The following is a 57,671-nucleotide window of genomic DNA, read 5'->3' on the forward strand; positions in this document are numbered from 1 at the left end:
GCTAAAGCAAAATGGGCTTAACAAACAAAACACCAAGCTACAAGAACTGGGTTCGGCTAAAGCGTATGAGGCATTAAAAAACGGTACACTCGATGCCGCTTTCTTCATAGGACGACCAGATTCCGAAATGATGCAGAGGTTGCTCAAAAGCGATCTTAAGCTGATGAATTTTGTTCAAGCCGATGCATTGGTACGTCAATTTCCATCGCTATCCAAAGTCACCTTTCCACGTGCTTCAACCAGTCTTGCCGACGATCTGCCACACACCGACGTGACCTTATTGGCGGCCACGGCACTACTCGTATCGAAAGACACACTCCATCCGGCATTGGTTTATTTGTTACTCGATGGCGCCAATGAAATTCACGGAGCGCAAGATTACTTCACGCCACGCGGATATTTCCCCAATCAAAACGCCGAAGATTTTCCTATTTCTGACGAAACCAAACGCTATTTCAAATCTGGTCGTCCTTTCTTGCAGCGCTACTTACCGTTTTGGTTAGCTAACTTCATAGAGCGCCGATTTATTATTTTGCTGCCTTTTATGGCGCTGCTATTTGGCTTGCTACAAGTAATACCAAGAATCTATGCGGCCACGATGAGAAAGCGGTTGGTGGTGTGGTACCGAGAAATAAAATCGCTTGAAGATGAAATATGGGCGACCAAAAATCCGACTGTTGAAAGTGTCAATCAATGGCGCGATGAGATCGAAGAAATTGACGCCAATGCCAATCAAATCAGTATTCCACAACAATACTTTGGCGACGTTTACGCCCTGAAACAAGCCATCAGCGTGGTCCGCGCCCGTATCATGAGCGTGGCAACAACCGTTCGCCGCGATCCGCCAAACCCAGCTGATGCGGTCGCTACCGATCAAATCTAATGCGTGTACAAGTGCATGGTTTGTTGCCAGCTTCCAAGAAAGTAATCGTGACAAGCAAGCCGGAAGCGAAGTACTCAAATGAAGACGGAAAAAAATATTTTATCGCACAGGTAAAAATTGCAGGAATGTCCCGCCGAGCAAATTCTGTACATAGCTGATTCCGGCACGCCGGTATTTTTCGGTGATCACCACCGCCAACAAATCAATACGACCAATGATCTTGCCGAACTCCCGTTCAAAGCTTAGATTGTGCTCACCTTCAGAGATATCGTTAGACAGTAGCAATAGCTGGCCAGCAGGATTTCGTCGCGTGCCAAGTATCCATGAAGCAACTTCGAGGTTGCGGGCCGCGTTGTATAAAAACTGGGCGTTAAGGCCATCAATAAGATAAAAAGTGGTTTTACCACCATGCGCGGTAATGATTATGTCGGCCGTGGCATAAATAAACGCCGCTGCGCGATCGCCCTGAAAGCTTGGATCAAGGGCCAACGACAATGCCGCAATATCATGCTTCCCCTGCAACTCTGCCCAAGGCTGGCGCGCCTCTATCGCAACCCGTACACGTTTGATTGCATCGTCCCGACTAGTTGCCGTCTTTTTCCACTCGGCTGGGTTGCGTCGATACAACTTATCCAATAAGCGATATAAGCTGTCAAGATTGTCGCGCATCGCCAATGTTGCCACGCGGTTAACGTCCGACTGTGCTAACTCGCCCGCGCTGACCGATGCGCCTTGCACCTCTCCACGCGGCGCGGGGATCGGCGCAAAAAGTCCGCATCCGCTCAGTGATATGGCTAGTCCAACGCTGAGCGCCACACTACGGGCAGCCAGTTTTGATGATTGTTTTGACATGATTCTATTCAACTTAAATAACAGTAAAGATGCGGAGAAAGCATTCAGGAGCCGTTCTGATTGTAATTTGCTGATGCTCAGAGACTGGCGATTTAACAAAAGTTCACCTTGACCCAACGAATCGGGATGAAATCGCGCCTACAAATCGACTCCCCTTCATCGTTTTGCATTCGATAACCAATGGCTCGCGTATAATTTAGGGTTTATTGCAAGAGACATCATCATGGAAGCCGAACGCTTAAATTCCCTGCAAGCCCTCCTCTCAGACCTCACGTCACGTGAGATTGAATTACGGAGGTATCTTTGACTTCGATACCAAGGTAGAGAAACTCGATCAAGTCAATGGCGAACTCGAAGACCCGGACGTCTGGAGTGACCAGAAACGCGCCCAGGAACTCGGGAAAGAAAAGAAATCATTAGAATCAATCGTCGTCACCTTGACCAAGATTGAAGCCGACCTGCGCGATACCAGCGATCTGTTCCAGATGGCGCGCGACGAGCAGGACGAAGAAACGGTAGAAGCCGTGGAAGCCGATACCGAAGAGCTCAAAAAGCTAGTCGAAGGTATGGAATTCCGCCGTATGTTCAACAATCCGATGGACCCGAATAACTGCTTCATTGATATCCAGGCCGGCGCTGGTGGAACTGAAGCACAGGATTGGGCATCGATGTTGTTGCGTCAGTATTTGCGCTATTGCGAACGTAAAGGCTTCAAAGTTGAGATCATGGAGCAGTCTGACGGCGAGGTTGCCGGGATTAAAACTGCGACCTTGAAAGTAGAAGGCGACTATGCCTATGGCTTTTTGCGTACAGAAACTGGCGTCCATCGCCTGGTGCGAAAATCGCCGTTTGACTCAGCCAATGGCCGTCACACGTCCTTCTCAAGCCTGTTCGTTTATCCAGAAGTAGACGACTCTATTGATATTGACGTCAATCCGGCAGATGTGCGCGTCGATACTTATCGCGCCTCCGGTGCCGGTGGTCAGCATATTAACAAGACCGACTCAGCGGTGCGTTTGACGCATGGCCCGTCCGGTATCGTTGTTCAATGTCAAAACGACCGCAGCCAACACCGTAACCGCGCCGAAGCGTGGGACATGCTGAAAGCCAAGTTGTATGAGCTGGAGTTGCGCAATCGTATGACCGAGCAGCAAAAACTGGAAGATTCCAAAACCGACGTTGGTTGGGGTCACCAGATTCGCTCGTACGTACTGGACCAATCCCGTATCAAGGATCTGCGCACCAACTTCGAGAGCGGCAATACCAAGGCGATTCTCGACGGCGATCTGGATGACTTCATTGCGGCATCGCTGAAACAAGGCGTTTAACATGTTCAATGCGCTAATTATGCTGAGATGCTGAGATTGCGAACAGAGCAATTAAAGACTTAACAGCAACATGATAAGCGCCGACGTTGCGCCAGAAGCCAGTAACTATTTGGCGCAACGTGCTTATTGTGCGCAATGTCCACGTTCTCACGAGCGCATTCAACACCAACAATCAGTACCCGTTATTTCATCGTATTTATCAAAAAGAGCCTGACATGACGACAGATAATCAGCAGCAACCTGTCCCACAAGACGAAAACAAAATCATCGCCGAACGCCGCGCCAAATTAACTGCCCTACGCGCACAAGGCGTCGCATTTCCAAACGATTTCCGCCCCATCCATAAAGCCGCCGATCTGCACGCGCAATACGCCGAACTCGATAAAGAAGCGCTGGACGCCGCCGAGGTCAAGGTTGTCGTCGCCGGACGAATGATGCTGAAACGTGTCATGGGCAAAGCCTCCTTCGCGACCTTGCAAGATGCATCAGGTCCAAAAGCCGATGGCCGTATCCAATTATTCATCACCAAAGAGCTCGCTGGTGAAGCGGAATATGAAGCTTTTAAGCATTACGATCTGGGCGACATTCTTGGTGCAGAAGGCACATTGTTCAAGACCAAAACCGGTGAGTTATCGATCAAGATTAGCGTCCTGCGTTTGTTGACCAAATCCTTGCGCCCTTTGCCAGACAAGTTTCACGGACTGTCCAATCAGGAAACCAAGTATCGCCAGCGTTACGTTGACCTGATCATGAGCGAAGAAACCCGTCGCACATTCAAGGCACGCACTGCCACGATGTCATCGATCCGTCGCTTCATGGAAAAAAATGACTTCATGGAAGTCGAAACACCGATGTTGCACACGATTCCCGGCGGTGCTGCCGCGAAGCCGTTTATTACCCATCACAACGCGCTCGACATGCAAATGTTTCTGCGTATCGCACCAGAACTATATCTGAAGCGTTTGGTAGTCGGCGGTTTTGAACGCGTGTTCGAAGTCAATCGTAACTTCCGTAACGAAGGCGTGTCGCCGCGCCACAATCCGGAATTCACGATGATGGAATTCTATGCCGCATATGTCGACTACCAATGGTTGATGACCTTCACCGAACAAGTCATCCGACAAGCTGCAATCGATGCCCACGGTACCGCAACCCTGACCTATCAAGGCCGCGAACTGGATTTGAGCAAGCCGTTTGAACGGCTGACAATTGTTGGTGCGATCAACAAATATGCCCCACATTACGAAGATGCACAGCTGCACGATGCTGACTTCATCAAAACTGAATTGGCAAAATTCGGCGTCAAGCCATTCGCCACCGCTGGACTCGGTGCGTTGCAGCTGGCGCTATTCGAAGAAACCGCAGAAGCCCAATTGTGGGACCCAACTTACATTATCGACTATCCGGTCGAAGTGTCACCGTTGGCCCGCGCATCGGACACTGTACCGGGTATCACCGAGCGTTTCGAACTATTCATGACAGGCCGCGAAATCGCCAATGGCTTCTCGGAGTTGAACGACTCCGAAGATCAGGCAGCGCGTTTCCAGGCGCAAGTTGCCGCCAAAGATGCGGGCGATGAAGAAGCCATGTATTACGACGCCGACTATATTCGTGCGCTGGAATACGGCTTGCCACCGACTGGCGGTTGCGGAATTGGCATCGATCGCCTGATGATGCTCATCACCGATTCGCCGAACATTCGTGATGTTATTTTGTTCCCACATCTGCGTCGGGAAGATTAGTCCTTAGTAATAAGCAGACCGATTAAACCGGCGTATCAACCAATTGCCGCCAGCTTCACGCTGGTGGCAATTTGCGTTTACATCTGCACTGACGACACCTGTATTTTACTATTTAGCAAAGCACCTGCTGGGCTCAGGCTTGGAGTCGGTCATCAACTGTGCGCCTCACGCCATGGTGATTCGTTATTTTTCTGTTCGAAACCACATCGATCGTGAATTGGCGTCAGATAGCGCCATAAATATCTAAAATATTGCCCTACATAACTATAAAAATCACTTTTTGGTCAAAATCCAACATATTTGTACAATGTGTTACAAGCAATTACATCTGAAACATTCTGCTGCTAAAATTGCATGAAAGAATCATAGATAATGAAACCACTGAATAAAAACTGTTAGAGGAGATAAAAATGTCTGATCCAATCAAGCGCCGTATTCATCCCCTTGTCGCAACCGCCGCGGTTGCTGTCACGCTGGTTTGCCTGGTGGGCGTTGCGGCCATCACCGGCTTGATTCCCACCTCTAATAGCAGTGCGCCACCGGTAGCAGCGATGTCTGCACCAGCGCCTGGGGTCGACAATCAACCATCCATGAACAATTCGAATATTGCACCCACACCCGCACTAGCGGCGAATCAAAACAACAATCCGGCACCCTCATCACAATCTAATTATGTTGCTGAGCAACGCCATGCACCGCCTCCATCGCAACGTTATGCGAACGAGCAACAATCTCCTCCTCCCGCGCCCGTTTGTTATAGTTGTGGCCGCGTTGAATCGATACAAGCGATTCAACAGGCAGCTAAACCAAGTGGCTTAGGTATCGCCGCTGGTGCAATATTAGGCGGCGTCCTCGGGCATCAGGTTGGCCACGGAAACGGCAACACACTGGCGACTGTTGCCGGTGCAGTCGGCGGCGGTTTTGCTGGTAATGAGGTTGAAAGTCGGACCCGCACCACAACCAGCTACCGCGTAGAAGTGCGGATGGAAAACGGTAAATTGCGGAGTTTTCCACAGTCGGCACAAGAATGGCGCGTTGGCGATCCGGTACGTGTTGTGGATGGTCACCTGGAAGGACGCGGCTAAACGCTTAAAAGATTGCTACAAAAAAAACCGCTGTCACTACAAAATGTAGTGACAGCGGTTTTTTTAATGCCTTACCAACTTATCAGCCTGCGCTAACATGGGCCGATCAAACCATTTTTGAACTTGGTTCTATTACCTCAGGAATAAAGCGTACTTATTTGCCGTACTTACTTAGCCTCGTCTATCCACGCCAACTGAATAGCTTCCAGAATTTTCTCGCCTGACCGATTAGGATCATCGTCGAATCCATCCAGTTCGCAGACCCAACGGTGCAAATCGGTAAAGCGAATCGTCGTCGGATCAACATCTGGAAACTTGTCATACAAAGACTCTGCAATTAGCAGTGTATCAATCCATTTCATTACGCTCATCCTTTTAAAACTGCAAACCGGCGGCGTCGAAATATTATTTCAATCACACGTTGGGCATTTAATCCGTTGCCTGAACAGCCGATTGTCACTCTTCACTCATCGACTTTCAACCATAACCTTACCAATGTCCTTGGTCAACGCCGAACATCGATAAGCGCATCAATCACCGACATCAACCTATTAGTGATTTTCGCTCGCATGATTGATCGTATACTTTGGTATCTCGACCACCAGATCTTCTTCGCCGACAATCGCCTGACACGATAGACGCGATGTTGCTTCCAGTCCCCAAGCCATATCAAGCAAATCTTCTTCTTTATCATCAAGCGCATTGAGTGAAGCGAAGCCTTCACGCACGACGATGTGGCAGGTAGTGCAAGCACACGATTTTTCACAGGCGTGTTCGATGTCAATATCATTTGCGAGAAGGACGTCACACACCGTTTTGCCAGCAACAGTCTGCAACACAGCGCCGTCAGGACAGTAAGTAGGATGGGGCAGTACGACAATTTGAGTCACGGTAATTACCTCTACAATATTTGGGTGTTATGGACTAATTCAAAACTTAACGGCAAAAAATTATGAAATCTGATCGAGCGTCTTACCAGTAAGCGCATCGTGAACGCTACGATCCATGCGCCGCGCCGCGAACTCTTCGGTCCCACGCGCTAACGCATCGACCGCCGCCTTGATCGCAAGATGATCATCACCTTGCGCCTTGGCGCGCACCTCGACGATCAACGCTGCGATCGCCACATTTTCCTGCTCGGACAACAAGGCAGCATCGCTAGTCAGTGCCGACTCGGTTGCCAGCACGATTCGCTCAGCTTCTACCTGCTCCTCTCTCAGCGCCCGTAACTGCATGTCAACGTCGGCCGAGGTGAACGAATCCTGCAACATTTTTGCAACCTGATCATCTTCCAACCCATACGACGGTTTCACGTTGATCGACGCTTCAACACCGGATCGCAACTCACGCGCAGAAACAGATAGCAAGCCATCTGCATCGACTTGATACGTCACTCGAATCCGCGCTGCACCCGCGGCCATTGGCGGAATACCACGCAATTCGAAACGTGCGAGGGAACGACAATCGCTCACAAGCTCACGTTCGCCCTGCACAATATGTACCGCCAACGCGGTTTGACCATCTTTAAATGTGGTGAATTCTTGAGCACGCGCGCACGGAATCGTTGAATTACGCGGGATGACTTTTTCAGCTAATCCACCCATTGTTTCAATTCCAAGCGACAAGGGAATCACATCAAGCAACAACCAGTCATCGCCGGGAGCGCGATTGCCAGCCAACAAATTAGCTTGAATAGCAGCGCCCAACGCCACGACTTTGTCGGGATCGATATTCGCCAAAGGGATCGTCTTGAAAAAATCGCCCACCGCCTTGCGGATCGCTGGCATGCGCGTTGCGCCGCCGACGAGCACGACGCCATCGATATCATCCGCAGTGAGGTCCGCATCGCGCAACGCTTTTCTGGTGGGCGTCAATGTTTTGGCAACAAGGTGTGCAGTCAGCTCGCCGAAGATGCCCGCGGTCAACGTCAAATGTACTTGCTCACCAGAACTCAACGCAGCATCAATGGTGACTTCTGTTTTTGACGAGAGTAATTCTTTGGCTTCGCGGGCTTTGACCATCAAGACCCGCGTGTCGCTATCGGAGAGAGGTGCGAGTTGAGACTCCTGACTGATCCAGCAGAAAATACGATGGTCAAAATCATCACCGCCAAGTGCCGAATCGCCACCAGTTGCCAAGACCTCGAACACACCTTTGGTCAATTTCAGGATGGATATGTCGAAAGTACCGCCGCCCAAATCGTAGACAACATAAATACCTTCCGACGCGTTATCCAGACCGTAAGCAATCGCAGCTGCAGTCGGCTCGTTGAGCAATCGCAGAACATTAATACCCGCCAATTGCGCCGCATCTTTAGTCGCCTGACGTTGCGCATCATCGAAGTATGCGGGCACGGTAATCACCGCCCCAACTAAATCGTCGCCCAATGCATCTTCCGCTTGCTGACGTAACGTCGCCAGAATCTGCGCAGAAATTTCAACCGGACTTTTGATACCCGCAATCGTTTTGATTTGCACCATGCCCGGCATATCCTGAAAATCATAAGGCAGATTTTCAACATAGGCGATATCTTTGAGGCCGCGTCCCATAAAGCGTTTGACCGACAGAATCGTATTTTTTGGATCGCTGGTTTGCGCGGCCTGTGCCTTATAGCCGATGTGCGCGTGGCCGTTAGGCAAGTAACGTACGATTGACGGCATCAAAGGCCGCCCTTCTTCGTCGTTCAATACTTCGGGAATGCTGTTACGTACCGTCGCCACGAGCGAATTGGTGGTACCAAGATCAATCCCCACCGCCAGACGATGCTGATGCGGTGCGGTGGACATGCCAGGTTCAGAGATTTGAAGGAGAGCCATAGTTTTATTCCGGGAGAGCGATGCGGATACCGAGGGCGATAAACGCCGAGCCGGCCAATCGATTCAGGTAAGTGGCGGCCGATGCTTTGCGTTGAAAAAAAGCGCCGACCATTCCAGAGAAACAAGCAATCACGCTAAAAATAGCGAGTGCCTGCAATATAAACACAACCGCAAGCAACAGCATCTGCGCCGGAATATGGCCGGCACGTGCATTCACAAACTGCGGTAAAAAGGCGATAAAAAATAAGGTAACTTTAGGATTTAACATATTCGCGATCACGCTCTGCCAATAAATACGGGACAGCTTGATTGCGCTGGATACACCCTCGGTCTGGATCGCGGCGGTCGACAGTAGCGTGCAAATTCCCAAATAAATCAAATAGCCAGCACCTGCATATCGCAGCAATGCGTAAGCAGACGGCGACGCTTTAATCAATGCCGCAAATCCGAATACCGCCAACATCGTATGAAAAATCAAACCAGAGCTAAATCCCAATGCTGCGACCAAACCAGCTTTTCTACCCTGCGCAATACCACGCGTTAGAACGTAGATATTGTCCGGACCGGGAGCCAGCGTCAACGTCATTGCTGCAAGTAAAAACAACCAGACTTCAGGCATACTTGCTTTCTGTTTGCGTTATAGACATGGTGAATTTCAGGACTCGAGAAGCGAGAACGTATTACCAATTTCTTCCCCAAACTTCTCCAGAAACATTAATTGCCTCACGTATTGCGCGGCCTTTTCAAAATCTTGTGCATCCAGCGTTGCGGCAATCTGAATCAAATCTTTGGTTCGAGCTAAACGTAATGCCTTATCGAGCCGATCCAAGGCTTCAATGTCCTTGGCGTCCCGCGCATCTTCCAAGGCCTCGCGCCACTCCATCTGCTGCATCAAAAAACTACCCGGCATTGCCGTGTTCGATTCAGCCTGCAAGTCAACGCCGTTTAGCTCGCACATATAGGCGGCACGTTTAAACGGATTTTTGAGAGTCTGATAGGCTTCATTGGCACGCGTCGCCCACTGCATCGCGACGCGTTTTTCAGCGCCGGTGGCATTCGCAAACCGATCCGGATGGATCTGATTCTGAACCTCGTGATACGCCTGCTCTAGCGCCGTAAGATCAAGCGAAAATTGCTGCTGAAGATGGAACAGATCGAAGTGATTTTGCATATTTACTTAAAACAAAAGCCTGTTCTACTGCAACAGGCTTAGTTAGTCCATGAGGGATACAACACGACAGACTTATTAATTAACCATCTGCACTCGCTATGGCTTCAAAATAAGCCTAACGAGCAGCAACACAATCTGCTTGGCCTGATACCCGACCGGTCACATCAAATGGTAAAGCTTTCGCCGCAACCGCACTCATCCTTAACATTCGGATTATAAAACTTGAAACCTTCATTCAATCCTTCACGGGCGAAATCAAGTTCAGTACCGTCAATGTAAGGCAAACTTTTAGGATCAACAAAAACCTGAATCCCGTGCGATTCAAAAACCGCATCTTCAGTCGTCTTCTCGTCAACGTATTCCAGCTTATAAGCCAGTCCCGAACACCCGGTCGTGCGCACACCAAAACGCAAGCCGATACCCTTGCCACGTCTTTCGATGTAGCGATTGATATGCTTTGCAGCTTTTTCAGTGAGAGTAATTGCCATAACCTGTCATCTCTTTCTGTTACTTTTTAGCTAGTTGTTGTCATTGTTCCGGCAACTACAACTACACGGAGAAGCTGCTCTCAGCCAGATCAACAACGACTAACTCGGACTTACGCAAAGCCGTCCCAGCAAGGCGTGCCGACGCAGACAGCACGTGAGTGCGGCAAGGAAAGCACAACGCCGCTGGGGCGACTTTGCGTAAGTCCGAAAATTAGGCTGCTTGTTTGTGTTCTACGATTCCATGCTTCGCTTTGTAGTCTTCAACTGCCGCTTTAATCGCATCTTCTGCCAAAATTGAGCAGTGAATTTTGACTGGCGGCAGTGCCAACTCTTCGGCAATTTGCGTGTTTTTGATCGACATTGCCTGATCGAGCGTTTTGCCTTTGACCCATTCGGTGACCAGCGATGATGATGCAATCGCTGAACCGCAGCCGTAGGTTTTAAACTTTGCATCCAAAATCACGCCATCTGCGCCGACCTTGATTTGCAACTTCATTACGTCGCCGCATGCTGGCGCGCCGACCATACCGGTACCGACAGTGTCATCGCCCTTTTCGAAGGCACCAACATTGCGCGGGTTTTCGTAATGATCGAGAACTTTTTCTGAATAGGACATTTTGCTACTCCTTGTTATGGATCTTGCAGCATAGTAGTCAGTCAACTACGAGCCGAAAAAAATACTAGAATCAGCTAACTTTTAGTGAGCTGCCCACTGGATCGAACTAATATCGATCCCGTCTTTATACATATCCCACAGCGGCGACAAATCACGCAGCTTAGCGACTTTTCCTTTAATGAGATCAATCGTGAAATCAATCTCTTCTTCAGTCGTAAAACGACCGATAGTGAAACGGATCGAGCTATGCGCCAATTCGTCGTTACGGCCAAGTGCACGCAAAACATACGATGGTTCCAGACTAGCTGAAGTACAAGCTGAACCCGACGACACTGCAATATCTTTGATCGCCATGACCAGCGATTCGCCTTCGACGTAATTGAAGCTGATGTTCAGGTTGTGCGGAACACGATGATCCATGTCGCCATTCACATACACTTCTTCCATCGTTTGCAAACCAGTCGCCAGACGATCACGCAGAGCGCGGATACGCACCAGCTCAGTCGCCATTTCTTCCTGTGCAATCTGGAACGCTTCACCCATACCCACAATTTGGTGTGTAGGCAATGTACCCGAACGCAAACCACGCTCATGACCGCCACCGTGCATTTGCGCTTCCAGACGGACACGCGGCTTGCGGCGTACGTACAACGCGCCAATCCCTTTAGGACCGTAAGTTTTGTGTGCTGTGAAAGTCATCAGATCGACTTTCCAGTTTTCCAGATCAATTTCAAGCTTGCCGGTTGCCTGAGCCGCATCGCAATGGAAAATAATACCTTTCTTGCGACACAATTCGCCGATTTCCTGAATTGGCTGAATCACGCCAATTTCATTATTCACCAGCATGACCGATATCAAAATGGTATCTGGGCGAATCGCCGCTTCCAATTGCTCGATGGTGATCAAGCCATTATCTTGCGGTTGCAAATAAGTTGCTTCAAATCCCTGGCGCTCGAGTTCACGGACGGTATCCAGCACCGCTTTGTGCTCGGTCTTGACCGTGATGATGTGCTTGCCTTTAGTTTTGTAAAAATTCGCGGCACCTTTTAGCGCAAGGTTATTACCTTCGGTCGCACCGGATGTCCAGATGATTTCACGTGGGTCAGCCTTCACCAGCGCAGCAACTTGCGCACGCGCATCTTCAACTGCTTTCTCTGCAGTCCAGCCATACATATGGCTGCGTGAGGCTGGATTACCGAATTGCTCGCGCAGGTACGGAATCATTTTATCGGCAACACGCGGATCAATCGGCGTCGTTGCTGAGTAATCCATATATATAGGGAAGTGCGGTGCCTTCAATGTATCTATCAGGCTTTTTTCCAGGGGTGCGTTCATACTTTTTCCAAGCTCCAATCAAGCAACCAGGTGGGAACGATGCATTACCACCACATTTTGTTCAGGGTTTTTCGGTTTTTGGTGCGCTTTTTGGTGCGCTTCTTGCTGATCCACCAAGTCTTTCAACGAAACCGAATCCAGATATTCAACCATTTTTGCATTCAACGTCGACCACAGATCATGTGTCATACATCGACCACCGCCTTGATCAGAGCTGTGACAATTTTCTTTCCCGCCGCATTGTGTTGCATCCAGCGGTTCATCGACGGCAATAATAATGTCGGCGACTGTAACGTCTTTTGCTGGTCGGGCCAGATTATAGCCACCACCAGGTCCACGTACCGACTCCACTATTTTGTGGCGTCGTAACTTTCCGAACAGCTGCTCCAGATAGGATAACGAAATTTCTTGCCTCTCGCTGATCGCTGACAATGTGACAGGGCCGTTACCTTGGCGCGATGCCAGGTCGATCATTGCTGTTACTGCAAATCGGCCTTTCGTAGTCAACCGCATGGAATCTCCGTTCGTAGAACACTCTTTCATTCTTTATTCGGAATACCTGAATAATTTTGTCTAGTATAACAAACTTGAGTGAATCCGTCAGGTATTACCCTATTTTCAAAAATTCATATAAACTTCAATCACTTGCACGATATTTCTATAGCAAAATCTATTCTAATTTGCGCACTATTTGACGATATTTCTTTCAGTCACTCGGATTATTCTGCCTTGCAATGATCACATTCACAGGATACCGCCGGGCAAGACAAAAAAGATCAGCATTTCTTTTAAACGAGGCCGCAAGCAAGCCATCGATAGCACTATAATATCGCCCCTTCCGGTATAAATATTTAGAAGCACAGACGCATGGCCACCCGCAAATCCAAAACACCGCAGTCACCGACCCATAGAGCTGAGAAGAAACGCGCCGATATTTTAAAATCGGCCGGAAAATGCTTCCGCAAAACTGGCTTCCATCAAACCTCCATGCAAGAAATTTGCAACGAGGTCGGCCTTGGACCGGGTGCCGTCTATCGCTACTTCACCGGCAAAGACGCAATTATCGCCGCCATGGCCGAGGACGAACGACGTCAGGCACGCACGATGCTGAGCGAATTTCATGACACCGATAATTTGCCGCAAGCGCTATCTGCCATTACCCAAGCCTTTGCCTTACGCTACGCGGCAACCAGCGACGCGGGGTTGATGACAGAAATCTACGCCGAAGGACTGCGCAACAAAAAAGTCGGCGCCATCATTAAAAAAGCAGAATCAGAATGGGTCGACGGCCTCGCTGACATGTTGCGCACGGCACAAAAACGCAAACAAATTGATCGCAAACTTGATGCAGGGCAAGTCGCACTACTGTTGACTGCCATGTGGGACGGCCTTGTTATACGGCAAGCCTACACACCAAACCCGCCAGAAGCGTTATTAGCCCTGTTTGACAATATGCTCACAAGCTGGCTGACCCGCGACCCAAGCCAGGACAAATCACCTAAAACAACAACAGACCAAAAAACCAAACTACCGGTTGCGCGTCCCGTGACGGAAAAAGCAGCCCAAAAAGCCGAAGACGATCTCCGCCAATCCAATCTGTTCAAACCAGAAAAAAAGAAAGCCGGAAAAAAATCTAGCGAACCAGAAGGGTTGCCAGCTTTGCCATCAATGTTCCCAGAGCCAGACGACACATCAGAAACCGACGAAAATACGGTTGAATTAGACCTTCGCCAAATGAGTCTAATTTGAATGATCATTCAATATTAAGGCTACCTAAAACAAGAACGTAATCAAGCCTTCCGCAACAAGTGCATCGGCCCAAACAGGCCCTGCATACGCGCATTTCCGATAAAGCTCAGATTATAAGGATGCTCTGCCATCATCTTCGGGAATTGCGCAGCCACAGCCAGCGCATTGACTTGCTCGGCAATCTTTCCCCACAACACCAGCGTCGGTAATTCAGGCGCCGCATTCACACTATGATCTGCCAGTCCGCGCAAAACAACTTGCAAAAACGGCAACCACGGCTTAGCCTCCTTGACCGGCGGCACAGAAGATCGAAACACCAAGGTCGCGTTGAGCAACAGAAATCCCTTTGCAGTCAGATTTTTTTGCAGCTCAGCCAGAGTCTGAATTGTCGCAGAAGCACTATTTTGCGCTTGCAATGCAACCCCCACCATCGCATCACCCGCGGTCCTCTCAATATTTAACTGACCGTCCGCGACCAGCAACATTTTCATAAAGTTACGCAGCGACGTTGCACGATTGACGGGCTTTGACAGGCCCTTTTCAGACCACAACGCACCAACCGCACCATCCATAAAACAGACCCCCGTTGCACTCGCATCCCGCGGATAAGGCCCTTCGCCGACCAACACATACTCAACCTCATCCAAAGGCAGCGCAAAAGCAGCAAACAAACGCCCTTGCGTCGGCAAAAAGTCAGACCTTACCAAATCAGGCAGATAGTCAGGATATAGCGCCGCCATCGCCGACAAACCCTCCAACAAAATTGGACGCCAGGAGGGATCAGCAACCTCTAACGCTACATGGATATCCGAAGGAATAACAGCATCAGATGGATCAAGCTTCATCATTTAAAATCAATTTCATCAAGTTGCCTAACGAGACAATATTAAGGCCCAATAAGGTGCCTTAATATTGCGCTTAATAACATGCCTAATAATGCATAAAAATTATTTTAAATAACAATTTTTCACTCTAATTTTTGAATGAATGCTCAAATTTATATTCAGTCTTTTTACAATCTGATTCAAGCTCAAATATCGACGCAATTTAAACATAAAGCATATCAAGTTGGCACCACATTATCCACTCCCGGCGCACCAAACAACTGCTGCTTCAACTGATGCATTTGATCCCGCACTTGCGCCGCCTTTTCAAACTCCAAATTTTTCGCATGATCACTCATCTGCTTCTCCAGTCGCTTGATTTCTTTACTCATTTGCTTTTCACTCATCGACTCATACTTCACGCGATCTTGTGCCGCATGCAACTCCTCCCGCGCGCCCGAAGGACTGTACACGCCATCGATCAGGTCACGAATTTCCTTCCGAATACCAACCGGCGTAATCCCATTTTCAAAATTGAAAGCAACCTGCTTGGCACGACGTCGTTCGGTCTCATCTATTGCACGGCGCATTGAATCCGTCATCCGATCCGCGTACAAAATCGCCGTACCATTCAGGTTACGGGCGGCGCGACCAATTGTTTGAATGAGGCTTCGCTCAGAGCGCAAGAATCCCTCCTTATCCGCATCCAGAATAGCCACCAACGATACCTCTGGAATATCCAGACCCTCGCGCAACAAGTTAATCCCAACCAGCACATCAAACGTACCCAAACGCAAATCACGGATAATTTCAACGCGCTCGACCGTTTCAATATCACTGTGCAAATAACGCACCTTGATACCGTTATCACTCAAGAAGTCAGTCAACTGCTCCGCCATGCGCTTGGTCAGCGTCGTCACCAGAACCCGCTCACCCTTTTTAATGCGAGCGTTCGCTTCGGTCATCAGGTCATCCACCTGACTCAACGCTGGGCGCACCTCGATCAACGGATCGACCAAACCGGTCGGACGCACCACCTGCTCCACCACCTGATCAGCATGCTGTTTTTCGTAATCGGCGGGTGTCGCCGAAACAAAAATCGTCTGCCGCATCTTGCCCTCAAACTCATCGAACCTCAGCGGCCGATTATCCAACGCGGATGGCAAACGAAATCCATAATCGACCAGATTGGTCTTTCGTGCGCGATCGCCGTTATACATGCCATTAAGTTGCCCAATGAGCACGTGCGACTCATCCAGAAACATCAATGCATCTTTTGGCAAATAATCAACTAAAGTCGGCGGCGGATCACCCGCTTTCGCACCGCTTAGGTGGCGCGAATAATTTTCAATTCCTTTAGTGAACCCAATTTCCTGCATCATCTCCAGATCGAATCGGGTGCGCTGCTCAATACGCTGCTCTTCGATGAGCTTGTTTTCACGCCGGAAAAAATCCAGCCGCTCACGCAACTCATCCTTGATAGTCTCAATGGCGCGCAACACCGTACCGCGTGGCGTCACATAATGCGAACCTGGATAAACCGTAAAGCGTGGAATCTTTTGCTTGACACGCCCGGTCAACGGATCAAATAGTTGAAGACTGTCGATTTCGTCATCGAACATCTCAATGCGCAACGCCAACTCCGCATGCTCAGCCGGAAACACATCTACCGTGTCGCCACGCACGCGGAACGTACCGCGCCCAAAATCGATTTCATTGCGGGTGTATTGCATCTGAATCAACCGCGCAATCAGATCCCGCTGGCTCACCTTATCCCTCACGCGCAGGGTCAAAATCATCTGATGGTATTCGCTCGGGTTACCAATACCGTAAATAGCCGATACAGTTGCAACGATTACAACATCGCGCCGCTCCATCAACGATTTTGTGCACGACAACCGCATTTGCTCGATATGCTCATTGATGGATGAATCTTTCTCAATAAACAAGTCTCGCTGCGGTACGTAGGCTTCCGGCTGGTAATAATCGTAGTAACTAACGAAGTATTCCACCGCGTTCTGCGGAAAGAATTCTCGGAACTCGCTATATAGTTGCGCCGCAAGCGTCTTATTAGGCGCAAATATGATCGCCGGACGCCCCATCCGTGCAATCACATTAGCCATCGTATAAGTCTTACCCGAGCCCGTTACACCCAGCAAAGTCTGGTAAAACAGTCCGTCTTCAATGCCCTCAGACAACTTATCGATCGCCGCTGGTTGATCACCAGCCGGCAAAAATGGCTGGAACAATTTATAAGGCGAATTGGGAAACGTGACGATCTTCGAATCATCAATCTTGTTAGAAACCTGTGCAACTTGTGATTTGTCAGCCATGAGCGTCGACCTTTGGTAGAATATGATGTTATTTCGCGCCGCCTCGATTGTGATCCGGCACAGCATTCAACCTGGAGTCTGTCGGACTGTGGGAGTCGAAGCGAGAAATGGGCTGGGCGAGGATAGATTTTGCCGGATTCACAGCGCCAATAGCATGCTATTGGTCAAGAAACTGGTGAAATACGGACCGCCCAGGTCATTTTGTAGTCGATTTCCATAGTCCGGCAAACTCCTAGCTGCAAACCTCCTGTTGGCAGCCAACTTTTTATGTTATCACGATGAACGCTCCTCTTTCAGCCTCCCTCTTCACCGCCATCGAAATGGCGCCACGCGATCCTATCCTTGGCGTCACTGACGGCTTCAACTCTGACAAAAATCCGAACAAAATCAACCTCGGCGTTGGCGTGTACTCCGACGACGATAGCAAAGTACCGCTACTGCAATGCGTACGCAAAGCCGAGGCGCAACTGATAGAAAAACTGTCACCGCGTACTTACTTGCCTATCGACGGTTTAGCCGCGTACGACAAAGCTGTCCAAGAACTAGTATTTGGGGCCGACAGTGCCGTAATTAAAGAGAAGCGCGCCATCACCGTGCAAGCCATCGGCGGCACTGGCGCGTTGAAGCTAGGTGCAGATTTTCTCAAACGCTTTTCTGCAGAAGATACGCAGGTATGGATCAGCGATCCAAGCTGGGAAAACCACCGCGCATTGTTTGAATTTGCAGGCTTCACGGTCAACAACTATCCGTACTACGACGCGGCTACACGCGGCGTCAATTTTGCGGCCATGCTCGACGCATTGAAGGCAATGCCACGCGGATCGATTGTCTTGTTGCACGCTTGCTGCCACAACCCAACTGGCGCCGATCTAAGCAGCGACCAATGGACCGAAGTCATTCAGGTTGTCACGCAAAATGGATTAATTCCTTTCCTCGATATGGCCTATCAAGGATTTGGCGACGGCATTGACGCTGACGGCGAAGTCGTACGTCGCTTCACTGACGCTGGCGGCCCACTGTTCATCTCGAACTCATTCTCTAAATCGTTTTCACTGTACGGCGAACGCGTAGGTGCATTAAGCATCGTCGCCACATCCGCAGAAGAAGCCGGTCGCATCATGTCGCAACTCAAGCGCGTCATCCGCACCAACTACTCCAACCCACCGATTCACGGCGGTCAGGTAGTCGCCACCGCACTGGCATCGCCAGAGCTGCGTGCATTATGGGAAGAAGAACTGGCAGGCATGCGCGTACGTATCCGCGAAATGCGCGAACTGCTCGCCAAGAAATTAAAAGAACAAGCACCCGCCCACGATTTCAGCTTCGTCACCAAACAGCGCGGCATGTTTTCATACACAGGCCTCACCAAAGCACAGGTAGAAAAACTGCGCGACGAGTACTCAATCCACACCATCGATACCGGTCGTATTTGTGTTGCTGCATTAAATACGAAAAATATTGATTATGTTGTAGCGTCAATCGCAAAAGTCCTTTAATATACGGGCTCTTTTGGACGAAGACGATATTGAGTTTAAAACGTTTTCGGCCAAAAAAGATTGCAAATTAAATGACGAAAAATTTGACAGTTTGAATCTTTCGAGACTATAATTCTGCTTCTTTCTTTTCCCTGATAGCTCAGTTGGTAGAGCGACGGACTGTTAATCCGCAGGTCCCTGGTTCGAGTCCAGGTCGGGGAGCCAGAACACTAGTAGTAGAGAATCAAGCACTTACGAGAAATCGGAGTGCTTTTTTTTCGTCTATCTATTCCCGATTAGATTCAAAAACTGGCCTTTGCCGGAAATCTGCCGGAATGAAAGAATCCAGACCAAGCGCCTTATTAACGATCGGAGAAACTGGAATGGCATATATCAAGGAACGCGGGGCCTATTGGAGAGCTGAAGTTCGGCGCAAAGGATACAAACCGACATATCGCACCTTCGATACTCAGAAGCAGGCCCAACAATGGGCACGCCGTATTGAATCGGAAATGGACTCGGGTCTATACGCTGATAGGGCCGAGGCAGAACGTACTACCCTACGCGAGGCGCTTGAGCGCTACAATAAAGATATCGTCCCAACCAAGCGCCACCCCTACCAAGAAACCTGTCGCATTAACAGGTGGCTGCAAAATGACCTTTGCTACCGAACCCTGGCGAACCTTAAGGGTGCCGATTTTGCCCGTTATAGGGACGCTAGGCGAGAAGCCGGTCGAGCAGAAAATACAATCCGACTGGAACTCCAGCTCATCAGCCATCTATTCGAGATTGCTCGCAAAGAATGGGGTATGGAAAGCCTTCCCAATCCCCTACAAAATATTCGAAAGCCCGCTGGCAGTCGTGCCCGCAGTCGCCGCTTGGAAATCGGAGAATACGATCTGATCCTTGAACGTTTGAATGCAAGTGAGAACAAGTGTGCCGCATGCGCCTTCGATCTCGCCATTGAAACAAGCCTGCGACAAGGTATGCTATTTAAACTTCGGTGGGAGTGGATAGATCTATCGGCACGCATGATACGGTTTCCGGCCGGTGCTATAGAAATTGCGAATAAGGGCGTGCCTGCGATATTACCGTTATCGAAACATGCTATCAAGACATTACATGCGATCTGTCCAAGAGATGACAAAGGCGAAATCGCGTTGTCAAACTCTGGACTCGTGCTGGATACCACTGCAAATGCAGTCATTTGTATTTGGAAACGCGCCCTTGCGAAACTTCAAATCAAAGACCTGCGTTGGCACGATCTGCGACACGAAGCTGCATCGCGCCTCTTCGAAAAAGGATTGCACCCGATGGAGGTAGCCAGCATCACTGGACATAAAAGTATGCAAATGCTCAAAAGATACACACACCTTAAACCGGAAAGCCTTTTAGAAAAGCTCGGATAGTGCCCTGCTTCGATTTTTTTGGGTACAGATTCGACTTCAATTTCTCGATAACACCATTTATATAGCAACTCCAATGTAATAATTTATTTAATTCGTCACGGTGAAAGCGCCTCCAAGGCAAGCAACTGATGATCCTGGCCTAAACTCCACTAAGTAAGCACATGAATTGGCATCATGAATAGTGAGTTAGCTGGACTTCCCCTAATTCAGTAGACACTATTAAGTGCCACTAATTTAGGGGAAATCCATTTCTTTGATAATGCTTGATGCAAGTCTGCACTTTCACAACCGCATCGGAAGTTGGGAATCAGCAATTAATCCTCACTGTATGGAGTTTTTTCAAAAAGAAATAGATTGAAGGTATACGTATCTCGATAATGCTTGAAAACATCAATAAACTAGTCCTCTGGTAAGATAAAATGTTGCAAATAGTTAAATAACACTACCTTTGCAAGCAAGCCAACTGCCCGGATACACACGAGGACATCCTTTCCTATCGTTGACAAGAAAAGCCTTTCCGAACGCGACATCTGCTCCAAGTACATCACACCGGCCATAACGGCCGCAGGCTGGGATCTGCATACTCAGATTCGCGAGGAAGTGAGCTTTACCAAGGGGCGCGTGATTGTGCGCGGCAAACTGTGGGTATTCTGGCCGATCGTGACCACCGATTCTGGTCTATCGTGACCGACCATTCTGGCGCATCGTGACCGCTCATTCCGGTCTATCGTGACCGATTTCAAGCCCGACCAGAATCGGCGGTCACGATAGCAGAATCATCGGTCACGATACCGGAATGGTGTCGTACAGCACCGTGATGATGTTACGCATAGAGCAACCGAACGGGTACGCTTCCAGTTTGTCTGGAGACAACGTGCCCGTACAAAGGATCACTATGCGTAAGATAAAAGACGTATTACGTTTAAAACTGGATGCCAAACTATCGCACCAGCAGATTGCCGCAGCACTGGGGATTTCAAAAGGAGTCGTCACCAAGTATGTCGGCCTGGCCGCCGTTGCCGGTTTGGACTGGTCGGCGGTGCAAGATGTAGACGACACCGAGTTGGCGCACCGGCTTTTGGTCACGCCAGAACGGACCCGAGACCATGTCCAGCCAGATTACGCCAGGCTGCATCACGAACTGCGGCGCAAGGGGATGACGCTGATGTTGCTATGGGAAGAGTATCGTGCCGATTATGCCCAGCACCAGACCTATGCCTACTCACAGTTCTGCGTGAATTACCGGCAGTTTGCCAAACAGCTCAAACGCTCTATGCGCCAGATTCACCGGGCTGGCGAGAAACTGTTCATTGATTATGCTGGTCCGACTATCGGTCTCACTGATGGTAGCCGTGCCCACATCTTCGTCGCTGCTCTGGGCGCATCGAGCTACACCTATGCCTGTGCTACGCCGCGTGAGACGATGGCCGACTGGCTCACTTCGACAGCGCGTGCGCTGCGCTTCTTCGGCGGGGTACCGCAGTTGATTGTTCCCGATAATCCGAAGGCTATGATCGCCGACGCCAATCGCTACGAACCACGCAGTAACGACACCGTACGCGATTTTGCGCGCCACTACGGCACCTCCATCTTGCCAGCCCGTCCGCGTCATCCTCAGGATAAAGCGAAGGCCGAATCAGCAGTGCAGATCGTCGAGCGCTGGATCATGGCGCGTCTGCGACATCAGCAATTTAGCAGCGTCCACGAGGTCGATGTCGCCATCGCACCGCTGCTGAGCGTACTTAACGATAAGCCGTTTCAGAAGCTACCCGGTAGTCGCGCCAGTGCGTTTGCCCAACTCGATGTCCCGGCGCTACGGCCTTTGCCATTGCAATGTTATGAGATGGCGCATTTCAAGACTGTCAGGGTGCATAACGATTACCACGTTGAGATCGGCCGCCATCACTACAGTGTGCCGCAAGCCCTGGTCGGTCAGGTGCTGGAAGCCCGGATGACAGCGACGACAGTGGAAATCCTGCATCGCGGTCAACGTGTCGCCAGTCATCCGCGCAACAGTGGCGAAGGCGGGTTCACCACCGACACCCTGCATATGCCGGTGGCGCATCGTGCGCAATTGGAATGGACGCCACAGCGACTGATTCACTGGGGACAGACCATCGGTACGGCGACAGCGGAGGCGGTGACGCGTCTGATGGCCGAGAACAGACATCCCGAGCACGGCTACCGTGCCTGTCTTGGTCTGCTGTCATTGGCCAAGCGCTACGGCAAGCCACGTCTTGAAGCAGGATGCATGCTGGCCTTACAGCTCGGTGCCTGCCAATACCGCCACGTCCGTGACATTCTCAAAAATAACCGTGATCGCACACCGTGTGCCCCAGTTGGCGATTGGGTCAGTCCTGACCATGCCCATGTGCGTGGCCCTGATTACTATCAATGAGGATGTCAACGATGATGATGCATACCACTCTGGCCCAATTGCGGACCTTAAAACTCGATGGCTTAGCGACCGGACTGGAGGAACAATTGACGCAGGCCAGTATGGCGGCGATGAGTTTCGAGGAACGTCTGGCACTCTTGGTTGATCGCGAAGTCCATTGCCGCAATGACCGCAAGCTCCTGCGCCTGCTTAAGAACGCCCACCTGAAATACGCACAAGCGGCGATTGAAGACATTGATGCCCGCTCGGGGCGTGGCATCGACCGCCGTGAAGTGATGAGTCTGGCGCTGGGAGATTGGGTCAGTGCTGGCCACAGCATTCTCATTACCGGACCGACCGGTGCTGGCAAATCGTGGCTGGCCTGCGCACTGGCACAGTACGCCTGTCGGCGCGGATACTCTGCTGTTTATCAACGCGTACCCCGTCTACAGGAAGAACTACGCATCCGGCACGGCAGCGGCAGCTTTGGGAAATGGCTGCTCCAACTCGCCAAGATCGATGTCTTGGTACTTGATGACTGGGGCATGGGCGCGATCGACAGCACGACCCGTTCCGACTTGCTGGAGATGATTGACGACCGGGCGGCAAACAGAGCGACGATTATTACCAGTCAACTTCCTGTTGACCATTGGCATGCCTGGATTGGCGACGCCACTATTGCCGACGCCATCCTGGACCGCATTCTGCAGCGCAATCATCGGCTGACACTGACCGGCGATTCACTGCGTGGCGCAGAACGACCTAAAACCAGCAAAAAGGAGAAAACTATCGACCCATCGTGACCGCAGACATTACAATTTAACCGCGTAACAACATCGCAGGCGCAGCGGTCACGATCGGCCAGAATGAGCGGTCACGTTGACCAGAATACGCAAAACTGCATACCCGTGGTGAACAAAAGCGCGCAGATTACATCTTGTACTACAAGCCAAATATCCCGCTAGCAGTCATCGAAGCCGAGGAAAACGCTCAAAGCGTCGGGGCTGGCATGCAACAGGCTTTGAACTATGCCGAAACCCTCGGCGTACCGTTTGTGTTTAGCTCCAATGGCGATGCCTTCCTGATGCATGACCGTACTGGGCTGGCTAAAAGGACCGAGCAGGAACTGGCATTGGATGCTTTCCCCTCACCCGCAGAACTGTGGCAGCGCTACTTTCAGTGGAAAGGGCTAGAAACACCCGATGCCCTTCACACTGTGGAAATGCCCTATTACGATGACGGCGGAGGACGCGCTCCGCGTTATGAGGTAGTCTGAAAAAAACGGACACACGAATTTGATAAACTGAGTTCAAAGGAGTGTGGATGAAAACGCAAAAGAGATACAGCGACGAGTACAAAGCTGAAGCGGTAAAAATGGTATTAGAACAAGGTCTGTCAGGAAGAGAGGCGGCCATGCGACTAGGGATGTCGCAAAGTAATTTGAACAAATGGGTAGTTCTTGCCATGGGTAATAAGTCTGGCAAAGTGATGACAGTGGCTGGATCTCGAAGTGTGGCGGAGCTGGAAGAAGAGCTAGCTAAAATGCGGCGTGAACTGCATGAAACGCGCCAGGAACGCGATATATTAAAAAAAGCAACGGCGTACTTTGCACGGGAGTCGCTACCCGGTACGCGCACGTGAAAACATTGCAACTCCACTATCCTGTGAAGCTACTGTGTAAAGTATTGGTCGTATCACGCAGTGGTTTTTACGATTGGCTGACACGTGTTCCGAGCGAGCGCAGTTGCGAAGATGAACGGTTAAAAATAGCAATCAAAGTAGCGCATCGACGTACCCGTGAAACGTATAGCGTAAGACGTTTGCAGCCTGAATTGGCAAATGATGGATTTACGGTTGGGCGGGATCGGCTCACGAGATTGCGTCGTCAGTTAGGTATTGTTTGCAAGCAAAAGCGGCAATTTAAAGTGACGACCAATTCCAATCATAGCTTTCCAGTGGCTGACAATTTACTGAATCAAACGTTTAATCCGACTCAACCGAATCAAGTATGGGTCACTAATATCACCTATATTCCGACTCAAGAGGGCTGGTTATATTTGGCTGGTATTAAGGATGTCTTTACCTGTGAAATCGTCGGTTATGCGATGGGTGATCGGATGACGCAAACGCTAACCAGCCGTGCTCTATGGCGTGCAGTAGCACTTCAACGACCATCCGCTGGACTGATCCATCACTCTGATCGTGGCAGCCAATATTGCGCCCATGCTTATCGCCTGTTGTTAGAGCAATTTGACATGCAAGCGTCCATGTCACGCAAAGGAAACTGTTATGACAATGCACCAATGGAAAGTTGTTGGGGCAGCTTAAAAAATGAGCTGGTACATCATCGGCGATATGCCACCCGTGCCGAAGCTGAGGCATCTATTGGTGAGTACATCGAAATCTTTTATAACCGTCAACGAAGGCATTCACGATTGGGGTATTTATCCCCAGCTGCTTTTGCTGATAATTTTAACCGGCAGAAAAAATCTGCTTGAGACGTGTGTCCGGGATTGACAGTTCACCTCACTCTGCGGTTCTTGCACGAACAAGCCAGCGAACTCTCCGCCTGGATTCAAAATGTTCGATTCGATCAGCTCGATGGCAGTTGCCGCCGCCTCCAGCATTTGCAACTGACCTGTCGCCAAACAACTGTTTACCGACGGGCCGCAGACACCGAAATCAGACCGATCAGGCTTGTCCTGTAAAAATCAATAACCTTTTTCAATATGAAAAACTTAAAACAACTCCGCAGCAACTTCGAACGTAGGACGAACCGATCAATGTAGATCCCATCGCTGGTTTGGTGATTTGAGATGGACAAATTCCGCCGGTTTGAGGGCGCTACACATAGTTGCAGAACAGTCAGTGCGCGCAAATGCTGTCTATGTCAGGTCAAAAATTTTGCCCGGATTAATGATGCTGTTCGGATCAAACACCTGCTTGATCGCCTGTAAATACGCAATTTCCTCCTTTGACCGGGTATAGCCCAAATACGGCTTCTTGGTCATGCCGACACCGTGTTCAGCAGAAATTGAACCGTCATATTTTTGCACGGTTTCAAACACCGATCGGTTCACAATCTGACATTTGGCAAAGAACTCGTCCTTGCCCAAGTTAGCAGGCTTGAGAATATTCAGGTGCAAATTACCATCCCCAATATGGCCAAACCAGACGATATCGAAGTCCGGATAGTTGGCCTGCACGATAGCGTCGATGTCGGCAATAAATGCCGGAACATGCGTAATCAACACGGAAATATCGTTTTTGTACGGCGTAAATTTGGCGATCGTCGCCGAAATGTCCTCACGCAGGCGCCATAACTGCCTGGCCTGGGTTTCGCTCTGGCTCATCACGCCATTTTGTACCCAGCCGGCCTCCATGCACGCTTCAAAGACGTGCATCGCCTGCTCTTCAACGGTGGGCGATGAAGCTTCAAATTCGAGCAACACATAAAACGGTGTCGCATCCTCGAACGGACGGGCCACATCGCCACCGGCAATCACGCATTGCAGCGCCAGTTCCGAAAAAAACTCGAATGCGGTCAAGTCCAGCCTGGCTTGAAACGCCTCCAGGACATGCATGATCGAATTGAAGTCCGGCATACCCAGTACCATCACACACAAATCGTGCGGTTGGCGTTCCAGTCGGATCTCCGCTTCGGTAATAAAACCGAGCGTGCCTTCGGCACCGATAAACAAATGCCGCAAGTCATATCCGGTCGCATTTTTCGTCATACCCTTGTTCAGGTGCAAAATGTCGCCGTTGCCGGTGACGACGGTCAAACCAAGCACCCAGTCGCGGGTCATGCCATAACGGATCACCTTGATTCCGCCGGCGTTGGTGGCAATATTGCCGCCGATCTGGCTGGAACCGGCCGACGCAAAATTGACCGGATAATACAGCCCTTGCTCGATGGCAAACTGCTGAAGTTGTCCGGTCAGCACGCCAGCCTGGACCCGCACCATATGATCGAGAGGTAAGAACTCGAGCACTTTGTTCATCCGGTCGAAGCTGACCACGACTTCGCCATGCGCGGCCACGGCGCCGGCCGACAAGCCGGTGCGGCCACCCGATGGCACCAAAGCGATTTTTTTCAGATTGGCCAGTTTGACGATGGCTTGCACTTCTTCGGTGCTGGCTGGAAACACAATGGCTGTGGCGGCCGGCGCATATTGGCGGCTTGCGTCACAAGCCCAGTTTGCCAGGCTGTCGACATCGATTTTGACGTGCGTCGCGCCGACGATGGCTTGCAGTTTTTCAATCATGGTCTGGTGTCGATTCATCAATACAATACGCGGGCCCAAATCGTCCCCTCGACTTCCTGCAGCTTGTGCAGCGCCACGGTCGAGTAGTCGGCATCGACATCCATCACCAGATAACCGAGCGCATCGTTGGTCATCAGGCTTTGTGCAGCGATATTGAAGCCATTTTCGGAAAAAATGCGGTTAATGGCTGACAATACACCGGGAATATTTTTGTGTATGTGCAGCAAACGGTGTTTTCCTGCAAGCAGCGGCACCGCCACTTCCGGGAAGTTCACGGCGGACAGCGTGGCGCCGGTATCGGAGTAGCGGACAAATTTCTCGGCCACTTCTAGACCGATATTAGCCTGGGCTTCCAACGTCGAGCCACCGATATGCGGCGTTAAAATAACGTTGTCGAATCGACGCAGCGGCGACAGAAATTCTTCATCGTTGGCTTTCGGTTCTTTTGGGAACACGTCGATAGAAGCGCCACCGAGTTGTTTGCTTTCTAGCGCCTCAGCCAGCGCGTCGATATCGACGCAACTACCACGTGCTGCATTGATAAAGATGCTGCCAGGTTTCATTGTTGCAAATTGTTTGGCCCCCATCATGTTTTCGGTCGAGGCAATTTCAGGCACATGCAGGGATACGACATCGGCTTGCGCCAAGAGCTCGTCCAGTGTGCCCAGCTGACGGGCATTACCCAGTGCTAGTTTGGTGATGGCATCATAATAAATTACATGCATGCCCAGCGCTTCGGCCAGCACGGATAATTGACTGCCGATGTTGCCATAACCGACAATACCCAGTGTCTTGCCACGGGCTTCAAACGAGCCTTCCGCAGATTTCGACCAACCGCCGCGATGCACCAGTGCATTTTTCTCCGGAATTCCGCGCAATAGCAGGATGGCTTCGGCCAGCACAAGTTCAGCCACAGAGCGAGTATTGGAATGGGGCGCATTGAAAACAGGAATGCCTTTGGCCATCGCTGCGCGCAGATTGACCTGGTTGGTGCCGATACAGAAGCAGCCAATGGCAATCAGTTTATCGGCCGCTTGCAACACTCTTTCATTAATTTTGGTGCGCGAGCGGATGCCGACGAAGTGGACGTTCCTGATTTTTTCGATCAGCGCATCTTCATCGAGCGCCGTGTGCAGGTAGTCAATATTGGTGTAACCATTGCCGCTCAAGACATCGACGGCATTTTTATGTACACCTTCCAGCAACAGAAAGCGGATTTTTGATTTATCTAAAGATAATTGGCTCATTACAATTCCTTGCTTCATAAAAAAATAGGGTAAAACGCAGCGCCGGCTTCTCAAGTCGGCGCCAGCCTAGTGTTGATTGAAGCCACGTCGAGCGCGGCGAAGGTATTAATGACTCAAATTAAATATTCAAATGAACCGTTAATGGCGCACTTTTTGTCTTGTTCAGTGCAACTATTAACGGTAGATGTTTTGCTGCAATTGCTATTGCTTTGTTTCATTACTGCTGTCTCTTTATGCGCGCAATGTAACCAATTGCTTCGATTGAACATAGCGCTGGCGCACCGGCATATCCAGCATCCGCACATGCGCCTTAAACCCCGATAACAGGACTCAGCCCTCTAGGCAGTGGAAAAACAACTGTCTCCTCTACTCCTTCCAATATCCGCACACTCTTCGCACCATATTCCTTCAAGCGATCGACTACCCCCTGCACCAAAATCTCGGGAGAGGAAGCGCCAGCAGTGACACCGATGCGCTTTTTCCCTCCTAGCCATGCTGGATCGATTTACGCAGCGCTCTTTACCATATAAGCCAGCGCCCATTTTTTTTCCGCAACTTCGCGCAAACGATTGGCATTGGAACTATTCGGGCTACCGATAACGATCACTACATCAACCTGCAGCGCCATGAATTTGACGGCTTCCTGGCGATTCGTAGTGGCGTAGCATATGTCGCCTTTTTTAGGCTCCGCAATCGTGGGGAATTTGCGTTTTAATGTCGCTATCATGTCGGCAGTATCGTCGACTGACAATGTGGTTTGCGTTACATAGGCCAACATGTTGGGCATTTTCACCTGAAGATTCTCGACATCGGCGACTGTCTCAACCAGATAAATGCCCTCGTTGGCCTGTCCCATCGTGCCTTCCACTTCCGGGTGCCCAGCATGACCTATCATAACAATTTCGCGTCCTTCGCTCCGCATCTTGGCGACCTCGCTATGCACCTTGGTGACCAGCGGACAAGTCGCATCGAACACCCGCAAGCCGCGTTCGGCAGCCTCGGCGACCACTACTTTAGGGACTCCGTGCGCAGAAAAAATGACCGTATTACCAGGTGGAACTTCGCTTAATTCTTCGATGAAAATAACGCCTTTATTACGCAAGCCATTGACAACATAAGCGTTATGCACGATTTCGTGACGCACATAAATAGGCGCGCCAAATTGGGCCAAGGCTCTCTTGACAATGTCGATTGCCCGGTCAACCCCAGCACAGAATCCGCGTGGCTGCGCGAGCAGTATTTCGTTATCCATTTTTTCTTAGTATGTCCATTAATCTACCGTTTATTCTTTCTTTAACATTAACGACGCGCACCACAAACAGATAGTTAAAATTAAACCACGGTCAGCCAACACGTGAATCAACGGTAGGGCGCGTCCGCTGCTCGCGCTGCCGCAATTTCTGTTTCATAACGATCCCCGATCGCTAGCAACATTTCCTTGGTGAAGTAGAGATCGCCGCGTTTTTCACCGTGATATTCCAGAATATGCGTTTCGACGATGGCATCGACCGGACAGGCTTCTTCGCAAAAACCGCAGAAAATACATTTGGTCAGGTCGATATCGTAACGTGTCGTGCGACGTGAACCATCATCACACTGTTCCGATTCGATCGTAATGGCCAGCGCCGGACAGACTGCTTCGCATAATTGGCAGGCGATACAGCGCTCTTCACCGTTCGGGTAGCGACGCAATGCATGCAGACCACGAAAGCGCGGGGAGAGTGGCGTTTTTTCTTCGGGAAATTGAATCGTGATCTTTCGCGCAAACAGATAACGTCCAGTCAGAGCTAGCCCCTTGATCAAGTCACGTAGCATCAAACTGGCAAAAAACTCTTTAATGGCGTTCATGTTATTTCCTAACCAACCCTAAGGTGACTTGGTTCTGAGTGGCGAGCAAGCAGACCGACTCATTACCAAAACGATGACGGATACTCGTTGTAATACCTTCTGTATTCAATCCGCACATGGCCAGCAATTGCGTCGCATCACCGTGATCGATAAAGCGATCTGGCAAGCCCAAGTGCAATAGCGCTTTGACACATCCAGCAGCAGCCAGTGCTTCTGCCACCGCAGCACCGGCTCCCCCCATGATCGAACCCTCTTCGACCGTGACCAAGGCATCATGGCTATGTGCCAGATCAAGCAGTAGCGCTATATCGAGTGGCTTGATGAAACGCATATTGGCGACGCTGGCGTTGAGTATTTCGCCAACGCACAGACTTGGCGCCAGCATCGTACCAAAAGCCAAAATCGCAATGCCCTTACCTTGACGCCGTAATTCACCTTGGCCAAACGGCAGCACAGTCAATGCCTTATCGATGGCGACACCCAATCCGCCCCCACGGGGATAGCGCACCGCAGCCGGCCCTGGGTAGTGGTAGGCGGTGCTTAACATCTGCCGACATTCATTTTCGTCAGAAGCTGCCATGAGCACCATGTTGGGGATGCAACGCAAATAGGCGATGTCGTAATTGCCCGCATGGGTAGCCCCATCCGCGCCAACCAGGCCAGCACGATCGAGCGCAAATGTGACATCCAAATTTTGCAACGCGACGTCGTGTATCAGCTGATCGTAGGCACGCTGTAAGAAGGTGGAATAAATGGCCACGACCGGCTTTAGACCTTCGCAGGCGAGACCTGCGGCAAAGGTCACTGCGTGCTGCTCGGCAATGCCGACATCGTAATAGCGCTTGGGAAAGCGCTGTTCAAACTCGATCAGCCCAGAACCACCGGCCATCGCGGGCGTGATGCCTATGAGCTTATCGTCTTGCGCGGCCATATCGCACAACCAGTCGCTAAACACCTGGGTGTAGGTCATCTTGCTGGAAGTCGCTGGCTGAATACCTTCGAGCGGATTGAATTTCCCCGGGCCGTGATAGAGCACCGGATCAGCCTCTGCCAGTTTGTAGCCGTTACCTTTTTTAGTCACGACATGCAGAAATTGCGGGCCTTTCAGATGTTTTATGTTGTGCAGAGTCGGAATCAAGGAGTCCAGATCATGGCCATCGATCGGTCCTATGTAATTAAAACCCAACTCCTCAAACAGCGTCGCAGGTACAACCATGCCTTTGGTGTGCTCTTCAAAGCGCTTGGCCAATTGGAACACCGGCTCCGGTAGTATGGCCTTACCCGTATTCTTGGCCTTGGCGTAAAACTGGCCGGACATCAAGCGCGCCAGATAACGATTCAAGGCCCCGACCGGTGGCGAGATCGACATATCATTGTCGTTGAGAATCACCAATAGATTAATATCCTCATACACGCCGGCGTTGTTCATCGCTTCGAACGCCATTCCGGCAGTCATGGCACCGTCGCCTATCACCGCGATCACGCGACGCTCCATTTCACCTTTGGTCAGCGCTGCCCGTGCCATACCCAGAGCCGCCGAAATTGAGGTCGATGCGTGGGCTGTGCCAAAGGTATCGTAGGCACTTTCATCACGTCGTGGAAATCCGGAAATGCCATTCAACTGACGCAAGGTTTTCATCTGATCACGCCGCCCAGTGAGAATTTTATGCGGGTAAGTTTGATGGCCAATGTCCCAAACCAGGCGATCTTCCGGGGTATTAAAGACATAATGCAGCGCGATGGTCAGTTCGACCGTCCCCAAATTAGACGACAAATGACCGCCTGTTTGGGACACCGAATCGAGGACGAATTGGCGCAGCTCTTCGGCCAGTATTGGTAGTTGCGCATGCGACAGTCGACGCAAATCGACTGGGCTGTTAATGTCATTGAGTAAATTCATACCAGCTTAATTCTCTACTAAACAGGCCCTTGTTTGTTTTGCATATGGTCGGCGACTTTGGCAAATGCGCTCGACAACTCACGGCGCAGATCGGCATTCTCTACCTCTTCACGCAATGCCCAGTTCATGCATAGCAGCCATTGGTCGCGTTCAGACTCGCCGATAGGAAATGGCAGGTGCCGACGACGCAACATCGGATGGCCGTACTCCTGTACATACAGCGCTGGTCCGCCCATCCAGCCACACAAATATTTGAACAGCTTGTCCTCAGAGTCGCGCAAGTTGCCGGGGTGTAGTTGCCGGATGCCATAAGATTCGGGTAGCTCATCCATGAGCTGGTAGAAGCGCGTGACTAGGGCACGCACCTTTTCAACGCCCCCGATGCGGTCGTAATGCGTCGTCATGTTGACAATCAGGCCGAAAAAGAAGAGCCGCAGCCGCAGGTTGACGTCGCGCCAGGATTCTTGATGACGAACTGCGCCCCTTCCAAGTCATCCTTGTAGTCGATTTCTGCGCCGACCAGGTACTGGTAACTCATGGAATCGATCAGCAACTGAACGCCATTTTTAACCATCGTCGTATCATCTTCATTGGCCACTTCGTCAAAAGTGAAGCCGTATTGGAACCCTGAGCAACCGCCGCCCTGCACAAATACGCGTAACTTTAGCTCTGCATTTCCTTCTTCTTCAATTAATTGGGCGACTTTTCTTGCGGCGTTATCACTAAAGATAATCGGTGCTGGCATTTCAGTAATGGCGTTCATTGATGACTCCAGATAAATATTCAAATGAACCGTTAATGGCGCACTTTTTGTCTTGTTCAGTGCAGCTATTAACGGTGGATGTTTTACTGCAACTGCTTTGTTTCATTTACTGCTGATCACTGGCAACGATTCCTGCCTTATATGCCTGCTGATCGGCATGGTATGAACTACGCACCATAGGGCCCGAGGCGGCATTCACAAAGTGCATTTTGTAGGCTTCTTCCTCGTACATTTTGAAGGTGTCCGGGTGCACATAACGCAGCACCGGCATGTGACCGCCGGACGGTTGCAAGTACTGCCCGATGGTCAACATGCTGACAGCGTGCGCACGCAAATCACGCATCACTTGCAAGATTTCGGCATCGGTCTCACCCAGCCCCACCATGAGACCGGACTTGGTCGGTATGGCGGGATGCGCGTGCTTGAAATTTTTTAACAAGTTGAGTGAGTTTTGAAAATCTGCACCGGGGCGGGCTTCTTTGTACAGGCGCGGCACGGTTTCGATATTGTGGTTCAATACGTCCGGCGGCGCGGTGCTGAGGATGCTGAGCGCCAAATCCAGCCGGCCGCCAAAATCAGGCGTAAGGATTTCGATGCGCGTGTTGGGTGAGCGTGACCGTATCTGGCGTATGCATTCAACAAAATGGCCAGCACCGCCGTCAATCAAATCATCGCGGTCCACTGAGGTAATCACGACGTAATGGAGTTTCATCAAGGCGATCGTCTCGGCGAGCCGTTCCGGCTCGGTGCTATCGAGCGGGTTGGGGCGACCGGTGCTAACGTTGCAGAATCGGCAGCGCCGCGTGCATTTGTCGCCCATGATCATGAAGGTCGCGGCACCCTTACTCCAACATTCACCAATGTTAGGGCAAGAGGCTTCTTCACACACGGTCACCAGCTGATTGGTGCGCACGATCTCCTTGATGTCTTTGTAGCGGCCTGAGGCTGACGCCGCCTTGACGCGTATCCAATTTGGTTTTGGCAATCTTTCCGCGGCAAGAGTGTCGTCACGTTTGGTCTTCTGCGAGCCCCTTTGTTGATCGCGCCGAGTATTGGGCGATGCTGTCTGCGCTACCACAGACACGACATTTCTAAAGCGGATGGTTTCGATAGTCATCGTGCTGCTGTCCTCGCCTTTAAGCTTGTAGATGTGTCCATAAATAACATTATCGTCCGTTCGCCAATGCCAGAAACTCCGTGCGCAGCGCCAGATTAGACAGAAGTTCGCCCAGCATGGCTGAGGTGATGGTTTCTTCTCCTTGTGTGCGGATACCCCGGCTTTCCATGCACAGGTGTCGGCAGTGTATGACTACGCCAACCGCTTTTGGCTCCAGATGGCTCATGAAAGCATTGGCAATTTGAACGGTGAGTCGCTCCTGTCCCTGCAATCGCTTGGCAAAGCAATCAACCAAGCGCGTCAGCTTTGATAGACCGACTATTTTTCCGTCTGGAACATAGCCGATCGTGGCGGTACCAAAAAACGGCGCCAGATGGTGCTCACAATGGCTGTAGACCGGAATGCCCCGTATGAGGATCAACTCGTCGTACCCTTCCGCCCCGTCTTCAAACACTTTCAGCAGCTCAGCCGGGTCTTGCGCATAACCAGAAGTTCAGTGTTTCCAGGCTTTTGCAACACGGGACGGTGTTTCTACCAGGCCGGCTCTATCTGGATCCTCGCCTAAGCTGATGAGAAGACGACGCCAATCGTGCTCGGTAAATTGCTGCTCCGGACTCGGTATTTTTTCTGTCGATGTTGCTCGTGTTGTGAACGTGTTATTCATGCGGTTTGTTGACCTTTAGTCGTAAGCGACGTAATGCTTAAATATCAAATACATAAATCTTCACTTTTTTTGTCTGCTTACTGTCAGCCAGACAAGAGGTGCATCAATCCCAGCGGTTATCGCGTACCTGAACCTCGCCATTTTCTATGCGTACCGGGAAGGTGCTGGTCGGTTCGTAAGCGGGAGCAGACAATGCCACGCCGGTACGGATGCAGAAGCGTGCGCCGTGGCGCGGGCAAATGATCTGGTCGCCTTCGACGGTGCCGCCGGTAAGCTGGCCACCATCGTGGGTGCAGACGTCTTCGATGGCGTAATACTGGCCGTCGAGATTAAATACGACGATCTGCGTGTCGTCTACATCGATAACCCGTCGCTCGCCTGGCGCGACTTCTTCGGCCCGCGCTACTGTGACCCATTCACTCATTGCAAGCCTTCATTCATCCAACTCCCCCTGTCAAATTGTGTGTTCGGTACGGCCTTGTGTCATACGAAATTCGCTCCCGCGTAGCGCCGAAACGGATCGGGCTGCGTCGGCGAATTCATATTCGGTGCGCATGAAATTTTCATCCACCGATATAAGACATCTCAATTTTTTTACTTTGTGCAGTCTCTTCCGTACGAATTTCTGAATACCTGTCTTCACGTTGACTCAAGATCAATCCGATGGCAGCGGCAATTTGTGCGTCGCTCTTGTCCGCACGGATGAGTGCGCGCAAATCATGACCGGACTGCGCGAACAGGCAGGTGTACAGCTTGCCATCGGTCGAGAGGCGGGCGCGCGTGCAAGTGGAACAAAAGGCTTGCGTCACGCTGGAGATGACGCCGATTTCGCCGCTACCATCGGCATAGATCCAGCGCTCGGCAACTTCACCGGTGTAGTTGGGTTCGGCTTCGATGAGTGGCATCTCGGCGCCGATCATGCGCACGATCTGAGCCGAGGGAATGACATCGTTCATGCGCCAGCCGTTGGAAGCGCCCACGTCCATGAATTCGATGAAGCGAACGATGTGGCCGCTACCCTTGAAGCGTCGCGCCATCGCAACAACATCCTGATCGTTGCCCCCTTTTTTCACCACCATGTTGATCTTGATGGGCGCAAAACTCGCGTCGTGCGCAGCGTCTATGCCTCTCAGCACATCCTCTACCGGAAAATCGACGTCATTCATGGCGCGGAATACTGCTTCATCGAGCGAATCGAGGGAGACGGTGACACTCTGTAGGCCTGCGGCCTTGAGCGCGCGGGCTTTTTTGGATAATAGCGAGGCGTTGGTGGTGAGGGTCAGATCTAGTGATTTTCCGTCATGCGTCTTGAGGGCGGCCAGCATCTCGATCAACACTTCGAGGTTTTTACGCAGCAGAGGTTCGCCGCCGGTGAGGCGGATTTTTTCGACGCCATGGGCGACGAACAGGCGCGTCATGCGCGTGATTTCCTCAAAGCTCAAGAGTTCGGATTTCGGCAAAAATTGATAGTCCTTGTCGAATACTAACTTTGGCATGCAATAGGTGCAGCGGAAATTGCAGCGGTCAGTTACAGAAATGCGCAGGTCACGCAAGAGCCGACCACGCGTGTCCGCCAGCGTACCACCTAGGCTAAACGCGTGCGCCGGAATGATGGCCACACGGCTGACGGCGCGCTGATCAACTACGGGAATGAGCGTCGTGCTCATAGAGGCTTTGTCGCCTGGAGTGTTTGTTTTTTCATACCGTCTTTGCTTGTGCCAAGCGTTGCAAATGTTCATTAGCAGTGAAATCACCTTGCAGTGCTGCAAGCTGATACCAGTGTGATGCCTGGCTAATGTCCGCCGCAATACCTAAACCGAATTCATACAACTCGCCAAGACCACGCTGCGCCATAGCGAAATGTTGTTGTGCTGCGAGCTGCATCCAAGAAAAGGCGATGGCCTCGTCCTTACGCACGCCACGGCCGCGCAGGTAGCGTATCGCCAGCAAACGTTGTGCGCGGGCTATGCCATAGCTAGCGTCAGTTCGTAATACTTCCGCCGATTCTTCCCACGTCAAAAAAGCTTTCAGCGCATTGAGTTCGTCAGTCATTCTCATGCCTCCTATTAATCTCTTCGCCACGCCTCATACCTTGTCCGATCAGGTGATTCTCGCTCAACTTCTGCGTGAGCTTGTTGGTCACGGACAGGGATTCCTGTGGATCCTGCCCACTCACGTTTAGATATTCAATGTCCCTGTCTCCATGATGCGCTAGTTGGCGGCGTAGACGCGCACGTCCTGCGATATCTTCATTGAACAGAAATGGGGTCCGCACATCGCGCAAAAATGTGCTGACTTGGCACCCTCCGCTGGTAGGGTTTCATCATGGAATTCCCGCGCCGTGTCTGGATCGAGACCGAGATTGAACTGGTCTTCCCAACGGAACTCGAAGCGTGCCTTGGACAAGGCGTTGTCGCGGATTTGAGCGCCGGGGTGTCCCTTGGCAAGGTCGGCCGCATGGGCCGCAATCTTGTAGGTGATGACACCCGTCTTGACATCATCTTTGTTCGGCAGGCCGAGGTGCTCCTTGGGCGTGACGTAGCACAGCATGGCAGTGCCGTACCAGCCGATCATGGCCGCGCCGATGCCAGAAGTGATGTGGTCATAGCCTGGTGCAATATCGGTAGTCAGCGGCCCGAGGGTGTAGAACGGTGCTTCGTGGCACTTGTCCAACTGTAATGCCATGTTTTCTTTAATCATGTGCATCGGCACGTGACCGGGGCCTTCTATCATGACTTGAACGTCGTGCTTCCATGCGATCTGGGTCAGCTCACCCAAGGTTTTTAATTCACTGAACTGCGCTTCGTCATTGGCGTCGAAGATCGAACCGGGACGCAGGCCATCACCCAGACTAAAGCTGACGTCATACGCCTTCATGATCTCGCAGATGTCTTCGAAATGGGTGTACAGGAATGACTCCTGATTATGTGCCATGCACCACTTGGCCATGATCGAGCCGCCGCGCGAAACAATTCCAGTCATGCGATTGGCGCACATCGGCACATACGCGAGCAAGACACCGGCATGGATCGTGAAGTAATCGACGCCCTGTTCGGCTTGCTCGATAAGCGTGTCGCGGTAGATTTCCCAGGTCAGGTCTTCGGCCTTGCCGTTGACTTTCTCTAGCGCCTGGTAAATCGGCACGGTGCCGATCGGCACGGGGGAATTGCGAATAATCCATTCGCGCGTCTCGTGGATATTTTTGCCGGTGGACAGATCCATCACATTGTCAGCACCCCAGCGGATCGCCCAGGTCAGTTTGTCGACTTCCTCGCAGATGCTGGAGGTGGTGGCAGAGTTGCCGATATTGGCATTTATTTTCACCAGGAAATTGCGACCAATAATCATCGGTTCAATTTCTGGATGGTTGATGTTGAGCGGGATGATGGCGCGGCCACGGGCAACTTCTTCGCGCACAAACTCAGGTGTAATTTCGGCCGGAATGCTGGCACCGAATGATTCGCCCGGATGCTGGCGACCCATTAATGCAGCCATTTTTTTGCTTGACTGTCCGGATGATTCTAATTCTTCCAGATACTCCTTGCGCCGCATATTTTCGCGGATGGCGACGTACTCCATCTCTGGTGTGATGATGCCCTGGCGGGCATAGTGCATCTGTGACACATTTTTGCCTGGCAATGCGCGACGCGGCTTGCGCGTGAGGTTAAATCGCATGTCGGCCAGCTTCGGGGCATTCATGCGCTCAATGCCGTAAGCCGAACTCGGGCCGCATAGCTCCTCGGTGTCGCCCCGCTCAATAATCCATGGCGTGCGCGGCGTTTGCAAACCGGAGCTGATGTCAATACTGACATGGGGATCGGTGTACGGTCCGGAGCAATCATAGACAACAATCGAAGGGTTCTTCTCAACATCGTAGGGAGCGGCGGTATCTGACTGGCTGATTTCGCGCATCGCCACCTGGATATCAGGGCGCGATCCTTCGATATAGATTTTGCGCGAATTGGGCAGTGGCAGGATTGCACGTTCATCCACCGTAGCGGTGGTGGACAGGAATTTCGGTGTTGCGTTCATTGGGTTCCTAGGTGAACTACATTACATTTTGATTCGGCATATTCTGTGAGGGTGATGGCTGATGCAGAGATCATCTCGATACGACACCGGCGGCAGCGTCCTTCATCGCCGCAGGCTTACCCGGGGCGAAGTTGATGCAAAGCTCGTCAACCTCATTCAACAGCAGCGGCACATTCACGAACCCGCACGCATACGGTACCTGCCCCTCCCTGCAGCAGCCATCACCCTCCAGATACTTACACGATGCACAGGTGCCAAAGGGAGGCATACCCTTCTCCAACGTCACCTGACCAAGCATGCGCTGCAAGGTATGCGCGAAGTCGCCACGCACTCCGGCTGGCAGTGCATCCACCGCACGAACCATGACTTCAAAACAGTCGTTTGCAAGAACGGCCGTGGCTTTATCGGTAAGATCGAGCCGGGCGCTGCGCCCGTCGATCTCAGAGCGTAGCCGCGTCAGATAACCTTGTGTTTCGAGGTTTTTGATCGTCTGCGACGCTGTGCCCCGGGTCGTGCCATGAAACGTAGCGAAAGCGGAAGGCGTCCGCGAGAAGCGGTTGGCTCGCGCGAAGTATCTGAGCACCGTCCACTGTGCCGCCGTCAAGCCCTTCGCAAACCCTTCGCCGAATCCTATGCGCCCCAAGTGCAAGAACAGCTCTGCAATGCCACGACTATCCATTTTAGCTCCTTGATCATGCTGATATAGTAGCGTTTAAAAACCATAGTTACAAGAATTTAATTTCGTATAGCTACTAATAATCGGTAAGTACCACCTCTGCGTGGAAACGGTTGCCGGCCAAGGTTGCCGTGACGAATTCAGCGCGGATCACGAAGTCGCCGAAGCGTTCGCCCTCGTTCCGCTGTTTCGCGTACTGCACGATTAGCGGATCGCCTCGATCTGCGCTCGCGCCTCGGCCGTGATGTTGGCGAGGATCGCCTTCGCCCCATGTCGCCGCATAGACAATGAGGTTCTTCGTCTTGGCGAGAAGACCCATGTCGGCGTCCGCCATGTCGATGACGCGTGCATCGAGGCCATGCTTCTGTGCGGCCTTCTTCGCCTTGATGGCGAGGCTTTCGGCGTTGCCACTTTCGGTGGCGTAGAGGACCGTCAGAGATGCCCGCGGCCTAGCCGTAGTCGCCGGCACCGCCTCAGCGCCCTGTGCCGCCTCGAAGCCCGCGAAAAAACCAGCGAGCCAGCTCCGCTGCAGCGACGTCGTTCGCGACACGACCTTGTTCAAAACGCTAATCTCCTCCGTAGAGAACGGAGCGTTTTTTGGGATCAACGGTATGGCGCTCATAAATGCTTTCTACAATTCATTGTTTCGTGTTTCTGCAGGACCGTGTCAATGCCGGAGTAAAGATGTACCAAATGGCGCGTTAAAAGTGCCGAGTCCAAGTTTAGCAGCCCACATCTTCTCCATTTGCGCTTGCATCACTGTCGCAAAGCCACTTTGAATCTCGTCGAGCTGTCGCAGAGTGTCCTGATGCGAGGACAGCGATGTCATTGATGATAGTAACGGCCGCAACGCCGTACAAAACATGTGGAAGTTGCGTCCCGCTGCCACGGCTTGGTTCAGGAACGCGAAGTGATGTCCGCCACCCGTCCATGGCTGGTAGTGCGGGTTGAACACATCGCAGAATCCGAATGGACCGTAGTCGAGTGTGAAGCCACCGGCCGCGCAGTTGTCGCTGTTGAAGTTGCCCTGGCAGTAGCCGACGCGGATCCAGTTCGCCACAAGCGACGTCAGGCGGCTGCGTAACTCGCGCGCGAGCAACACCACTTTTTCGGCAGTGCTTAGTTTCTTGTCGATGACGTTACCGTACTCACGATCGATCAAGTGCAACACAATCTGCTCGAGCTCCTCCATCGCTTTCGGGTGTTCCTTCTTGCGCGCACGGCGACCGAAGAGCTCGAGTTGACCGACCCGAATGAACGACGGTGCGACCCGCGTCGAAATAGCGACTGCCTCCGATATAAGCATGTCGGGATCCTGCGAGCGCGAGCCCTCCGAATACCACGGCCGCTTGACCTTCTCCGTTTTTGAAACGTACAAACTCAGAGACCGTGACGTTGGCACACCGAGCGCATGCATGTGCTCCTGCGCTAAGAACTCCCGGACACTTGAGCGCAGGACGGCGTGACCATCCGCGCCGCGGCAGTATGGCGTCCGGCCGCCACCTTTTAGCTGCATTTCCCAGCGTCGACTGTTGATGACGGCCTCAAGCACGGAAACTGCGCGACCGTCGCCGTATCCGTTGCCGGTTTGGAACGGGCACTGTTGGGTGTATTCGGTGCCGAAGATGGACAATGCGTACACACACGCCCAACCCACCTTGCGCATCGGCTTCGGAACGTGCGAGATGTCGCCGGAGAACATGCGGACGAAGTCGCCCGACTGTGCCATGCGGTCGGCGAAGCCAAGTTCGCGAAAAAAGTTTTTGCTGTGAGCGACGTACTCGGGGTCTTTGATTGGCGTGGGATTGATGGGGACATAATGGCCCGTAAAAACTTGTCGCGGCGCGTGGTCGGCTCCGTCTGCTTTCGCGTCAGGATCGCAGTTGAGCGCGTCCATAAGCGAGTAGTTTGCCAACTTTGCAAGATCGTCGAGCGTCGCGATGGTTGGGGAGATTTCGTGGAATAGTCGATTTTGCATGTATTGGCCTGATTTTTGCCCTGATATTTATCTTGGTATCTACCCAGCCCGCGAGTAGAACGGCTGCTTACCTGCGGCGTGATCTGTCACATCGACGATTTCCAGGATTTCTGGGGCGACTCTTCTTACCATCACTTCCAAGCCCTGCCTCAGGGTTACTTGAGAAGACCCGCAGCCTTGGCAGCCGCCGCTCATGCTGATGAAAAGCTTGCCTTGGCGGACCTCCACCAGCGAAATTTTTCCGCCGTGGTTCGCTACAGAGCGATTGACTTCCTTGGCCAGCAGTTGCTGGACAAGTACGCCAAGTTCGACATCGGATCGTCCTTGCGGGCTGGTGCAAGCCGCCATCTCCAGGATCGATGGCACGCCGCTGAGCAACTGCATCCGGATCGCCGTTGCGATGGCCGTTTTCAGTTCTGCCCACGAGGTGCCCGCTTGCTTGACGATGGTCGCCACATTTTCTGCGATGAGCACATTGGCCACACCAGAAAGCGCGAACAGTCGCTCGACTAGCGGCGACCCGGCAGATCGTTCCTGGCTACCGAAAAAAAAAGGGCCGCCGGGATGTAAGCTGCGGCTCACGGTGAACTTGCAGGTGTCAGGGTCGGCCAGAGAAGTCTGCGCGCGGATACTGACTGGCTGCTCTACCAGCATGCTGCCTGTGTTAGACACTTTCGACGTCCTTCGCCGCAGCGCCCAAGGCGCGCAGGTCATTGAAGGCATGTATTCCCGTGTTATGACCATCGCTCCAATGGAAGCCGAGCGCATAGTTGCCGATGCTCTGTATCTGTTGCGGACTGACATCAGAGCGCACCGTTTTTGGGTCGAGCAAGGGGCGTCCGCTCATCTCCTCGACGCACAGGGCGCAACGACACGACAGACGCAACTCACGCACATCAAGCTCGTCGCGATGGCCATCCTCCCAGAGGATGGATAAGGTACGCGGATCGCGGCGCGCAAATCCGATGGGAATGTTGTGCGCACCGTCAGGCCGCGCCGTGCCCTCCATCCAGGCTGGCGCGCCCTCGTTGCTATCCCACTTCCAGACAAAGGGTTTCAACGCCACGACCGTCGTGTGCAGCTTTGCCACCAGCGTTGCTGCGATGGCGGCATACACCAAGGAGCTGTCCGACTTCGGCTGATCCACTACGATAGGTCTACCCTCATCACCGCAAGTGACAACATCGGCATCAAGCGGTAAGGCACCCAGAAACGGGATGCCGAGCTCCTGGCTCATCTGCTCGCCGCCGCCGTGACGGAAGATATCCGTGCTCTCGCCGCAGTGCGGGCAGGTGAAGCTGCGCATGTTTTCGACGATACCGAGAATTGGCACCTGCACTTTCTCGAACATGCGCAAGCCGCGCCGCGCGATCTTGAGGCTCACGGCCTGAGGTGTCGTGACGATCACCACGCCCGACAGCGGCATGCTCTGCGCCAGCGTCAACTGGGTGTCGCCAGTGCCTGGCGGGAGATCGAGTATCAGGTAGTCCAATCTTCCCCATTGCACACCGCCGACGAACATCTTCAGATATTTTCCCACCATTGGTCCGCGCAAAACGGCCGGTTTATCGTCTCCGGTGAGCATGCCCATCGATACCGCCTTCAGGCCGTGCCGTTCTGCCGGGATCATCATGTTCTCCGCGGTCATCGCTGGTAGCTCACCGGTCGGGATACCGAGCATGCCGGGGATGCTAGGGCCAAGGATGTCGGCATCAACTATGCCGACCCGCGCGCCTAGTTGTTGCAGTGCGAGTGCCAGATTGACGCTGACAGTGGATTTTCCGACGCCACCCTTACCACTGCCGACGGCGATGATATGCCGTATCCCTGGCAGTTTTTCAGCATCAACCCCCGCTTGGGATGCGGCGACTGGCGCCTGCTGTGGGCGGTAAGACTGTTCAGTGCTTTGCATGGCGCAAGTTCCTTGTGTTTTTAGTTTAGGGTTAAATTACGCTAAGTCAGGCAACCGGCAAGTTGAGCATGCCTCAATACATCGACAACGCGCTGTCAACGTGTTGTGACCATGCATGGACGCCACCTGGCAGGCTTATCATCTCTGTAAAACCATTCCGTTCTAAAAATAACGCCACCTGCATGGTGCGGGCGCCGTGGTGGCAGATGCAGAATATAGGCTGCTGTCTGTCCAGCTCAGACAGTCTGTCGAAAATGGTATTCATCGGCATTGGTACGGCGCCGTCAATATGACCTGCTTGAAATTCCCACTCTTCACGGACATCAAGTAAGACGGGCTGCAAACGCAGATCATCTGCAAGCCATGCGGCCAATTCAAAGGCGTTTAAAGTCTTCATTTTTTCTTCTCTACACCGCTATCAGTTCGATATTCGGCTCTATCGTCCGCACCAGATTCTCGATGCCTTTGAGCGTCCCCGCGATTGAGCTCGGGCAGGTGCCACAAGCACCTTGATAGTGAATGCTGAGATAATTGCCCGCCAAACCAACTATGTGCAGATCACCGCCATCGCCTTGTAAAGAAGGGCGGATCTGTTCATCAATCAGCTCGGTGATGTGTTCAAGACGGGCCTGATCCTCGTCACTGAGGTCGGCGATGGCAGTGCGCGCTTGCGCAAGCGTGGCAGCCGATTGCGCAGCAGCTGCCGGTGCGGCGCGCAGTGGCACGGCAATTAAGCGCACTAACTCGGGCCAGTCGGCCTCGCCATCTTGCGTTACGGTGAGCCAGCGATCCACGTAAAACACATTGCTTACGTGTTCAATCTCGAACAGTGTCGAGGCGAGTACATCGTCCCGGGCTTGTCCGGCGTTTTCGTAGGAGTGGCTAATACCCCAGGTGAGTGGCTCGTGGAGCGTAAATTTCACCGCATTCGGGTTGGGCGTGTCTTCAATTTCAGCAATTTTTGGCATGGCAATTTCCTTAAACTGATTCGACTGCCGCTTGCAGCAATTTTTGCAGTTCGCCTTGATCAAACATCTCGCGCATGATGTCGGAACCGCCGACAAACTCGCCCTTGATATACAGCTGCGGTATGGTCGGCCAATTAGCGTAGGTCTTGATGCCATCGCGGATTGCCTGGTCGCCCAACACATCCACCGTGAACAGCGTGGGTCCACCGCAAGCTGCGAGCATCTTGATTGCCGCACCGGAGAAGCCGCACTGCGGGAAGTTGGGCGACCCCTTCATGTATAGGACGACTGGGTGAGTAGTTACTTGTTGCTTAATTCTTTTTTGCGTGTCTATCATGATTCTTTTCCTCGGCAATTTAATTGCCATCTTTGAGCCAAGTCTCAGGCGTAAAAGTTCGTATTGACAGTGCATGAATTTCTGAACGCATGCGCTCGCCTAGTGCCAAATATACTAATTGATGTTGCTGCACCATGTTCTTGCCGTTGAATTGCGGGCTAACGATCACCGCCTCGAAGTGCTGACCGTCATCGCCCTTCACTTCGACGTAATCACTAGGCAATCCATCTATGATGTAGCTTCTTAAATCACTTGCTGTCAGCATCGTCTACTCTCAATGTAAAGTTACCCGGAACACCTACAAGGACCACAGGAACGATGCAATCGTCAAAACTTCTGTGTGTTCCTATCGGGAAAATTATTTTCATGGCTCAGGCAGCGCCGATTGCCGCGTGCATAGGGTCATGTTCCGCCTCGGTCGTCGTGTTCTCAATGGCGTTGAATGCTGCCTGCAGTGTGTGCCACGGCAGAATCGCGCATTTGACGCGCGTCGGCAGCTCGGCTATCCCGGCAAACACCGTCAGCCGACCGATGTGGTGAGCGCCGTTCAGATCGAGCTTGCCGGTCGCCATGTCGAGAAATTCGTGGATCAATACTTCTGCCTCACCCCGGGTTTTTCCCTTGACAGCGACCGTCATCATCGATGCCGAGGCCTTGCAGATTGCGCACGCGGCGCCTTGAAACGCGATGCCGTCGACACATTCACCACACAGATTCAGTGCTACGTCGATGTGGTCGCCACACAGCGGATTGTGGCCTGCCGCATGGTGACTGGCATGCGCGAGCATGCCGTAATTGCGCGGCTTCTTGTTATGGTCGAGGATAACCTCTTGATATAAAGCTCTAGGATCGGCCATTATGCAAACACTTTCTGCACGGTGCGGATACCGGCGATCAGGGCATCGACTTCTGCCATGCTGTTGTAAAACGCAAACGAGGCGCGCGAGGTGGCCGGCAATTTGAAGCGCTGCATTACTGGCTGCGCGCAATGATGCCCGGTGCGCACAGCGACGCCTTCTTGATTGAGTAAGGTCCCGATGTCGTGCGGGTGCACACCGTCAACTGCAAACGACAACACTGCGGCCTTGTGCAGAGCGGTGCCGATAATGCGCACTCCCGGTATCCGAACCATCTGCTCGCTGGCGTAATTGAGCAGAGCAAGTTCATGCTGGCCAATGGTGTCCATGCCGATGTCCGACAAATAATCCACTGCGGCACCAAGCCCGATGGCGGCCGCGATCGGTGGCGTCCCAGCTTCAAATTTGTGCGGGATCGTATTGTAGGTGGTTTTCTCAAACGTCACCGACATGATCATGTCGCCGCCGCCCTTGAACGGAGCCATCTGCTCTAACCATGCAGCCTTGCCATAGAGAATGCCGATGCCAGTCGGACCGCATAGTTTGTGACCTGAAAATGCATAAAAGTCACAGTCCAGATCCTGTACGTCGACCGGCATGTGCGGCACGGCCTGTGCACCATCGACCAGCACCGGCACCCCGTGTGCATGGGCAAAGGCGATCATCTGCTTGATCGGATTGATCGTGCCCAGCGCGTTCGAGACGTGCATGACGCCGACAAATTTAGTGCGCGCATTAAATAGCTGCTCGTACTCGTCTATCAGTAGCTCGCCGGCGTCATTGATCGGCACTACACGAATCCTTGCGCCTTTTTCTTCTGCCAGCATTTGCCACGGCACGATGTTGGAATGGTGCTCGAGCGTGGTCAGGATGATTTCATCACCTGGCCCGATGAACTTGCGGCCGTAGCCGTGCATCACCAGATTGATGGCATCGGTGGTGCCGCTGGTGAAGATCACTTCGCGTTCTTCCCGCGCGTGAATGAAATGTTGCAGCTTGCGCCGCGCCTCTTCAAATTCGTTAGTCGCGATCTCCGAAAGAGTATGCACCGCACGATTGATATTAGCGTGTTGTGTGCTTTGATAACGCACCATGCGATCAATCACCTGCTGCGGCATCTGGCTAGATGCCGCATTGTCGAGATACACCAAAGGTTTGCCGTTCACTTGCAGCTTGAGGATGGGAAAATCGGCACGTATCCGCTCGACGTCGAAGCTGGCGTCGGTTGCTGCTTCAAGCGCTATTTTTTGGACTATTTGGAGGCTACTCATGGCGAGCCCGTCGTTTGTTCGAGCACGGTCTGCTCGAGTTGAAGTTTGAGTGAGGCAACCGGAATACGGTCGATGATCTCGGCGCCGAACGCATACGTCAGTAGATTGCGCGCCGCCGCCTCGGTCAAGCCGCGGCTCTGTAGATAAAACACCTCTTCGCTGTCGAGCTGGCCTATGGTTGCACCGTGCGTGCATTTAACATCGGAAGCAAAAATTTCTAGCTGCGGCTTGGTATCGATGTGCGCCTTGGTAGTCAATAGCAAGTTACGGTTGGACTGTTTTGCATCGGTACCCTGTGCACCTTTGTGCACCATGACTTTACCGTTGAAGACGGCATGCGCGCTGCCGCCGACGATGCACTTGTGCTGCTGACGGCTGGTACCGTGTGGATGGGCATGATCCATACAGGTATGCGTATCAGCCAGCTGCCTGCCTGAGATTAGCGTCAGACCGTCAAGTGCGCAGGTGGCGCCATCGGCCGTTTGCAGCACGTTCAGGTTATAGCGCGAAATGCGCGCACCCAGCGCGACACTCACCGACTGATAATTGCTGGCGCGCCCAAGCGACACCGCGCAGCTCGCAATATGAAACGCTTGACTACCTTCGCGCTGCACCCGGATGTGATTCACATGCGCACTCTCTTCGAGCACGATTTCGGTCACCGCGTTGGTGAAGTGGGGCTCTTCTTGCCAGCGCGGTTGGTACAACACCACGTAATCCTCGATCACGGTCACGGCACTGCCAGCCTCAGCCAGTACCAGGCAACGCGGCGTACTGACCACCTCTTTTTGGGTCGCAATAAACAGTACATGCACAGGCGCTGCCAGCGCTATGTCACGCGGCAAGATGAGTACGGCAGCATCATGCAAAAATGCGGTATTTTGTGCAGTAAATACCTCGTTATTAAATGCGGCGTGGCGGCCAAGATGGGCTTCTAGCGCCGCTTTGTGGGTAGCCATTGCTGCCGTCAGGCTGGACACCATCACACCACTATCTAAGCCGTCACCTTCATTGGCACTGGACAAATGCGGCGCATAAAGTCCATCCACAAAGACCAGCCTGGTAGTTGCTTCTTCAATGTAAAAATGAGCAACATCAGCTGCGTCGATTGCACTTGCACTGAGTGCTGGTGCAAACGACATCTTGCTCAGCAGGGAAATATCGGTAAAGCGCCAATCCTCGTCACGGGTAGTGGGCTGCTTGAGTACGCCGAAGCGCTCAACCGCCTGCGCGCGCAATGCCTTGAGCCACGCCGATTGGCTCGCCTCCATTTGCAGTTGCGGCTGCCCTGCCATCAGGCTGGTAAAATAATGTCCGGCAAGCGCCGGCACCAATGGGGTCGTTTCGCTCATGCGGGCACACTCGCAGCAACCTTGTGCTCGGCGCTGACCCATTCGTAACCGCGCGTCTCCAGTTCCATTGCCAGCGCCTTGCCGCCAGTCTTGATAATGCGCCCGGCTTCCATCACGTGCACGTAGTCTGGCACGATATAGTTCAGCAGACGCTGATAGTGGGTCACCATCACCATCGCATTGTCTTGTTTAGCGAGCTGATTCACACCTTGGGCGACGACCCTGAGCGCATCGATGTCGAGACCAGAATCGGTCTCATCAAGAATGGCCAGACGGGGAGCCAGCAGCGCCATCTGCAATATTTCGTTACGTTTTTTCTCGCCGCCGGAGAAGCCTTCATTGACACTACGGTCGAGAAAATCGGGGTTCATTTCCAGCAGCTTCATCTTTTCGCGCACGAAATCATCAAATTCAAGTGGGTCGAGTTCTTCCTTGCCACGCTGTTTTTGAACCGTGTTGTACGTCAAGCGCAGGAACTGGCTGTTGCCGACGCCGGGCACCTCGATCGGATACTGGAAAGCCAGAAAAAATCCGGCGCGCGCACGTTCTTCAGGTTTCAACGCCAACAGGTTTTGGCCTTCGAGCAGCACGCTGCCGCTGGTCACTTCATAGGCTGGGTGACCGGCAAGCACCTTGGCAAAAGTGCTCTTGCCAGAACCATTGAGGCCCATGATCGCGTGGATTTCACCGCTCCTGACGGTGAAGTCAAGGTCCTTCAGAATTTCAACGCCATTGACGCTCGCGCACAGTCCGCGTACCTCAAGCAATACCTTGCTGTCTGGGTAAATCATCCGACACTCCCTTCGAGTTTAAAACTGAGGAGATTGGTCGCCTCGACCGCAAACTCCAATGGTAATTGTTGAAATACGTCTTTACAGAAGCCATTGATGATCATCGATACCGCAGCCTCGGCATCGACACCACGCTGGGCAAAGTAAAACATTTGGTCTTCGCCTATCTTCGAGGTTGACGCCTCGTGCTCAACCTGGGCACTGTTATTGAGTACCTGGATATACGGGAAGGTGTTGGCACCGCACTCTTCACCAATCAGCATCGAATCGCATTGGGAATAATTGCGCGCACCGCTGGCGCTGGCAGCAATTTTGACTAGCCCGCGGTAACTGTTGTTCGACTTGCCTGCGGAAATTCCTTTGCTCACTATCGTGCTGCGTGTATTTTTGCCTATGTGGATCATCTTGGTGCCGGTGTCGGCTTGCTGATAATTATTGGTCACCGCCACCGAATAAAACTCACCGATCGAGTTATCCCCCAACAAAACCACCGATGGATATTTCCAGGTAATCGCCGCACCGGTCTCAACCTGGGTCCACGAGATACGCGAGTGAACACCTTTGGCCAGGCCGCGCTTGGTTACAAAGTTGTAAATGCCACCGACGCCATTTTCGTCGCCCGCGTACCAGTTCTGCACGGTGGAATATTTGATGTCGGCATTGTCGAGGGCGACCAATTCAACTACCGCCGCATGCAGTTGATTAGTGCTGAACGCCGGTGCGGTGCAACCTTCCAGATAGGACACTGAGGCACCTTCCTCGGCGATGATCAAGGTGCGCTCGAATTGCCCTGACTCTTCGGTGTTGATGCGGAAGTAGGTCGACAAATCCATGGGACACTTGACGCCCTTGGGAATAAAGCAAAACGAGCCGTCGGTAAATACTGCCGAGTTAAGCGCAGCGTAAAAATTATCGGTATTCGGTACTACGCTGCCGAGATACTTTTGTACCAACTCGGGATGCTCCAGTACCGCTTCCGACATTGAGCAGAAAATGACACCGACTTCAGCCAGCTTGTGCTTGTAGGTGGTAGCTACCGAGACACTATCAAAAATCACATCGACCGCCACGCCCGCCAGCGCCATGCGCTCGTGCAGCGGTACACCCAGCTTTTCGAAGGTGCGCAACAATTCAGGATCAACCTCATCAATACTGGCTAACTTAGCTTTCAGCTTGGGCGCGGCGTAGTAGCTGATGGCCTGATAATCGATGGCAGGATGATGGCAATTTTGCCACTCCGGCTCTGTCATCTTGAGCCATGCCTGGTACGACTTGAGGCGAAAGTCGAGCAGCCATTCGGGTTCTTTTTTCTTGCTCGAAATCATACGAATAATGTCTTCATTGAGGCCCTTAGGCGCGACCTCTGATTCGATGTTGGTCACGAACCCGTGCTTGTAGGGTTGGTTGACTAGATTTTGCAGTGCCACACTCATACTATTTACCTCAATGTTTTCCACGCAATGAGCATTCATTGCGAACCGGATTTATTTTTTCAGGTTGAAGCTTTCACCACAGCCGCACTCGCTTTCGGCGTTGGGATTGTCGAACTTGAACGTCTCATTGAATCCTTCCTTGACGAAATCAACGTGTGAGCCGTCGAGAAATGGCAGGCTGACAGCATCGACCACCAGCGCTGCGTCATGCGACTCGAACACCTGGTCTCCAGCACGCACTTCGTCGGCGTAGTCGAATGTGTATGCAAAGCCGGAACAGCCGACCTTTTTTATACCCACTCGCAAGCCCACCCCGCTGCCGTTTTTCGCCACCTGCGCCAGGATTTTTTTTGCTGCTTTTTCCGTCAAAGTGATTGTCATAACTATTTGCCTTTCAAATTGGGCTTATATCGCCAAGTATTTAAGCCGAGATGTCCATTAGTTCCTTGCGTCGTCATTGGTTACGTCTACTTATTACGGCGCGGCAGAGCATGACGGCTGGAGGTGGTGTCATCGACACCCTGGTCGCCTTCTCGTCGAACTTTAAGATACTTTGCAAAGTATATTATATGCTTATGTCATTTGACTAGTAAATACTTTATAATCTAAATAATTTCTGGGCAAAAGCTGGGAAAATTATCAATAATTCAATTTTAAATGAATGGAAAGATAGGTGACTATGCAAGCTGCCAACGTGAGCGCGTCAGAGCCCGGTTCCGGTCGCGATCGCATCCTATTCCTGCTTAAGAGGGACGGACCTCAGTCGACCTCTGCGCTAGCACAACAGTTGACCGTGACGGCTATGGCCGTCCGCCAGCACCTTTCCGTCTTGAACGCAGAGGGGTTGGTCGATTTCAGCGACGAGCAGCGCAAACTGGGGCGACCTGCACGTATTTGGCAGCTGACAGCCGTGGCCCATGAACGATTCCCGGATCACCACGCCCAGCTCGCGGTTGACATGCTGCAGGTGGTTCAGAGCGTCTTCGGCGAAGAAGGCCTGGAACGAGTCACCGACGAATGGACGCGCCAACAAGTGGTCGCCTATCGCGCACGGATGCCCAGCCCAGACCTGCCACTAGCCCAGCGCGTGGCCGCACTGGTCAGGATCCGCCGTGAGGAAGGCTTTATGGCCGAGTGCGGCCCCGCCCAGACTGGCGTGATCGAACTCGTCGAGAATCACTGCGCGATCGCCAAAGCAGCGCACCTTTGTACCAAGCTCTGCGGCGGCGAACTGACGGTGTTCCGTGCGGTTCTCGGCGTCGGTGTCACGGTTGAGCGCGTCGAGCACTTCCTCGCTGGCGATCGCCGCTGTACTTACCGCATCCTGGAGGAGCCTGGCGTGCCCTTGCCGAACTCCGGCCAGTAGTTGTAGTGACTCGCGTTTGAAACCCCAATGACTTGCAATCGTCAGCCTCTTGGGGTTGACGGGTCAATACATATAAGTTGCCAATGTTGGCAGGTAGGACAAATTCCGGCGGTTTGGGCTTGCTATCTCTAAGAGAGTATATTAATTGGCAGACTATGAGTGTTACCGGTCTTGCATTTTTTGCATTTTTCGGGAGAAACTATGAACGACTCTTACTCCACCCGCGACACTCTCAGCGTTAACGGCACCGACTACGCCATCTTCAGCTTGGCGAAACTGGGCCAGCGCTTCGACTTGGCCCGTCTGCCGTTTTCGATGAAAATCTTGTTGGAAAACCTGCTGCGCGGCGAAGACGGCGTGTCGGTCACCAAAGCCTCGATCGAGGCAGTCGCTCAGTGGCAAGCAACGGAAGAACCCAGAACAGAAATCGCCTTCATGCCGGCGCGCGTCGTGCTACAGGACTTCACTGGAGTGCCCTGCATCGTCGATTTTGCGGCGATGCGCGACGCAGTGGTCAAGCTAGGTGGTTCGGCCGCCAACATCAACCCCTTGATCCCGTCCGAGCTGGTGATTGACCATTCGGTACAGGTCGATTCCTTCGGTAAGTCCGACTCCCGCGAGATTAACGGTCAGATGGAATTTGCCCGCAACGGCGAACGTTACAGCTTCTTGCGCTGGGGCCAGAAAGCCTTCAACAATTTTAAGGTTGTGCCGCCCAACACCGGCATTGTGCATCAGGTGAACCTCGAGCATCTGGCGCGCGTAGTGATGGAGGGCACTATTGACGGCGTGAAGTACGCGTTCCCCGATACGGTGTTTGGCACCGATTCACACACCACAATGGTCAATGGGCTGGGTGTGCTCGGCTGGGGCGTTGGCGGCATCGAAGCCGAGGCCGCGATGCTGGGGCAGCCGAGTTCGATGCTGATTCCGCAAGTGGTCGGTTTCAAGCTTACCGGCAAGCTGCCCGAAGGCACAACCGCGACTGATCTCGTGCTGACTGTTACACAAATGCTGCGTGCATTTGGCGTGGTCAACAAATTCGTTGAGTTCTATGGAGACGGCCTGAACTACTTGCCACTGGCTGACCGAGCGACCATCGCCAACATGGCACCGGAATACGGCGCCACTTGCGGGATCTTCCCTATCGATAACGAATCCTTGAGTTATCTGCGCCTGTCCGGCCGCAGTGAAGAACATATCGGCCTCGTCGAGGCCTACGCTAAGGCCCAAGGCCTGTGGCACAGCGACCAGGAAGCCGATTACAGTGCAACCTTGCATCTGGACATGGGTACGGTGTTACCATCGCTCGCCGGTCCGAAACGACCGCAGGACCGCGTGCAGTTATCGGACATGAAGAACAATTTCACGACCAACCTCGTGGGCTTCACCGCCAACCGCAAGCCGGACAAACAATCCACTCAACGCTTCGAAGACGAGGGCGGCGACACCGCCGTCGAGCATGACACCTCAGTCCACGCTTCGAGTCCAGTATTGATGAACGGGCACGATACTGAGCTGAAAGACGGTGCAGTGGTTATCGCCGCGATCACATCGTGTACCAATACGTCCAATCCTGCGGTGATGCTGGCAGCTGGACTAGTCGCTCGCAATGCTCTGGCTAAGGGTTTAAAGGCTGCGCCATGGGTCAAGACTTCCATGGCTCCAGGTTCATTAGTGGTGACTGATTACTTGACCAAGGCAGGCCTACTCGCTGACCTGGAACAACTCGGCTTCTTCATCGTCGGCTACGGTTGCACGACTTGCATCGGTAATTCCGGCCCCTTGCCCGACGATGTGTCCCGTCGCATCGCTGACAAAGACCTGATCGTGGCTGCGGTCTTGTCCGGCAACCGCAACTTTGAAGGCCGTGTACATCCGGAAGTGAAAATGAATTATCTGGCGTCGCCACCGCTGGTCGTGGCCTATGCACTGGCCGGCACGGTAAACATCGACCTGACTCGTGACCCGCTAGGTACTGGCGGCGACGGCAAACCGGTCTATCTGCATGATATCTGGCCGTCGAACAAGGAAGTCGGTGACTTGATCGCGCGCAGCGTCAGCCCGGACATGTTCACGCGCAATTATGCCGATGTTTTCGCCGGTGACAGCCGCTGGAACCAGATCTCCTCGCCCGATGGAGAAGCATTCGCATGGGACGAGGCTTCGACTTATATCAAGAACCCACCCTACTTCGAAGGCATGCAGATGAGCGTTGGCAGCATCGACGATATTCACGCTGCGCGGATGCTTGGCCTGTTCGGCGACTCGATCACCACGGATCATATTTCCCCCGCCGGCAACATCAAGGCCAACTCGCCGGCCGGTCGCTTCCTGCAATCGCGAGGGGTGCAGCCCGCGGACTTTAACTCCTATGGTTCGCGTCGCGGCAATGACGACGTGATGGTGCGCGGAACCTTCGCCAACATCCGCATTAAGAATCTGATGCTCGGCGGTGAGGAAGGCGGTAACACTATCCACTATCCGTCGAAAGAAAAACTAGCGATTTACGATGCGGCGATGAAATATAAGACCGACCAGGTGCCGTTGGTGGTTATCGCTGGCAAGGAATACGGCACAGGCTCATCGCGCGACTGGGCGGCAAAGGGCACCTTGCTGCTAGGCGTCAAGGCAGTGATCGCCGAGAGCTTCGAACGCATCCATCGCTCCAATCTGGTCGGCATGGGGGTGCTGCCGCTGCAATTCATGGCCGGTCAGAATGGCGCATCCCTGGGCTTGACGGGCGATGAGTCGTTCGACATTGCCGGTCTGCGAGATGGTGCTGGCCGAATCGCCGACGTTGTCGCCACCAGCAGTGATGGTCGCCCGGTTTCCTTCAAAGCGCAGGTGTTGTTGATCACGCCAAAGGAAGTAGAGTACTTCCGCCACGGCGGCATCCTGCATTATGTGCTGCGCCAGCTGGCGTCCAGAAAGACTGCGTGATCGGCTTTACAGCAAGGAGAAAGATGTCCTTGCCGTGGACCGGATGACTGCGATTGACTTTCGTCGCTATGTGTTCGGTTAGGTCACACGAGCGCAGGGCGTCCCACGTGCGATAGGTATCAGGGGTCGTCGTGGCGAAATTGCCGCCCAGGACGACGGACACTTTTATCTTAAGTTCGAGCATTGCAGCGACCGTATTGACCACGCTTTAACACATATCCTAGCGTACTATTTTTTCCGTTCACCCTGTTATGAGGTGAACTGTCAATCCCGGACACACGTCTCAAGCAGATGTTTTCTGCCGGTTAAAATTATCAGCAAAAGCAGCTGGGGATAAATACCCCAATCGTGAATGCCTTCGTTGACGGTTATAAAAGATTTCGATGTACTCACCAATAGATGCCTCAGCTTCGGCACGGGTGGCATATCGCCGATGATGTACCAGCTCATTTTTTAAGCTGCCCCAACAACTTTCCATTGGTGCATTGTCATAACAGTTTCCTTTGCGTGACATGGACGCTTGCATGTCAAATTGCTCTAACAACAGGCGATAAGCATGGGCGCAATATTGGCTGCCACGATCAGAGTGATGGATCAGTCCAGCGGATGGTCGTTGAAGTGCTACTGCACGCCATAGAGCACGGCTGGTTAGCGTTTGCGTCATCCGATCACCCATCGCATAACCGACGATTTCACAGGTAAAGACATCCTTAATACCAGCCAAATATAACCAGCCCTCTTGAGTCGGAATATAGGTGATATTAGTGACCCATACTTGATTCGGTTGAGTCAGATTAAACGTTTGATTCAGTAAATTGTCAGCCACTGGAAAGCTATGATTGGAATTGGTCGTCACTTTAAATTGCCGCTTTTGCTTGCAAACAATGCCTAACTGACGACGCAATCTCGTGAGCCGATCCCGCCCAACCGTAAATCCATCATTTGCCAATTCAGGCTGCAAACGTCTTACGCTATACGTTTCACGGGTACGTCGATGCGCTACTTTGATTGCTATTTTTAACCGTTCATCTTCGCAACTGCGCTCGCTCGGAACACGTGTCAGCCAATCGTAAAAACCACTGCGTGATACGACCAATACTTTACACAGTAGCTTCACAGGATAGTGGAGTTGCAATGTTTTCACGTGCGCGTACCGGGTAGCGACTCCCGTGCAAAGTACGCCGTTGCTTTTTTTAATATATCGCGTTCCTGGCGCGTTTCATGCAGTTCACGCCGCATTTTAGCTAGCTCTTCTTCCAGCTCCGCCACACTTCGAGATCCAGCCACTGTCATCATTTTGCCAGACTTATTACCCATGGTAAGAACTACCCATTTGTTCAAATTACTTTGCGACATCCCTAGTCGCATGGCCGCCTCTCTTCCTGACAGACCTTGTTCTAATAGGGGTATGGGGAGTAACGGAACAGAAACTACGGTTAAGCGTTACAGTTATAATGCTTCTTCCCAACTATAGATTTTTTATATATTGTAGATTTTTATTATCTTTTCGACCAGAATTAACGGTGTGCCCTCACATCAAACCAGAGATAGTTGCGAATGAACCCGCGTTCAGCCGTGTTGGTGGCAATGCGTAGAAACACGTCTCTACACAAGCGAGGCACCATGCCTCACCTGTGTGAATGCCTTTTTTTCAATAATTAGAACAAATGACGGATTCCGACTTGAACACCTGTTTCACTTTGCCCGGCGCCCGGCGTCAGAAAAGATCCAGTCGTGATGCTGGCACCCGCCATCTTTAACTGCGCGGTATTGGAATTATTCAATCGCGACGCAACGGAATAAAGTCGCGTCCGTTTAGACAGATCGTAATTCACGATCAGGCTGACCTGTCTGGCATTATTCCCAAAAGAAGAGCTATCCTTGATCAAGCCATAGCCAGCAGCAATCGTCGTTACAGGGTTGACGCGATAATCTGCGGAAACGCTATAAGTGTTATGATAGTTACCAGGCGTGTTACTTACCGGACCGACGGTCGGATCGTATTTTCCCGCAGGATTGCTGAGCGCGTTGCCGGTCGTCGCCGAAATCACCTCATTCGCACGGAAATAGCCAAGATAGATTTTTCCGTGGCCATAGTCCACATTCCCGCCGGCCATGAATTCCTGAACGCGATTGGTGTTGGTAGCATTTGCCGCGATCAGATAAGCCAACGCAAAGAAAACAGGCCCCTGCTGCGTCTGTCCCGCCGCCTGATAGACCGCATTGCCCGCAATATTGCCAGCTTTTTCGCCCAGCGAGTAATGCAATTCAATTTGTGAATTATAAATTTTCGGCGAAGTATAGCTAATGTCGTTATCGACGCGCGCCAGCCAATTGGAAAAGTTGTTGTAAGCAGACCCATAGGTTGCTGCACCGAATGCATCCATGTTCCCGCTATAAGCGAACATTGGTGTGTTCTGGCGCCCGGCGCGCACTTCACCGAAATTACCTGAAATGCCGACCCAAGCCTGGCGATCAAACAAGCGGAAGGAATTTTGTTGTTGGCCTGTACCTGGATCAAATCCATTTTCGAGATCGAACGTGGTCTTATAACCGCCACCGAGATCCTCATTACCACGGATGCCCAAGCGACTTGTCATTTCACCGTTGTTACCGAGCACCGTCAGTGAAGTGTGCTTACCTCCGACCGTTGACGATTGATAGCCACTGAACATATCGTGTACGCCGTAAAGTGTTACCGAAGACTGTGCGAATGCGGCTGAACTAGCGACCATTCCCAGCGATGCGGCCATTAATGTAATGTTGATATTCTTTTTCATAAGTTCTCCCCTTTTCTATATATATATTTGACGCATTTCATTCAAAAGATATTTGTATTCTTCTTCGGAGTGGTGCAACAGGTTGATTCGATATTTTTTTGGCGTGTAGACAACGCCATCATTTATTCTTAATGCGCAACAAGCTGTCGTCACGCACTTCGCGCCTTACTCACTCAAGGATCCGTCCATAAATCTCCAAAAAGACGGCGGTGAAATCGCTTTCCACGCGACAAGCAGCCTGCACTTATCGCACAATGGGTAATGATCGTTAAAGCGCCGCACGTAAAGTATTTACAAAGTAGTGCTAGCGTATTTATTGAATAGACAGTCGGCGCTTGACAGTCAGTGCCAAGGGCACCGTAAAGAAGAAGTGCGACATGAATCCCCCGATGATCACGACAGGATCATAGTAATTAGGGTGGTTGTCGGAGGCGATCATGATCGCCACATGCATGATGATCCAGGCAAACATGGCGTAAAAAAGCGCTACTAGCGTTGCTTCATACCCGCGTCGACAAAAATACGGCCAAATGGCGGCAAATAAGACACCCCAGGCACTTGAGAAAATAAAGTGGATGGCAATACCGATGATGTAAGCCCATATGCCGATCGACTCTTGGACCTCTTTTCCGAACACCAAGCCCGTTGCGTTTCTAGGAATTCCAGCCAGTGGCAATAAATGCTG

The 57,671-nt window shown here is 52.1% G+C and carries 52 protein-coding genes, 1 tRNA gene and 5 pseudogenes (2 of these 58 running past the window's edge); 14 read left to right on the forward strand and 44 right to left on the reverse strand.

The window, feature by feature from the left end; genetic code table 11:
* On the forward strand, window positions 1-883 hold the 3' portion of the coding sequence (locus tag RGU75_RS22945) for a TAXI family TRAP transporter solute-binding subunit (RefSeq protein WP_322240017.1). It extends 503 nt beyond the left edge of the window; only the last 883 of its 1,386 coding nucleotides appear in the window; its start codon lies beyond the left edge, outside the window; the stop codon is at window positions 881-883.
* Between the two features lie 99 nt (window positions 884-982).
* Here the strand turns inward: RGU75_RS22945 and RGU75_RS22950 are convergent, their stop codons facing one another.
* Complete coding sequence (locus RGU75_RS22950; protein ID WP_322240019.1) at window positions 983-1,735, reverse strand: hypothetical protein; 753 nt, start codon at window positions 1,733-1,735, stop codon at window positions 983-985.
* A 223-nt stretch (window positions 1,736-1,958) separates the two neighbouring features.
* Between RGU75_RS22950 and prfB the strand changes: the two genes are divergently transcribed.
* The 3 genes from prfB (at window position 1,959) to RGU75_RS22965 (ending at window position 5,890) form a co-directional block, all read left to right on the forward strand.
* A protein-coding gene (gene prfB / locus RGU75_RS22955) for a peptide chain release factor 2 (RefSeq protein ID WP_322240020.1) occupies window positions 1,959-3,063 on the forward strand; the annotation gives its coding sequence in 2 pieces (ribosomal slippage) (window positions 1,959-2,039 and window positions 2,041-3,063; 1,104 coding nt in all).
* A gap of 215 nt (window positions 3,064-3,278) precedes the next feature.
* Complete coding sequence (gene lysS / locus RGU75_RS22960; RefSeq protein ID WP_322240022.1) at window positions 3,279-4,805, forward strand: lysine--tRNA ligase; 1,527 nt, start codon at window positions 3,279-3,281, stop codon at window positions 4,803-4,805.
* 410 nt (window positions 4,806-5,215) lie between these two features.
* A complete protein-coding gene (locus tag RGU75_RS22965; protein WP_322240024.1) occupies window positions 5,216-5,890 on the forward strand; it encodes a glycine zipper 2TM domain-containing protein in 675 nt (224 codons plus the stop codon).
* Between the two features lie 167 nt (window positions 5,891-6,057).
* Here RGU75_RS22965 and iscX read toward each other — a convergent pair whose 3' ends face one another.
* From iscX to iscR, 9 genes are all read right to left on the reverse strand, one after another.
* Window positions 6,058-6,252, reverse strand: coding sequence for a Fe-S cluster assembly protein IscX (iscX, locus tag RGU75_RS22970; protein WP_322240026.1), 195 nt, complete (start codon window positions 6,250-6,252; stop codon window positions 6,058-6,060).
* A gap of 189 nt (window positions 6,253-6,441) precedes the next feature.
* Window positions 6,442-6,780, reverse strand: a complete 339-nt coding sequence (gene fdx, locus RGU75_RS22975; RefSeq protein WP_322240028.1) for an ISC system 2Fe-2S type ferredoxin — start codon at window positions 6,778-6,780, stop codon at window positions 6,442-6,444.
* 60 nt (window positions 6,781-6,840) lie between these two features.
* Window positions 6,841-8,706 carry a Fe-S protein assembly chaperone HscA gene (gene hscA / locus RGU75_RS22980; protein WP_322240030.1) on the reverse strand — a complete coding sequence of 622 codons (1,866 nt, stop codon included), beginning with the start codon at window positions 8,704-8,706 and terminating at the stop codon, window positions 6,841-6,843.
* Window positions 8,707-8,710: 4 nt separating this feature from the next.
* On the reverse strand, window positions 8,711-9,325 hold the full coding sequence (locus tag RGU75_RS22985; protein ID WP_322240032.1) for a LysE family translocator: 615 nt from the start codon (window positions 9,323-9,325) through the stop codon (window positions 8,711-8,713).
* A gap of 36 nt (window positions 9,326-9,361) precedes the next feature.
* On the reverse strand, window positions 9,362-9,877 hold the full coding sequence (hscB, locus tag RGU75_RS22990) for a Fe-S protein assembly co-chaperone HscB (protein WP_322240034.1): 516 nt from the start codon (window positions 9,875-9,877) through the stop codon (window positions 9,362-9,364).
* Window positions 9,878-10,041: 164 nt separating this feature from the next.
* On the reverse strand, window positions 10,042-10,365 hold the full coding sequence (gene iscA / locus RGU75_RS22995) for an iron-sulfur cluster assembly protein IscA (protein WP_108442383.1): 324 nt from the start codon (window positions 10,363-10,365) through the stop codon (window positions 10,042-10,044).
* A gap of 211 nt (window positions 10,366-10,576) precedes the next feature.
* Window positions 10,577-10,981: a Fe-S cluster assembly scaffold IscU gene (gene iscU / locus RGU75_RS23000; RefSeq protein WP_322240036.1), complete on the reverse strand. Its 405-nt coding sequence runs from the start codon at window positions 10,979-10,981 to the stop codon at window positions 10,577-10,579.
* Window positions 10,982-11,062: 81 nt separating this feature from the next.
* The gene (locus RGU75_RS23005; protein ID WP_322240038.1) at window positions 11,063-12,316 is read right to left on the reverse strand and encodes an IscS subfamily cysteine desulfurase; all 1,254 of its coding nucleotides are present in this window, start codon (window positions 12,314-12,316) and stop codon (window positions 11,063-11,065) included.
* 18 nt (window positions 12,317-12,334) lie between these two features.
* Window positions 12,335-12,829: a Fe-S cluster assembly transcriptional regulator IscR gene (gene iscR / locus RGU75_RS23010; RefSeq protein WP_322240040.1), complete on the reverse strand. Its 495-nt coding sequence runs from the start codon at window positions 12,827-12,829 to the stop codon at window positions 12,335-12,337.
* Between the two features lie 354 nt (window positions 12,830-13,183).
* On the opposite strand from iscR, the gene RGU75_RS23015 reads away from it, so the two are divergent.
* Window positions 13,184-14,065, forward strand: a complete 882-nt coding sequence (locus RGU75_RS23015; RefSeq protein WP_322240042.1) for a TetR/AcrR family transcriptional regulator — start codon at window positions 13,184-13,186, stop codon at window positions 14,063-14,065.
* A gap of 41 nt (window positions 14,066-14,106) precedes the next feature.
* Here RGU75_RS23015 and RGU75_RS23020 read toward each other — a convergent pair whose 3' ends face one another.
* Window positions 14,107-14,913, reverse strand: coding sequence for a uracil-DNA glycosylase (locus tag RGU75_RS23020; protein WP_416186842.1), 807 nt, complete (start codon window positions 14,911-14,913; stop codon window positions 14,107-14,109).
* Window positions 14,914-15,128: 215 nt separating this feature from the next.
* Complete coding sequence (uvrB, locus tag RGU75_RS23025) at window positions 15,129-17,222, reverse strand: excinuclease ABC subunit UvrB (RefSeq protein ID WP_322240044.1); 2,094 nt, start codon at window positions 17,220-17,222, stop codon at window positions 15,129-15,131.
* A 278-nt stretch (window positions 17,223-17,500) separates the two neighbouring features.
* On the opposite strand from uvrB, the gene RGU75_RS23030 reads away from it, so the two are divergent.
* The 7 genes and pseudogenes from RGU75_RS23030 to RGU75_RS23060 all read left to right on the forward strand — a co-directional run bounded on the left by RGU75_RS23030 (window position 17,501) and on the right by RGU75_RS23060 (window position 24,981).
* Window positions 17,501-18,718, forward strand: a complete 1,218-nt coding sequence (locus tag RGU75_RS23030; protein WP_322240046.1) for an amino acid aminotransferase — start codon at window positions 17,501-17,503, stop codon at window positions 18,716-18,718.
* Window positions 18,719-18,846: 128 nt separating this feature from the next.
* Window positions 18,847-18,922, forward strand: a tRNA-Asn gene (locus tag RGU75_RS23035).
* Window positions 18,923-19,080: 158 nt separating this feature from the next.
* Window positions 19,081-20,106, forward strand: coding sequence for a site-specific integrase (locus RGU75_RS23040; protein WP_322240048.1), 1,026 nt, complete (start codon window positions 19,081-19,083; stop codon window positions 20,104-20,106).
* A gap of 874 nt (window positions 20,107-20,980) precedes the next feature.
* On the forward strand, window positions 20,981-22,504 hold the full coding sequence (gene istA, locus RGU75_RS23045; protein ID WP_322240175.1) for an IS21 family transposase: 1,524 nt from the start codon (window positions 20,981-20,983) through the stop codon (window positions 22,502-22,504).
* Window positions 22,505-22,515: 11 nt separating this feature from the next.
* Window positions 22,516-23,286: an IS21-like element helper ATPase IstB gene (gene istB / locus RGU75_RS23050; RefSeq protein WP_322232626.1), complete on the forward strand. Its 771-nt coding sequence runs from the start codon at window positions 22,516-22,518 to the stop codon at window positions 23,284-23,286.
* Between the two features lie 92 nt (window positions 23,287-23,378).
* Window positions 23,379-23,747, forward strand: a pseudogene (locus RGU75_RS23055) (type I restriction endonuclease); the annotation flags it as partial.
* A gap of 59 nt (window positions 23,748-23,806) precedes the next feature.
* A protein-coding gene (locus tag RGU75_RS23060; RefSeq protein WP_322240050.1) for an IS3 family transposase occupies window positions 23,807-24,981 on the forward strand; the annotation gives its coding sequence in 2 pieces (ribosomal slippage) (window positions 23,807-24,077 and window positions 24,077-24,981; 1,176 coding nt in all).
* A 387-nt stretch (window positions 24,982-25,368) separates the two neighbouring features.
* On the opposite strand, the gene RGU75_RS23065 is transcribed toward RGU75_RS23060, so the two are convergent.
* From RGU75_RS23065 to RGU75_RS23200, 28 genes and pseudogenes are all read right to left on the reverse strand, one after another.
* Window positions 25,369-26,751, reverse strand: a complete 1,383-nt coding sequence (locus tag RGU75_RS23065; RefSeq protein ID WP_322240052.1) for an FAD-binding oxidoreductase — start codon at window positions 26,749-26,751, stop codon at window positions 25,369-25,371.
* Window positions 26,752-26,768: 17 nt separating this feature from the next.
* Window positions 26,769-27,998 (reverse strand): phosphoglycerate dehydrogenase, encoded by a 1,230-nt coding sequence (serA, locus tag RGU75_RS23070; protein ID WP_322240747.1) that lies wholly within the window; start codon window positions 27,996-27,998, stop codon window positions 26,769-26,771.
* A 310-nt stretch (window positions 27,999-28,308) separates the two neighbouring features.
* A pseudogene (gene ispH / locus RGU75_RS23075) lies at window positions 28,309-29,250 on the reverse strand (4-hydroxy-3-methylbut-2-enyl diphosphate reductase).
* A 107-nt stretch (window positions 29,251-29,357) separates the two neighbouring features.
* Window positions 29,358-29,846: an NADH-quinone oxidoreductase subunit NuoI gene (nuoI, locus tag RGU75_RS23080; RefSeq protein WP_322240054.1), complete on the reverse strand. Its 489-nt coding sequence runs from the start codon at window positions 29,844-29,846 to the stop codon at window positions 29,358-29,360.
* 1 nt (window position 29,847) lies between these two features.
* Complete coding sequence (gene dxs, locus RGU75_RS23085) at window positions 29,848-31,746, reverse strand: 1-deoxy-D-xylulose-5-phosphate synthase (RefSeq protein ID WP_322240056.1); 1,899 nt, start codon at window positions 31,744-31,746, stop codon at window positions 29,848-29,850.
* A 17-nt stretch (window positions 31,747-31,763) separates the two neighbouring features.
* Window positions 31,764-32,150, reverse strand: coding sequence for a group II truncated hemoglobin (locus tag RGU75_RS23090; protein ID WP_322240058.1), 387 nt, complete (start codon window positions 32,148-32,150; stop codon window positions 31,764-31,766).
* An 8-nt stretch (window positions 32,151-32,158) separates the two neighbouring features.
* A complete protein-coding gene (gene erpA, locus RGU75_RS23095; protein ID WP_322240060.1) occupies window positions 32,159-32,509 on the reverse strand; it encodes an iron-sulfur cluster insertion protein ErpA in 351 nt (116 codons plus the stop codon).
* 106 nt (window positions 32,510-32,615) lie between these two features.
* Window positions 32,616-33,626, reverse strand: coding sequence for a lipoyl synthase (lipA, locus tag RGU75_RS23100; protein ID WP_322240062.1), 1,011 nt, complete (start codon window positions 33,624-33,626; stop codon window positions 32,616-32,618).
* Between the two features lie 49 nt (window positions 33,627-33,675).
* Window positions 33,676-34,290: pseudogene (folE, locus tag RGU75_RS23105) on the reverse strand (GTP cyclohydrolase I FolE).
* A 103-nt stretch (window positions 34,291-34,393) separates the two neighbouring features.
* The gene (locus RGU75_RS23110; protein WP_322240064.1) at window positions 34,394-34,714 is read right to left on the reverse strand and encodes a non-heme iron oxygenase ferredoxin subunit; all 321 of its coding nucleotides are present in this window, start codon (window positions 34,712-34,714) and stop codon (window positions 34,394-34,396) included.
* 139 nt (window positions 34,715-34,853) lie between these two features.
* Window positions 34,854-35,957 carry a GTP 3',8-cyclase MoaA gene (gene moaA, locus RGU75_RS23115; RefSeq protein ID WP_322240066.1) on the reverse strand — a complete coding sequence of 368 codons (1,104 nt, stop codon included), beginning with the start codon at window positions 35,955-35,957 and terminating at the stop codon, window positions 34,854-34,856.
* Window positions 35,958-35,988: 31 nt separating this feature from the next.
* Window positions 35,989-36,342: a tetratricopeptide repeat protein gene (locus RGU75_RS23120; RefSeq protein ID WP_322240068.1), complete on the reverse strand. Its 354-nt coding sequence runs from the start codon at window positions 36,340-36,342 to the stop codon at window positions 35,989-35,991.
* Between the two features lie 165 nt (window positions 36,343-36,507).
* Window positions 36,508-38,322 (reverse strand): annotated as a pseudogene (gene thiC / locus RGU75_RS23125) (phosphomethylpyrimidine synthase ThiC); the annotation flags it as partial.
* 70 nt (window positions 38,323-38,392) lie between these two features.
* Complete coding sequence (locus RGU75_RS23130; protein ID WP_322240070.1) at window positions 38,393-39,001, reverse strand: MarR family winged helix-turn-helix transcriptional regulator; 609 nt, start codon at window positions 38,999-39,001, stop codon at window positions 38,393-38,395.
* Between the two features lie 73 nt (window positions 39,002-39,074).
* Complete coding sequence (locus RGU75_RS23135; RefSeq protein ID WP_322240072.1) at window positions 39,075-39,620, reverse strand: flavodoxin domain-containing protein; 546 nt, start codon at window positions 39,618-39,620, stop codon at window positions 39,075-39,077.
* Window positions 39,621-39,665: 45 nt separating this feature from the next.
* Window positions 39,666-40,976: a protein adenylyltransferase SelO family protein gene (locus tag RGU75_RS23140; protein WP_322240074.1), complete on the reverse strand. Its 1,311-nt coding sequence runs from the start codon at window positions 40,974-40,976 to the stop codon at window positions 39,666-39,668.
* A 39-nt stretch (window positions 40,977-41,015) separates the two neighbouring features.
* A complete protein-coding gene (locus tag RGU75_RS23145) occupies window positions 41,016-41,648 on the reverse strand; it encodes a NifU family protein (protein ID WP_322240076.1) in 633 nt (210 codons plus the stop codon).
* On the reverse strand, window positions 41,641-42,888 hold the full coding sequence (locus tag RGU75_RS23150; RefSeq protein WP_322240078.1) for a P-loop NTPase: 1,248 nt from the start codon (window positions 42,886-42,888) through the stop codon (window positions 41,641-41,643). The genes RGU75_RS23145 and RGU75_RS23150 overlap by 8 nt, the downstream gene beginning before the upstream one ends.
* A 73-nt stretch (window positions 42,889-42,961) precedes the next feature.
* Window positions 42,962-43,285 carry a rhodanese-like domain-containing protein gene (locus RGU75_RS23155; protein ID WP_322240080.1) on the reverse strand — a complete coding sequence of 108 codons (324 nt, stop codon included), beginning with the start codon at window positions 43,283-43,285 and terminating at the stop codon, window positions 42,962-42,964.
* 10 nt (window positions 43,286-43,295) lie between these two features.
* Window positions 43,296-43,856 carry a NifU family protein gene (locus RGU75_RS23160; protein WP_322240081.1) on the reverse strand — a complete coding sequence of 187 codons (561 nt, stop codon included), beginning with the start codon at window positions 43,854-43,856 and terminating at the stop codon, window positions 43,296-43,298.
* Between the two features lie 10 nt (window positions 43,857-43,866).
* A complete protein-coding gene (grxD, locus tag RGU75_RS23165; protein ID WP_322240749.1) occupies window positions 43,867-44,190 on the reverse strand; it encodes a Grx4 family monothiol glutaredoxin in 324 nt (107 codons plus the stop codon).
* A gap of 22 nt (window positions 44,191-44,212) precedes the next feature.
* On the reverse strand, window positions 44,213-44,458 hold the full coding sequence (locus tag RGU75_RS23170) for a BolA family protein (protein WP_322240083.1): 246 nt from the start codon (window positions 44,456-44,458) through the stop codon (window positions 44,213-44,215).
* Between the two features lie 106 nt (window positions 44,459-44,564).
* Window positions 44,565-45,050: a Fe-S cluster assembly sulfur transfer protein SufU gene (gene sufU / locus RGU75_RS23175; RefSeq protein WP_322240085.1), complete on the reverse strand. Its 486-nt coding sequence runs from the start codon at window positions 45,048-45,050 to the stop codon at window positions 44,565-44,567.
* The gene (locus RGU75_RS23180) at window positions 45,050-46,321 is read right to left on the reverse strand and encodes a cysteine desulfurase (protein ID WP_322240087.1); all 1,272 of its coding nucleotides are present in this window, start codon (window positions 46,319-46,321) and stop codon (window positions 45,050-45,052) included. Before RGU75_RS23180 ends, sufU begins: the two co-directional genes overlap by 1 nt.
* Window positions 46,318-47,673 (reverse strand): Fe-S cluster assembly protein SufD, encoded by a 1,356-nt coding sequence (gene sufD / locus RGU75_RS23185; RefSeq protein WP_322240089.1) that lies wholly within the window; start codon window positions 47,671-47,673, stop codon window positions 46,318-46,320. The genes RGU75_RS23180 and sufD overlap by 4 nt, the downstream gene beginning before the upstream one ends.
* Window positions 47,670-48,440, reverse strand: a complete 771-nt coding sequence (gene sufC, locus RGU75_RS23190) for a Fe-S cluster assembly ATPase SufC (protein WP_322240751.1) — start codon at window positions 48,438-48,440, stop codon at window positions 47,670-47,672. The genes sufD and sufC overlap by 4 nt, the downstream gene beginning before the upstream one ends.
* Window positions 48,441-48,460: 20 nt before the next feature.
* A complete protein-coding gene (gene sufB, locus RGU75_RS23195; RefSeq protein ID WP_322240091.1) occupies window positions 48,461-49,897 on the reverse strand; it encodes a Fe-S cluster assembly protein SufB in 1,437 nt (478 codons plus the stop codon).
* Between the two features lie 51 nt (window positions 49,898-49,948).
* Window positions 49,949-50,278 carry an iron-sulfur cluster assembly accessory protein gene (locus tag RGU75_RS23200; RefSeq protein WP_322240093.1) on the reverse strand — a complete coding sequence of 110 codons (330 nt, stop codon included), beginning with the start codon at window positions 50,276-50,278 and terminating at the stop codon, window positions 49,949-49,951.
* Window positions 50,279-50,576: 298 nt separating this feature from the next.
* Between RGU75_RS23200 and RGU75_RS23205 the strand changes: the two genes are divergently transcribed.
* Window positions 50,577-51,263: a metalloregulator ArsR/SmtB family transcription factor gene (locus RGU75_RS23205; protein WP_322240095.1), complete on the forward strand. Its 687-nt coding sequence runs from the start codon at window positions 50,577-50,579 to the stop codon at window positions 51,261-51,263.
* Between the two features lie 201 nt (window positions 51,264-51,464).
* A complete protein-coding gene (gene acnA / locus RGU75_RS23210) occupies window positions 51,465-54,206 on the forward strand; it encodes an aconitate hydratase AcnA (protein WP_322240097.1) in 2,742 nt (913 codons plus the stop codon).
* Between the two features lie 13 nt (window positions 54,207-54,219).
* On the opposite strand, the pseudogene RGU75_RS23215 reads toward acnA, so the two are convergent.
* The 4 genes and pseudogenes from RGU75_RS23215 to RGU75_RS23230 all read right to left on the reverse strand — a co-directional run.
* Window positions 54,220-54,411, reverse strand: a pseudogene (locus RGU75_RS23215) (hypothetical protein); the annotation flags it as partial.
* A 78-nt stretch (window positions 54,412-54,489) separates the two neighbouring features.
* Window positions 54,490-55,616 (reverse strand): IS3 family transposase gene (locus tag RGU75_RS23220; protein WP_416186895.1). Its coding sequence is split into 2 segments (ribosomal slippage): window positions 54,490-55,394 and window positions 55,394-55,616, totalling 1,128 coding nucleotides; the frame shifts between segments, so codons are not numbered across the junction.
* A 248-nt stretch (window positions 55,617-55,864) separates the two neighbouring features.
* Window positions 55,865-56,986 (reverse strand): porin, encoded by a 1,122-nt coding sequence (locus tag RGU75_RS23225; protein WP_322240099.1) that lies wholly within the window; start codon window positions 56,984-56,986, stop codon window positions 55,865-55,867.
* A 313-nt stretch (window positions 56,987-57,299) separates the two neighbouring features.
* Window positions 57,300-57,671, reverse strand: partial view of a hypothetical protein gene (locus RGU75_RS23230; protein WP_322240101.1) — the 3' portion only. The gene runs 165 nt beyond the window's last position; 372 of the gene's 537 nt are visible here — the last part of the coding sequence; its start codon lies off the right edge, out of view — the gene reads right to left on this strand; it ends in the stop codon at window positions 57,300-57,302.

Source organism: Glaciimonas sp. CA11.2 (genome assembly GCF_034314045.1).
Lineage (GTDB): Bacteria > Pseudomonadota > Gammaproteobacteria > Burkholderiales > Burkholderiaceae_D > Glaciimonas.

What these genes read in the sequence shown, in the direction of transcription:
- RGU75_RS22950 (WP_322240019.1), bottom strand. Translation starts at nt 1,735, where the DNA reads ATGTCAAAACAATCATCAAAACTGGCTGCCCGTAGTGTGGCGCTCAGC.
- lysS (WP_322240022.1), top strand. Translation starts at nt 3,279, where the DNA reads ATGACGACAGATAATCAGCAGCAACCTGTCCCACAAGACGAAAACAAA.
- RGU75_RS22965 (WP_322240024.1), top strand. Translation starts at nt 5,216, where the DNA reads ATGTCTGATCCAATCAAGCGCCGTATTCATCCCCTTGTCGCAACCGCC.
- iscX (WP_322240026.1), bottom strand. Translation starts at nt 6,252, where the DNA reads ATGAAATGGATTGATACACTGCTAATTGCAGAGTCTTTGTATGACAAG.
- hscA (WP_322240030.1), bottom strand. Translation starts at nt 8,706, where the DNA reads ATGGCTCTCCTTCAAATCTCTGAACCTGGCATGTCCACCGCACCGCAT.
- RGU75_RS22985 (WP_322240032.1), bottom strand. Translation starts at nt 9,325, where the DNA reads ATGCCTGAAGTCTGGTTGTTTTTACTTGCAGCAATGACGTTGACGCTG.
- hscB (WP_322240034.1), bottom strand. Translation starts at nt 9,877, where the DNA reads ATGCAAAATCACTTCGATCTGTTCCATCTTCAGCAGCAATTTTCGCTT.
- iscA (WP_108442383.1), bottom strand. Translation starts at nt 10,365, where the DNA reads ATGGCAATTACTCTCACTGAAAAAGCTGCAAAGCATATCAATCGCTAC.
- iscU (WP_322240036.1), bottom strand. Translation starts at nt 10,981, where the DNA reads ATGTCCTATTCAGAAAAAGTTCTCGATCATTACGAAAACCCGCGCAAT.
- RGU75_RS23005 (WP_322240038.1), bottom strand. Translation starts at nt 12,316, where the DNA reads ATGAACGCACCCCTGGAAAAAAGCCTGATAGATACATTGAAGGCACCG.
- iscR (WP_322240040.1), bottom strand. Translation starts at nt 12,829, where the DNA reads ATGCGGTTGACTACGAAAGGCCGATTTGCAGTAACAGCAATGATCGAC.
- RGU75_RS23015 (WP_322240042.1), top strand. Translation starts at nt 13,184, where the DNA reads ATGGCCACCCGCAAATCCAAAACACCGCAGTCACCGACCCATAGAGCT.
- RGU75_RS23020 (WP_416186842.1), bottom strand. Translation starts at nt 14,913, where the DNA reads ATGATGAAGCTTGATCCATCTGATGCTGTTATTCCTTCGGATATCCAT.
- uvrB (WP_322240044.1), bottom strand. Translation starts at nt 17,222, where the DNA reads ATGGCTGACAAATCACAAGTTGCACAGGTTTCTAACAAGATTGATGAT.
- RGU75_RS23030 (WP_322240046.1), top strand. Translation starts at nt 17,501, where the DNA reads ATGAACGCTCCTCTTTCAGCCTCCCTCTTCACCGCCATCGAAATGGCG.
- RGU75_RS23040 (WP_322240048.1), top strand. Translation starts at nt 19,081, where the DNA reads ATGGCATATATCAAGGAACGCGGGGCCTATTGGAGAGCTGAAGTTCGG.
- istB (WP_322232626.1), top strand. Translation starts at nt 22,516, where the DNA reads ATGATGATGCATACCACTCTGGCCCAATTGCGGACCTTAAAACTCGAT.
- RGU75_RS23065 (WP_322240052.1), bottom strand. Translation starts at nt 26,751, where the DNA reads ATGATTGAAAAACTGCAAGCCATCGTCGGCGCGACGCACGTCAAAATC.
- serA (WP_322240747.1), bottom strand. Translation starts at nt 27,998, where the DNA reads ATGAGCCAATTATCTTTAGATAAATCAAAAATCCGCTTTCTGTTGCTG.
- nuoI (WP_322240054.1), bottom strand. Translation starts at nt 29,846, where the DNA reads ATGAACGCCATTAAAGAGTTTTTTGCCAGTTTGATGCTACGTGACTTG.
- dxs (WP_322240056.1), bottom strand. Translation starts at nt 31,746, where the DNA reads ATGAATTTACTCAATGACATTAACAGCCCAGTCGATTTGCGTCGACTG.
- RGU75_RS23090 (WP_322240058.1), bottom strand. Translation starts at nt 32,150, where the DNA reads ATGACGACGCATTACGACCGCATCGGGGGCGTTGAAAAGGTGCGTGCC.
- erpA (WP_322240060.1), bottom strand. Translation starts at nt 32,509, where the DNA reads ATGAACGCCATTACTGAAATGCCAGCACCGATTATCTTTAGTGATAAC.
- lipA (WP_322240062.1), bottom strand. Translation starts at nt 33,626, where the DNA reads ATGACTATCGAAACCATCCGCTTTAGAAATGTCGTGTCTGTGGTAGCG.
- RGU75_RS23110 (WP_322240064.1), bottom strand. Translation starts at nt 34,714, where the DNA reads ATGAGTGAATGGGTCACAGTAGCGCGGGCCGAAGAAGTCGCGCCAGGC.
- moaA (WP_322240066.1), bottom strand. Translation starts at nt 35,957, where the DNA reads ATGAGCACGACGCTCATTCCCGTAGTTGATCAGCGCGCCGTCAGCCGT.
- RGU75_RS23120 (WP_322240068.1), bottom strand. Translation starts at nt 36,342, where the DNA reads ATGACTGACGAACTCAATGCGCTGAAAGCTTTTTTGACGTGGGAAGAA.
- RGU75_RS23130 (WP_322240070.1), bottom strand. Translation starts at nt 39,001, where the DNA reads ATGGATAGTCGTGGCATTGCAGAGCTGTTCTTGCACTTGGGGCGCATA.
- RGU75_RS23135 (WP_322240072.1), bottom strand. Translation starts at nt 39,620, where the DNA reads ATGAGCGCCATACCGTTGATCCCAAAAAACGCTCCGTTCTCTACGGAG.
- RGU75_RS23140 (WP_322240074.1), bottom strand. Translation starts at nt 40,976, where the DNA reads ATGCAAAATCGACTATTCCACGAAATCTCCCCAACCATCGCGACGCTC.
- RGU75_RS23150 (WP_322240078.1), bottom strand. Translation starts at nt 42,888, where the DNA reads ATGCAAAGCACTGAACAGTCTTACCGCCCACAGCAGGCGCCAGTCGCC.
- RGU75_RS23155 (WP_322240080.1), bottom strand. Translation starts at nt 43,285, where the DNA reads ATGAAGACTTTAAACGCCTTTGAATTGGCCGCATGGCTTGCAGATGAT.
- RGU75_RS23160 (WP_322240081.1), bottom strand. Translation starts at nt 43,856, where the DNA reads ATGCCAAAAATTGCTGAAATTGAAGACACGCCCAACCCGAATGCGGTG.
- RGU75_RS23170 (WP_322240083.1), bottom strand. Translation starts at nt 44,458, where the DNA reads ATGCTGACAGCAAGTGATTTAAGAAGCTACATCATAGATGGATTGCCT.
- sufU (WP_322240085.1), bottom strand. Translation starts at nt 45,050, where the DNA reads ATGGCCGATCCTAGAGCTTTATATCAAGAGGTTATCCTCGACCATAAC.
- RGU75_RS23180 (WP_322240087.1), bottom strand. Translation starts at nt 46,321, where the DNA reads ATGAGTAGCCTCCAAATAGTCCAAAAAATAGCGCTTGAAGCAGCAACC.
- sufD (WP_322240089.1), bottom strand. Translation starts at nt 47,673, where the DNA reads ATGAGCGAAACGACCCCATTGGTGCCGGCGCTTGCCGGACATTATTTT.
- sufB (WP_322240091.1), bottom strand. Translation starts at nt 49,897, where the DNA reads ATGAGTGTGGCACTGCAAAATCTAGTCAACCAACCCTACAAGCACGGG.
- RGU75_RS23200 (WP_322240093.1), bottom strand. Translation starts at nt 50,278, where the DNA reads ATGACAATCACTTTGACGGAAAAAGCAGCAAAAAAAATCCTGGCGCAG.
- RGU75_RS23205 (WP_322240095.1), top strand. Translation starts at nt 50,577, where the DNA reads ATGCAAGCTGCCAACGTGAGCGCGTCAGAGCCCGGTTCCGGTCGCGAT.
- acnA (WP_322240097.1), top strand. Translation starts at nt 51,465, where the DNA reads ATGAACGACTCTTACTCCACCCGCGACACTCTCAGCGTTAACGGCACC.
- RGU75_RS23225 (WP_322240099.1), bottom strand. Translation starts at nt 56,986, where the DNA reads ATGAAAAAGAATATCAACATTACATTAATGGCCGCATCGCTGGGAATG.